This window comes from Paenibacillus glycanilyticus (assembly GCF_051200795.1).
Lineage (GTDB): Bacteria > Bacillota > Bacilli > Paenibacillales > Paenibacillaceae > Pristimantibacillus > Pristimantibacillus glycanilyticus.
The window spans coordinates 3,465,340-3,523,010 of record NZ_CP195155.1; the positions used below are offsets into that span (position 1 = coordinate 3,465,340).

The following is a 57,671-nucleotide window of genomic DNA, read 5'->3' on the forward strand; positions in this document are numbered from 1 at the left end:
TCGGATGAAGCAGGATCAATTGGACGAGCTCGCCAAATACGGATACCTGAAACGCTATAAAGTCGAAACGTGATAAGAATGGATGAAGGAGTGTTTATGTTGAAAAAAGCAAGTATAGGGCTGATTGCCCTCCTATTGGTACTATCCGGTTGCGGGAACAAAATGACGGAGGAGGGATCTGCGTCACCTAGCGCGTTGACGCAGACGGAAGGAGCCGCTGCTTCGCCAGCTTCGACCCCGGCTTCCGGGACGCCTGAACAAGCAAGCAGCAACGGCTACGTGTTTGAGGCGAACGGAATCCCGATTCCGATGCATGCCGAAGCAGCTCCGATCTTGAAGCAACTCGGAAAACCGCAAAGTTATTTCGAATCGCAAGCCTGCGCTTTCCCGGGACTCAATAAAATCTACCAATACAGCAGCTTCGACGTGTATGCCTACGAGAAGGACGGCGTCGATTATATCGCGTCCGTCATTCTGTTCGACGATACGGTGGCCACCAAGGAAGGCGTCACCTTGTTCAACAAGAAAAGCGACGTGATTAAAGCCTACGGCGACAAGTTCACCAACAACTTGAATTTGTACGTCTATGACCAAGGCAAATCCCAATTACGGTTCGTCATCGAAAACGATCAAGTAACCTCGATCGAGTATTTGGCCAAAATTTGATCGTAATCTCATCTCATCGTATCCATGAGATGAGTAAAGACGCCATCGGGGCGGGAGTAGACTCCCTCGATGGCGTCTTTTTGTTCGCGACTACCGGTAAGTCCACATTAGAAATTCATTCCAAGGATGAATACCGCGCAAGGGTCACCAGTGTCTACTCGCCGCTTGTGCTTGCTAAGGCAGATAAATGACGTAATGGAAAACCCTCCGAAAGGAAATAATGATTAGTATCTCATAACTGGCAAATGCACAAGGAGGCTTTCAATTTGAACCATCCGGAAAAAAACAAGCATATCGAGAAACACTTTACAGCGACCGCTCTAATCAGAGACATCGTGATAGGTATGTCGGATGGACTGACGGTTCCTTTTGCTCTTGCAGCTGGTCTTTCGGGTTCCGTATCGGGGACGCAAATTGTTGTTGTTGCTGGCTTGGCAGAGATCGCAGCCGGTTCGATAGCGATGGGTTTAGGGGGGTATCTAGCGGCTCGAACCGAACAAGAGCATTATGAGAATGAACTAGAGAGAGAGCGGCGGGAGATCATCGAACTTCCTGATTATGAAAGAGAAGAAGTAGCCGAGGTGTTCCGGGAATGGGGGCTTCAAGAAGATCTCGTTGAATCGGCCGTCAACCAAATAAGCAGCGATCCGAAGCGTTGGATTTCCTTCATGATGAAGCATGAACTTGGACTTGAAGAGCCTGACCCAAAGAGGGCTCGCAATAGTTCGATAACAATCGGATTATCCTATATCGTGGGCGGGTTCATTCCGTTATTTCCATATATGATTATTCATCACGACGTTACGGCTCTAATGGTTTCTGTTGTAGCGACACTAATAGCGTTATTTGTCTTCGGATACGTGAAGGGTAAATTTACAGGCTCCAAACCGTTAAAGAGTGCTGCTCAAACAACACTAGTCGGTGGATTGGCCGCTGCCACAGCCTTTTTGGTAGCTAGGCTCATTGCCTGAAAACAAAAATGTTATGGGGGCGATTACTTAATGTTCCATTATACGGTTGAAACAACCAAGACACCTGATCAAGCGGTCGAGACACTGACTGAAAATCTAAAGGCTGAGAAATTCGGTGTGCTATGGCAGCTCGATATGCAGGAAAAGCTGCGAGAGAAGGGTGTCGAATTTGATATGTCTTATCAAATTTTAGAGGTTTGTAATCCGGTTGAAGCCAAGCGTGTGCTTTCTGAGAATGCACTGATCGGTTACTTTCTCCCTTGCAAATTGGCCGTATATGTAGAGAATGGAACGACTAGGATCGGCATGCCGAAACCGACGGCCTTGATTGGACTGGTCGAGAATGAAGCCTTGATGAGTATTGCTTCCGATATAGAGAAGCGGTTGACCGCTTGTGTCGATAAGAGTGTTTGATATTGATTTCATTCGGGGAGACCGAAAGTCATTGATCGATAGTGATCTCCAATATGTAGGATGACAATAACATCAATACAATAAAAGTCGCATAAACTGCGGCTTTTTTATGCTGTGTACAGAAGTTTTGGGTATTATTAAAATGGGGGATATACAATGATGTGAGAGGTGACTTGGAAATGAGCAAGAATAACATCCATGAAACCAATCCCGAAAAGGAATATTTGTACACTGACGATAACTATGTCGATGAGAACCTTCGCTCTATTCAAAATATGGAGGGTGGGGGACCACTGAAAAAAGTCGATTTACACTCAATGCCACGTCCTTTAAGGATTCTAGGCTACTTTTTATTTTCTATAATAGTGTTAATGGGTGCTTCAGTAGTCTTGATTAGTTTTATTCGTTAAATTTGTTGACCTATCGGGAGACGATAGCCAATACAACAGCGACGAAAATAGGGGGAATAAATTCAATGGAGGAAAAGTTTTATCGCCACATAGGGGTTTACGGAATATGTATGGTTAACGAGAAAATTTTAGTTATCCGAAAAAGTTTAGGCCCTTATACCGGGCAATTTGACTTGCCTGGGGGGCGACTAGAAGCATCGGAGTCCTTAGAGCAAGGCTTAAAAAGGGAGTTTAACGAAGAAACAGGATTCAAAGTCAAAGAACTCAACAATATTGGTGTTTGTGATTTTTCTGTGTTATGGACGCTACAGGATAACTCTACTGAGTGTGTGCATCATATTGCGATTTTATATGAAGTTATTATTGTCGCTGGAAAAATGGGAGATTCCGTGGTTCAATTCGAAGGACAAGACTCCAATGGTTATGACTGGATTTCGATCGATGATGTTACACCGATAAATTCATCACCGTTGGTCCAGCAAGCGGCTAATTGGTTTCGTACGAAGACGATCCCAGTTAGTAGAAGTTCGTATGATTACAGATCTTTAAACTAACTATGACTACAGTCTTTAAGCTAACTGAGTTATAGCTTTAGATAATCTAAAAAGAGAAAATGAAGATAATTATACTGTATACTCTCAACAGCTTGAATCGACTAAGCGTTTTATGTTCAGAACAACATCACCCGCAACCGGCTTTTTCCATAATGAAAAGCACCACCTATAGTTTCATCGTTCTAACACCAATGTGTTTTATAATGTCTCTATATGGGGTGCACTTCACTAAGGGGGAACTTTTTTTAATTTGCATAATGCTTAGATCATCATCAACTACTCGTTGATTTCTTTGCAACAATAGGACAGTTGATTATTTAATATCCTATGGACATTAGCTGTACTAAGCATAAAGACAAATGATCTAACATCACAATTCAGCAAGATATTTAGCTGTCCGGATCATCTGGCTGGTAAATGAATTTTCGTTATCATACCATGCTGCTATTTTCACCAGAGTTTCAGTTCCCAGTTCCATTACATTAGTTTGCGTGGCGTCAAACAAACTTCCGTAGGTCATTCCAATAATATCTGATGAAACAAGTTCTTCCTCTGTATATCCGTATTGTTCCGACTGGGATTTCTCCATTTTTTCGTTAACCTGTTCCACAGTTACGGATCCTCGTACAACTACTGTCAATTCTGTCAGAGAACCAGCCATAACCGGTACTCTTTGAGATACACCATCCAGTTTGCCATCCAAAGAAGGGATAACCAGTCCAATTGCTTTAGCTGCCCCTGTTGACGTTGGAATGATGTTACCTGCCGCAGAGCGCGCCCGGCGCAAGTCACCTTTACTATGAGGGCCATCAAGGGTATTTTGGTCGTTTGTATATGCATGTATCGTCGTCATAAAACCTTTTTTAATCGGCGAAAGTTCGTTAAGGAAATAGACCATCGGCGCCAGACAGTTCGTAGTGCAGGATGCAGCCGAAACGATAGTGTCCTCTTTCGTTAGCGTGTGTTCATTAACACCATATACAATAGTTGGGATATCTTTTCCAGCAACAGTGGAGATTACCACCTTTTTTGCGCCTGCCTCAATATGAGCTGCAGATGCTTTTTTTGATGCAAAAAAGCCTGTACATTCCAAGACTAAATCCACTTGCAATTCTGCCCATGGGAGTTTGCTCGGATCTTTTTCGGCATAAATCGGAATATCCACATCGTTCACGTTCAAACTGTTATCACTATATTTAATCTTTTCATCATAATCTCTCTGCGTGGTGTCATGTTTTAACAAATGCGCAAGCATCTTTGGACTTGTCAGATCATTAATAGCCACAATCTGATATCCTTCTGTACCAAATAACTGCCGAAAGGCAAGCCTACCAATTCTTCCGAAACCATTAATTGCGATGTTGATTGCCACAATAATAACCACCTTTCCTTATCTCAGGTAACAGTATACCTTTCGTCTCTTTATGTTACACTGTGATAAATGAAGTGATTGACTATACTATCTGTCAGGACAGGAGAGAAACATGCCTCAAATTGACCGACACAAAGACAGAACCGTAAATATTGAATTTGTTGCAACTGAGGATTTGATCGGCCTTCCCTACTCGGAGCGTCTTACTATAATCTTTATTACCTCTGGCAGCATCAAAGCTGAACTTAATGACCGACCAATAGCAATTACTGCACCAGGCGTTCTCTGTTTGTCCGAACAAGATACGCTACAATTAGTTGAAAAACATAATGCTTCTGCGCAATCATTCAGTTATCATCCCGACTTTTTAAATACCGTACAGATTTCTGAAACAGAGGACTATTTTCCCACCCATCTCAAAATACAAACTGGTCTTTCGCTTTTTCTGGACAATCCCACACGCACTGGAGTACCTTTTATTACTCAGAAAGCCTATCCACAATTATTTGAATGGTTTTTTGTGCTTGGGACTGAAGTGTATGCGCAAAGTGATGCAAATTGGGTATGTAGAATAAAAAAATATCTAATTCAGATATTGGGTTTGCTCGAGGTTTTAAACTGCCATAGTGAACAATCTCCTGTTGATTCAGTATTGGAGTATATCCATACCAACTATGCTAATAAAGTCACCTTGGAAGATATAACGAAATGCGCTCACTTGAATCGTGTGTCACTTAATAAAATGTTTCAAGAAAGATGCGGATGCACAGCTATGGAATATTTGTTATCACATCGCTTGAAAGTTGCAGGGGATCTTCTCACTCATACAGGTATGAGCTTAAACGAAATAGCGCATGCCACCGGATTTGAGTATGACACTTACTTTATCAAACAATTTTCTGCTAAGAGAGGATTGTCTCCAACCGTATACCGAAAAATCTCCCGCCAATTCGCAAGTGCTCAATAGGGGAATGTATTGCTAGCCCTATGCTATGGGTTAGCTTGCCTAATGGGAATATCGAATTTATATGTTAATGGGTACTTATGATGTGGGGAAGAGTAATATAGTAGCACAAGATATTCTCTGGGAAGAATGCTAACTAAAGTTAATGCTCAAAACAATCGCGACAGCAGCCGGCGTATTACGTTCGGTTGCTTTTTTTGTTGAACGAAAGGGCAGGATACTTTTATAACATCTCGAATAATTGTTAGAATTGCGAGTTTTAATTGAGGTGAAAATATTACCCGAATTCCATCATTTAAGAATTAAAGGTATAACTACGAGCGGACTCAGTTATATGGATGATCAAGATAAAGAGATCTTTATCGACTTTTTTGAATGTAAAAATAATTAGGTCAATTATGCAAATGAATCAGATTCGTTTGAAGGAAATCATCGAAGTGCCGAATCGACTAATTGTGTAGGTTTCCGAGATGCATTTGCTGATCCAATGTACATTGAATTTTGTACGGTCCCAAGGACCAGGTTCGTATATCCTTATAGAAAGAACTTTATAGAGAAATTAAGAAAAATGAGTAGTGGTAAAGCATACGTACTATTTAAGGAAACAAACGATTTAATAAAGAAATATGGCTGGTGTACTTTTGATATGGGATAAATTTATAGCTTCATTCGTTAACGGGGATAGTTCCAATAAGCGGTATAATATATTTAATAATGTCAGCTCGTAAGGAGCGTCAGAATGAACGCGAGACCTGCATCTTAGAAATATGCTATCCAAAGAGATAAAAAATGGTATTTTATAAACTACATTTAATAGGAAAGGGAGAAGTTTATGAATATCTTTATCACAGGTGGGACGGGGTACATAGGAAGCAGCACGGTAAACGTAGCGCTTCGCCAAGGTCATCAAGTTACAGTCTTGACACGCAGCAAGGAAAAGGCAAAAGAGCTTGAAGATACAGGGGTGCGGGCTATTATTGGCGATCTGCTAACAGATGGCGATTGGCAAGGCGCCCTATCGGAAGCGGATTATGTTATTCATTTAGCTGCCCCTCCAACCTGGGGTAAGAAAGTAACTTTAAAAGTCGCGAACGCCTATCAAAAAGGACACTATCAAATGACCGTCCGTCTGCTCGACAACATCAATCCGCAGAAGCTAAAGAAGCTCGTATATGTGGCAGGCACCAGCTATTTCGGCGATAGCGGTGACAATGAGCCGGTCACGGAATCATACCGCTCGCAGCCGAAAGGATGGGGACCTTACATCGCTCCTTCCGTCGACGTGCTTTCTGCTTATGTGGATAAAGGCATGCCCGTCGTCATAACTTTCCCGGGACAAGTGTACGGCGCGAAGTCGTGGTTTCCGCAGTTGTTCCTGAAGCCACTCTCTCAGAACAAGCCGGTTACCGGCCTCAAGGGGCATAATCCAATATTTTCTCCTATTCACGTAGAAGATTGCGCCCGTGCTTTCTTGTTCTTGCTGGAGCAAGGCCAGACAGGGGAACGATATTTACTGGTCGACGATCAGCCGATCAGAAGTGCAGACATTACGACGCTTAGCGCCCAGGCGCTCAATAGACAGGATAAAAAACGTTACGTGCCAACTTGGTTATGCCGGATGCTGCTTGGTCCCGTGTTAACCGAATACGCCACGGCGCACACAAATTTCTCGAACAGCAAGCTTAAGGCGTCCGGCTTTACTTATTTGTACCCAACGATACAATTAGGTATAGAGGATGTCGTAAAAGAATGGAAGGAACTCTCAACATCTAGCGGGCGGATCGAATAAAATTGGAGGAATAGCTCATGAATTGGAATGATTACTTTCATGCTGGTTTTAATAATATAACTGACGTAGGTTATATAGTTTTTCTTATAGTTCTTGCGTTGATAGTAGTATTTCTCATGTACATATTTAATCTTGGGAAAAGAATGGCTAAGGGCTTAATGTTCGTAGCCCTGGTTATATGGGTAGCTACTACTTATGCAGGTGTAGATTTTCATGGCATACAGGATTGGATAGATGGTGTATTCTGGTCGGGGACATTTTCATTATCTGCTTTATACAAGCTATAATGGCTGCTCGATATTACCGCCGATTCCGGAATTATTCGGTACACGGTTAAGGGGTAACCCGACTGGGAATAATATTGTCTTTCGAGCAAGTTATTTTTAAACTTTGGGTAAAATAGGGAGCGCGAAAATATAAGACGCTTTAACGGAAGGGTGACGTAACATGACGAACAAAAGGTTGGAAGGCATTCGGGCGCTCGTGACGGGAGCGTCCGGCGGTTTGGGCTATGCGATGGCGGAAGCGCTGCTGTCGGAAGGGGCAAAGGTAGCGGTATCCTCTAGAGCTGGAGATAAGTTAGATCAAGCGGTTGCCGGCTTTATAAAAAGAGGATACGATGCGCACGCCTTGCCGCTTGACGTGCGATCCGAACAGTCAGCAGAGGAAGCTGCCCGTTGGGTCCGCAGCGAATGGGGCGGACTCGATGTGCTGGTAAACAACGCCGGGATCGGAATGAAGACAGTAAATCCACGCTTTCTCACCGAGCCTCAGCCTTTTTACCAGGTAACGCCCGAAGGTTTTCGGAATTTGATCGACACCAACGTGACGGGCTACTTCCTCGTCGCCCGCGCTTTTGCGCCTCTTATGATCGAGCAGGGCAAGGGGCGCATAATCAACATTTCAATGAATTATGAAACCATGAAAAGAAAAGGCTTCGTGCCTTACGGTCCGTCACGCGCGGCAACCGAATCGCTCTCTTATATTATGGCAGAAGACCTAAGGGAACACGGCGTGGCGGTTAATATGCTGCTTCCCGGCGGGGCGACGGTGACCGGTATGATACCGGACGGACTGCGAAAGGAACTTGGCCCGCAGACGCGTCTCCTCACGCCAGAAATTATGGCAGCACCCATTATCTACCTCGCTTCACCGGACGCGGAGGGAGTTACGGGAGAACGGATCGTGGCGGTCGAATTTGAGCAATGGTTGTCCAATCGGGACAATAAAGGATAACCAACTATGGGGAAGCACGATAATTCATCATTGTTATCCACCCTCTACTAGGCTTAAATTAGCCAGGTAGAGGGTTTTTCTATTTTGTAGTCACTGATTTCTCACATTGGATCGTTGGAAAAGAGAATGTATATCGAGTTTACGTTAATTCCGCCTACTCATGAAAGTGGACTATCTCTTCAAATAACTCCTACACCTATTTAATACTTTAAATACTTGGACTAGCAGATACAACATAAACATATCAAGGAATAAGTGCAATAGGAGCCATTCCTGTAATGAAGTATCAAGGGACGACGATCACGGTCGAACTCCGTTCACTTCTAGGCCAGGATGATCTGTTCAGTGAACAACTGCTGACGTTCTCCTCTCAAGCTGTTCGTCATAACGTAGAAGTTGAAATCCTGCGTATGAGCGAGAAAACAGGCAAAAAATTACTTTTTAGTGGGAGGAAGTCAAATGGCACAAGAATCTGATGAGCGTGAGTTGCAACAAATAAAACAAATGCAACAGATGTTTCTAGAGAAAATGAAAAGTGAACCTTATCCCATGTACCCTAATTACGGAAAAATCACACGCTATGAAGAAATTCCAATTAATTTACCTGAACAACGTCAACTTCGTCATCCTGGTATAGAAGGGTTAATGGTGCCGCTTCCAATAATTGAAAATCCAAATTACAAAGGGAGTGGCAAGTTAGCGGGTAAAGTTGCTCTTATTACAGGAGGGGATAGTGGCATTGGTGCGGCAGCAGCCATTGCCTTCGCAAAGGAAGGTGCTGACGTTGCCATTGCATACTTAGATGAACATGAAGATGCTAATAGAACAAAAGCAAGAATCGAAGGACTAGGGCAACGTTGCCTATTGATGCCAGGAGACTTGCGAGATAAACAACAATGTATAGCCATTGTAGAGCAAACCGTTAAAACCTTCGGAAGGCTAGATGTTCTTTGTAACCACGTTGGCATCCAATTTCAACAACAAAGCCTTCTTGACATTACAGACGAACAATTCGATGACACCTTCAAAGTCAACATATACTCACATTTTTACACAACGAGAGCAGCGATTCCTTACTTAAAACCAGGCAGTTCTATTATCGGTACTTCTTCAGTCGTAACGTATGTAGGCGAGCAACAAATGATTGATTATACAGCCACAAAAGGTGCAATTGTTGGTTGGACACGTGCTTTAGCTAAAAATGTTGTGAAACAAGGAATTCGAGTTAACGCCGTTGCTCCAGGACGAATCTGGACGCCACTAATTGCAGCAAGCTTCTCGTCAGACCAAGTGGCTGTTTATGGAGCATTTAACCCAATGGAACGAGTTGCTCATCCATTTGAACTCGCACCGACGTATGTTTATTTAGCTTCTGATGATTCACGTTTTGTTACAGGTCAAGTGCTGCATGTTGACGGTGGGGAATCTACAAATTCTTAATATAAGGAGGTCTTTGGATTGAGATATGAATTTAATCCAGTAGTAAAGCTATTACTTGTAAATCATTCGGCGGAAAAAGTCACCATGATTTATATTGAGGATTCATGGTTAATGCCTCTAATAGGACGTAGACCGCCTTATTATTGCTACCCAAAATATATAATAAATTATCCAATAATATAAATCCTCAAGTCATTCTGATACTTATTTTCATCAAATTGGCGACTTCTAACCACTTCGAGCAGCGCTGGATCAGTACATCACTAAATGTCGGATGACAAGAACATAGTTACATTGTAAGCCGCATGAATTGCGGCTTTTTTGTTTTATGGTACCAAGTTTTTGTCCTAATGAAATGACAAGAATTGTGGCCAGCTGCAGACAACAAAATCAACGACAGTTTGTTTTATTAAACTACCGGGCAGGTTCCAATATGTGGTAGGGATATCGTATTTTATCACGAATAAGTAATATCTCGGAAGAGTCGCTTGATTCACTAATTAAATTAGGAGGAGTCTATATGATATTAGAAAAAGTTATAAATAGAATTGTAATACAAAGTGAATATAAGGAGTTTGTTGATAAGTACATACATAATATCCTTACTGAATTTAAAGGTAAGATTCATAGCATCTATATGTGTGGCTCGATTCCAAAAGGAACTGCTATACCTTTTAAGTCAGATGCAGACTTTACTATTGTATGTGAAAATCCAAACGATATTGATTACGAAAGATTGACAAATATTAAAGACAGGCTGTCGGAAGAATATCCATTACTAACTAAGATTGATACGATAATTTGCTCGATTGACGATGTATTAAGCAAACCAAATGAGTGGGGTTTTTGGATTAAGATAATTTGTGTTTGCATATATGGTCATGACGTTGGTGAACAAGTACCGCCGATAATTATTTCTCCAGAGTTCATTTTAAACTTAAATACAGAGACCAAGGAGGAAGTAGACCGTGTACGTGTTTCACTTTCTAATGCTAGTGATAACACAATGAAAACTAGATATATTAAAGGGTACTCTAAGAGATTAATTCGTGCATTATACTCTTTGGTTTTAGAAGATACAGGTGTATGGCAAGATGACATGGTTAAAATGAAGAACGCCATATTAAACTATTGTGAGATTGACTCCGCTTTAGTTGATTATCTGTATGCTTGTTACTTAGATAGTGATGTACTTGTTGAAGAGTTTCTGGGAATTGCGGATGAAGTATTTAGCTATTTCGAGAACGCCTTAAATGCAATGGCTGCTTCCAGAACCTTCACCGGGGATCTGTAGCAGGACTGGGGCCACGGATGTCCTAATTGCTTCCATTAACAATAATGCCGCTTTGCCCAGGAAGTTTTTTTCCTTATATGCGATACCTATTGTGATGACTGGATTCAGATCGGCTATAGGTCTTATAACCAAGGAGCCTTCCTGTTCCAGACCGCTGTATATCGGAACGATTCCGATGCCGAATTCTGCCTTAACCATTTGCTGAATGACATAGAAACTTCCAACCTCCCTGCAAGAGTGCCCAGTGGGATTAAACGCCGTTTCCCAAAGCTCCCGATAGACACAGGTTGGTTCTTTCACCAGAATGGTTTGCCCGGCGAGATCTCTCACCGTAATGCTGTCTTGCTGGGCCAACGGGTGATTCCGGTTTAACATGACCCCTAATCTTTCCTCGAACAGCGGCTCAAACTCCAGCATAAGCTTCACAGGCGGAACCGAGCAGACGCCGAATTCCAGTTCGCCTGACCGTACTCTTTCCCCAATCGACCTGCTGCCGCTCACTTCCATGGATAACTCCACATTGGGTCGAGCTTTGCAAAAGTCTGCTATAACGGCAGCCAGCTGCTGGCTCGCAACGGGCTCGATCGCGGCAAAACGCACCGATCCGCTATCTCCTGAAGCAATATCCGAGACGGTCTGTCTCATTGCTCCGATCGACTTCAATAAAGCGGAAGCCTCGTGATGAAGCCATCGGCCGGCTTCCGTCACGATCATGCGTTTGCCGTCGCGTACGAATAAAGAGACGCCCAGATCATCTTCGAGACGCTGGATCTGCAGGGTTACCGTAGACGGGGCATATTGGAGCTCCTCAGCCGCTTTCAGGAAATGCCCAAGACGTACGCAAGCCTCGAAGGTCTTTAAAGCTCGGAAATCCATTGTCATCACCTTTGTTTGTTATTTTCGAATGATTCATTCATATTATTCAATTTTACAAAACATTACCGGGATTTTACAATAGATTCAACGGTGTTCTTGGAAGGATACCATGAAGGAGGAGCTATGATGACGAACTTGGTAATTACTAGCGGTAATCCACAGGTTTCTCTCTGTGCCTTTACGTTTGATGATGGTCCGATGCGTATTTCTATAGACGCATGGCTGGACGCCTTGGAGCAGGGAGGTGCGAGAGGGACGTTTTTTTTAACGGGTGAGTGGTTGGATCGATATCCAGCGAAAGCAAGAGAAATGATAGCTAGAGGTCATGAACTCACAACGCATACCTACCATCACCGCAGAATGTCAGATGTGTCCAGAGCCGTATTCTTCGAAGAGCTGAAGCTCGCTGAACTTGCTTATCAAGAAGCAACGGGAAGGCCGGTTCCGACCTTCATGCGTTTTCCGTATGCCTCTTATCGGGAGGACAATTTGGCTTGGCTTCGGGAGTGGAACTATCTGCTTGTCGAGGGAGAGGATACGGTCGACTGGTCGGGACCGCCAAGCGCACAGCTTGTGGAACGGGTAATCCCTGAGCTGATCAATGGGTCCATCTTAATGTTTCATGCCAACGAAATCGCCAAAGAAACGCCGCAGGCCGTTAAATCGCTTTTACACCATACTCAAGCCAAAGGCCTTGCTGTGGTTCCAGTATCAGAGCTGCTTCAAGCAGCTGGCATTCATGCTGGCGAACGCAGCTGGCATGTCCGCTTTAAGCCGGTTCTGCAAGGTTCATTCCCTAGTGAGCAGTGGAAGCGCGTAGTTGAGGAAGAGGAATTGCAGAAGCTGGCTGCCGATTCGTTGGAATGGGGGAACCCGAAAGCTCCGTCAGGATTCGGTGCCTATACAAAATGGCTGCAAGAGCTCTCCCTGCATGCTAAGTCGGATAACGATACCCGTTTAGTCGCCCGCAGCTTTGCTGACCAGCATTGGGCATACGTTCGTACATCCGTCTGCGGGAACACGCTGGTGCTGGAGGATTTTGCGACGAAGGAGGCTCATGCCGATGCCCTGGTATATATACTGCAATGGGCAGCCAACGAGGCATTAACCTTAGGCTGCGAATGGATATCCAGTACACAGGACATGCGCCGTATTCACAAGCTGTGTGAACAGCTGGGCTTTGAAGCGGAAATTGTTTTGCAAGAAGGATAACCGCTTGTGAAGGAAGATAGGGTTATGGGGACAAAGTCTGCATTTAATTGGATTACTTTATGGGCATCTTGTTTGTTTGTCGTCATACTCGGTTTTTCCCGACTCTCCTACGGCATGTTCTTGCCCGGGATCCAGAGGGAGCTCGGGGGGAGCTACGGACAATTAGGAGTATTAGGCACGGTCAACTTTGTCGGTTATTTGGCTGGCACCTTATGTCTTTCTCCTTTGCTCTCGCGGTTCCCAGACCGTAAATATCTAATTAACCGGATAACGTGCTTATTGCTGGGATTGACTTTGATCGGCTCGGCATTTAGTTATCATTTCATAGAGCTTGGGCTTTGGCGGTTCGCCATTGGATGGTTGTCGGCCCTCGCTACCGTATTAGTCCTTTCCATTGCAATGGATGCCGTTCGACCGGCACAGCGAGGAGTGGCATCTGGACTTATATGGCTGGGCGGATCTGCCGGCATTCTAGTGACGGGTTTATTCGCCCCCTTTACGATAGATCCTTTACATCTTCAGGGATGGCGGTATGCTTGGGTGATTATGGGCGTATTCGGGTTAATTGCAGCGCTCGGTTTCGAGTTCGTTACCAGAAACAGGGGAGCCGGCAAGCTACTCTCACAGCCCGAATGGAAGTCAGGGGACAAAGATAGCGAAAAAGCGTATCGTCTCCTGCTAAACCCGAAGAGGCTCTTGTTCCTAATTGCTTCTTATTTCTTCTTCGGCGCAGGCTACATCATCTATTTCACTTATCTGATTCCCTATCTGGTGACCAAAGGCATACCGTCCTTCAATGCCGGGTTGATATGGTCCTTAATCGGCTTTGCCGGTTTGTTTAACGGATGGATTGGAGGCAAAGCCATTGACCGGTGGCCAAGCGGGTATACCCTTGCTTCGGGATTAATGCTCGGGACGATTGGTGTGAGTGGGGTAGTCACTAATAATCTGTTATTTACTGTGCTTGGAGCTTCTATAATTGGACTGGTTTCCTTTATTACTCCGCCGTTAATGACAACAGCGCTTCTTCGCCGTCATGTTCCTCACCAGGCCTATGCGGCATGTCTTAGTATAGCGACTGCTTTTTTTGCAGCCGGGCAGATTATCGGTCCCGTCCTTGGAGGCATGGTGGTCGAACGATACGGCTTGCAATTTGGCGTGGCATCCAGTTCCATCTTTATGGCAATTGCCGCTGCGCTGGCTGGTTTATATGGACAACAGCAACGAAAGACGTTAAATGATGCTGTCCCAAAGGCAGAATCGTTAGTTGAATAAATAACTTAGAGGAGCTGCTGGCACTGGTCGGCAGCTTCTTTACGTTAATGGCAGGATAGCGTCAATCGCTTCGCGAATACTTTAGGTATGAAGGATTTACGAAGTTTGCAAAAAAGACGTTAATTTAAGTGCCTCTAAGGAGAGACAATATGAAGAAGATAATCTGGTTACTTTCATTTGTCATTGTTATCCTTGGCATTGGTCTCTTTTATTCAATTCGATTGAATGTAACGAACAAAAATGATTACCTTCAAAGAAGTATTCTTTATAAATTTGATCAAACTGATTTGAATAGAATTAATACATTCTATGAGAGATTCCTGGATCATGAAGGCGATTACCTAGTGGTAATAGGGCATACTATAGACAGTGGACCAGCTATTACTAACATTAATTCAAATGGCAAGGAAATAGTATGGATAAATGATATGTCTAGAGATGCATACAGTAATGGAGCGATAGAAGTATATAAATGTAAGAAATTAAATAAAGAAGAGGAGTATGCAAGTACAGTTTTTTCAGTTTCAAATTGCGAGGGTTATTTAGAAGACGATATAAAGGGATATATAGCATTTCCAAAGAAATAAAAAGTGACATGAAGGTATTCCCAGTGGGCGTTAACATCAGCTAACACCACATTTACGCAGCGGGACCAATCTGGTAGTTCATTACGGGAAACTTTAGTTCAACAAAACGATAGCTGGAAGACCGTTTTTATTATAAAACGTGGAAACCGCAATTATCATTAGTGCTGAGGAAATAAGCTATATATAGAGATGTTAGTTCCAGATAATAAATCCATTATTATTAACCATCAGGATCAATTATTCAGTCTATTCGGGCGCTTAGCACAGAACCCAGCCGATTCGCAGTTAAAACAACAACTGGAAGAATTCATTGAAGGTTTAAAGATAAGTTAATTATTTGAGCGAAGTGTGTGCGTTAAGAAATCAATGCTTGCTTACGTTCAACTAGCGGGCTGACCGTTGTAGCAACAGGAGACGATAGCTTAATAAAAAACAGCAGCGATCGTTCTAGATCAGCTGCTGTTTTCATTCATATAACCGGCTGAGTATTGATCGTGGGAATGTTATAAGTGTCGGAAGTCAAAAACATCATCCCAATCCCGACTACTTCAGTAACGCGGATAACCAATTTACAATCGAGCGTCATGGTATTGCGTCTTTTTTATGCGGGTATGAAAAGTCTCGGTAATGTTTGGGAATAGTAATTCATTATGAACAGTAATGGAGCGTAGAGGAATGAAAGTATTATCCATGATTCAACCATGGGCGACTCTGCTTGTCCAAGGCGAGACTCTCTATGAAACAAGATCCTGGAAGACCCGGTATCGCGGACCGTTGGCCATTCATGCAAGCAAGAAAGTCGATAAGCAGGCTTGCAAATATGAACCCATACGTTCTTTACTCGCCAAGAATGGCTATACGGAACAAAACCTCCCTACGGGGGTTATCCTTGCAACTTGCGAGCTTACAAATTGTTATCAAGTCATCTACGCTAATCATACGTCAGCCATTCTGGATTGCGGGGAGGTTGTGACGGGTGAGGACTTTCTGTTAGGCGATTACACTCCAGGTTATTTTGCGTGGGAAATAGCGGGTTTCCGTCTGCTGAAGCCCTATATTCCAGCGAAGGGAAAACTGGGACTATGGGAATATCCGATAGACGAAGAGTTGCTGATACGACCTATGTAAACAATTAATTAGATTTGTTTAGAGAGCTGTCCCGTGTGGGATGGCTCTTTTTTATTGGAATGGCTGCGTCATAAGCATGGTCCACAAACGATTGGGGGTTTTTTAGGTATAAGACACAATCCTTCCTCTCATCCACAGCTTTACTTGTCAAGTTCGTTTACAATAGGGCTATTCAGACAAGGGGGAATGGAAATGAACCATACAAGTATGAGGCGCACAAGCATTTCTAATATTGTTCAAATAGAGAATCCTATCGTTGAACGGGCGGTGTTCCGATGAGTACTCTTCTGATCCGAAATGCCCGGAGCATTGTAACGATGGATGGCGAGAATCGAGTGATTCGCAATGGAGATATGTATATTGAGGGTCAAGAAATTATAGCCATCGGGGAAAACCTGCCTTACGAAACGGCTGACCGCGTAATCGATGCTACGCACAAAATTGTTTATCCGGGTCTGATCAATACCCATCATCACCTGTACCAAACGCTTACGCGCAACATCCCGCTAGCACAGGATTGCTCATTATTCGACTGGCTGCTCACCTTGTATGAAATTTGGCGGCATTTGGAGCCCGAAGACGTCTACCTAAGTGCCATGACCGGTCTTGGCGAGCTGCTCAAGAGCGGCTGTACAACTTCGTCGGATCATTTCTACGTATTTCCGAACGGTGTCTCCGAATATTTAATCGATGAAGAGATCCGTGCGGCTTCCGAGCTTGGCATCCGTTTCTTCCCGACTAGAGGCTCCATGAGTTTAGGACGGTCCAATGGCGGACTTCCTCCGGATGAAGTGACTCAGACCGAATCGGTTATATTGCGGGATACCCAGCGTGTCATCGAAAAATATCATAACGAGGACCGGTTCTCGATGCTGCGTGTTGGCGTGGCGCCATGCTCGCCATTCTCCGTGTCCCGGGATTTGCTGAAGGAATCTTCTGCTCTTGCCCGCAGTTACGGCGTTCGGATGCATACCCACCTAGCGGAGACGATGGACGAAGAACAGTTCTGTCTGGAAAGACTAGGCGTTCGTCCGCTCGAATACATGGAACAGACAGGCTGGGTCGGTGATGATGTTTGGTATGCCCATGGCATTTGGTTTAACGATAGCGAAATACATAAAATGGGGGCTTGCGGCTGCGGTGTAGCACATTGCCCATCGAGCAACATGAAGTTGTCTTCCGGCGCTATTCCGATCCGCAAGCTGCTGGACGCAGGCGTGAAAGTGGGACTTGGCGTCGACGGTTCTGCATCAAACGATGCCTCCAATATGCTGTGGGATTTGCGGATGGCGTATCTTCTCCACAAGCATGAGCTTCAAGAGCGAGGATTAACGACAAACGAGACTTTGTCGATCGCTACACGAGGTTCAGCTCGCGTATTAGGCTGGGAGAGCAGTATCGGATCGCTTGAGGTCGGTAAAGCTGCGGATCTGTTCATGTTGGACTCGCGCAAATTAGGTTTTGCAGGAGCATTGTTTGATGACGCAGCGCTTCCGCTAACGGTCGGGGCTACTCAGGCGGATATGACGATCGTAGGCGGACGTGTCGTTGTGGAAAACGGTATGCTGGTTGGTGTAGATGAAGAAAAGCTCGCTTTCCGCACTCAACTTGCCGCGGACCGGCTCGTGAACTCGGCATCCTTGCGCTTCGGCATCGATTACAGGAAGTATAGAGGATAAGAAGAAAGTCAGCATTACAAAATTTTTCATTACGTTGAAGATACCAGCCAAAGATTATATTGAAAACAAACAATTTAAAAAATACGTAGACCAGTATGTAGCTCGATTGAAAATGTAAAACAAAAAACAGCGTTCCGGATAAAAGCGGTAACGCTGTTTTTATTTCGCCCGCTAAGCCGATATGAAAAGCGAAAAGCATTCATGTATGTGAACGAACAGGCATGATAGTTCAAGATCATTCGATGTGAACCCTACCATAAGTGACGGCAAAAGTTGCTTCTGATAGCCTCTAATCGTCGCTTTGGATATTTTAAAATAACTGACTGCATTTGTCAGTGATTTAGGGTTATACTCAAATTGAGTTTGGAAAAGCTTGGTTATACTTGGAAAGAAGGATTAGTCGATGACGAAATCGGACAATATGTTATCGATTCTCTGGATGCTGCGCTCTGGAAAGCGGATGACCGCTAAGCAGTTGGCGAAAGAGCTCGAGATTCACGTGCGGACCGTCTATCGCTGTATCGATTCTCTGTGCGCCAGCGGGGTTCCAATCATTGCTGATTCGGGACCAAATGGCGGCTATAGCATCCTAAGCCGGTTTACCGATTCCCCGCTCTTCTTCGATATGGAGGAGCAGAAGGCCTTGATCCATGCCTCGATATTTGCTAAGGAGGCTGGGTACCCCTACTCAGATGATTTAACCCGAGCGATGGACAAGATGATGCGTTACGCGAACGAGAAGCAACTAGATCATCTAAAGAGTCATAGTACTGCCTTATCCGTCATTTATCCACGAACGGACGGAGTGCTCCAACTCTATCTTCAAATGCTGGAGGCGGCGGCAGGACAGGGACGAACGGTGGAAATGCAATATGACCGGGGCAAGGGTGAGGCCCCTCTTCCACGACTGTTCGACCCTTATGGTATCGTCTATTGGAAAGGGAACTGGTATACGGTAGGGAATTGCGGTTATCGGAAGGAGTTACGGAATTTTCGAGTGGACCGTATTCGCTCATTGCAGGAGACGGAGGGACGTTTCGAGCGTCCGGCGGGTTTCTCGGCTAAGGATCATCTGCTCGATAATCTGCTTCCTAATCCAACCGGATCAGCTAAGTTCGAGACCGTTCGGATTAAGGGTCAAGAACAGGTTCTGAACGAGTTGTGTCATCACTGGTTATTCGGCCATGCACTCGTGGAGCGTATGCCCGAAGAAGCAGTGTTCCAGTTAGAACATTCGATGTTGCAGACGTATGTACCTTATTTTTTGATGCCGTACAGTACAGCCTTGCAGATTGAGTCGGAGCTGCTTATCGGAAAGATGGTGGAGGCGAACTCCCGAATGCTTGCGCATTATGAAGCAATGTTAGCAAATTCCACAAAAAGAGAGGAAGATGTACGATGAGCAAGTTCGCCATGTTCGGAAAATTAACGGCCCACGAGGGCAAACGGGAAGAACTCGCGGAGATGATGCTGGCATCCAGCGCGACATTGAACGACATGGAGGGCTGCATCTATTATATCCTGCATGCAGCTGAAGACGATCCTAACGATCTTTGGATCACGGAGTTATGGGAGAGCAAGGAGTTTCATGCCGCGTCTCTGCAAAACGAGAAGGTATTGGAGCTAATCGAGCGTTGCCGGCACTTAATCGCAGGAGGCAGTGCTGTAAAGGTACGGCCGCTCGGAGGAAAAGGATTTTAATTAAATCAGTGAGCAGTGCTATACCTGATTAATCGGCAGTCGTTTTCTTCGGCATAGAGAAACGGAGAGAATTTCTTTGACTAGAGAAGAATCTGCACAAATCATTTATCAAATGTACGAAGCGTTCAATAGCAGAGACATAAATTCGATAGATGATATTTTTGCAAATGGATTTTACAGCCATCCCATACATGCGGGGATTGAAGCAGTTAAAAAAGCATGGGCTTCAATGTTTGAACGGTTCCCGGATATCCAAGTGGTCGTCCAAGATCTGCTTGTTGATGGCGATAAAGCTGCGAGTCGCACAAGTGTTCAGGGAATCAATATAGCGGATTCTGAAAAACAGCCGATGATTATTGAACTTATCCGCGTAGAAAACCAACGAATTGCCGAAGTATGGGGGCTTACGAATATGGGAGAGTTTTTCGGGGCAAAGAGTAAGGGCTGACCTCCCAACGGGCAACGATAGCTCAATATACCGCCTTATTCACAAAGGCGGTTTTCTTATGCTCAAAAATAAAAATTAGAATATAAAGCTCAGTTACTTTGATTTTTGTCTCATGTATAATAAATTCAGTATAAAGAAAAGAGGTATCATGAAATGAAGAACGGGCAATTAGAGAAACTGAATCTATACGACATATCACAGGGGATATCGGAATATAAAAACTGGGTTGTAAGTGAAGTGAACGACCATGCACTCCGTATAGCTGTTATTAATGGTGAATTTCATTGGCATAAACATGAATACTGTGATGAGTTGTTCATGGTTCTTGAAGGAGAGCTTTTCATTGATTTGGAAGATAAAACGATATCTCTGAAACCAGGGGAAATATTCACAATACCACGTAATGTTATGCATCGAACTTGGTCCAAAGAAAGAACGGTTAATCTATGTTTTGAAAAAACCAGCAACGATGTAAATGGATAATTGACAGATAATAAGTTAAATTATCGGGGATCGTTAGTTCAAATAAGAACATTGCAACAACCGGTCAATAATGACCGGCTGCTGACATTACTCAGCTATGAGCAGTTGAATGACTGACATTATACTAAAATGTTGTCGGGTGACAAGAACATGATCTCATTCAAGTCCGCGAAAATCGCGGATTTTTTAGTTATGGGATAATGTTCTTGTTAAATCATAATTCCAAACGTTTGAGGCGAGCTTTGTATTTAGCCGTACATTGAGGTCTTAGACGAAGTGCGAATGGCGGGGTAAAAGAATATTACGCAAAGAAAAGGAAAGATACTTTCTCATTCCAGCCAAGTAGACTTAGAGACATCGCGATGACAGTTCCCTTTTAGTGCCTATCGCACCGAGAAGGAACAATAATACGGAAAAGTGCGTACTTCCTAAAAACCGGCGGCGTTGTTAATCTAGGAAAAACGAAAGAGAGAACGTGATTTCTTAATTCCTTTCGAGAATTGGGAGGAGGTACCGATTGAGATCAAACATGGGGAAACGGGAAAAGGCCTTCGTTTCACCGAACAAGCCCGCACCGCTTTCCTATCGGAATTTCTCATCGGTAAGCCTTCACACCAATCGATGCTCCGTTATGCGCAAAGCGGCTTAGCTCCTACGTTATCGGCAGCAGGCTACGGCACCATTATGGCACAATATTGCCGGCAAGTTTAAACGGGCATCCGGCTGCAGCACGAAGGTATCTGCTTCGTTGGTATCCGGTCAGAACAGTTCCTGGCTTTGAAGGAGAGACAGCGGCGTCAGTTTTCGACTACGCCTACCCGGATTACTATTCTGCTTCAAGGAGTCATGTGGATGACCGTTCTGTGAAAGGCAATAACGCAGCCGGAAATTTTCGCACCAACCAGCCTTCTGGATTTGATCTATTACTCAAAGATTTTGAATGAAAGTAAATTACAGGCTATGACACGTTCTGCCGGTCGTTAAGCAACAAAAAGAGGGGGTGTTTGGTTATGATACTTAGTGTTGAAGAACGGGACCAAATATTGGCCCAACTGAATGAGCGGCAGCGGCAATTCTTATCAGATTATCTTGTTCGCGGTCATCGGACAGTATTTGCTAATATCATGGCCAAGGAGAAGGGTTTTCATATTCCCGAGGATTCGGATCCGGCAGAAATCGAAAGGTTATTGCAAGACTGGATTTATGTGGGCTATATTGATGGCGGCCATATTAGGCAGGACCTACGATGTGAATGCGGCCGGCCGCTGAGATATCAGCACCAGGTAAGGAATAAATCCACTGGCGAAATAAAGTTTTTTGGTATTGAGCATTTAAAAGAGCATTTGGGCATTGGGGCAACTACAGTTGCTGCCGTAAAAAAAGGGTTCGATGCCATTGATTATGAATTGGACGAGCTTCTAACCAAGTGGAAAAATAAATGGATCATGGATCCGGAGTTGCTTCAAGTGGATAGTATTCCAACGTCGGTTGCCGAACAAATTAAGCTTGGTCTCCCGTTGCTTGAAAAACAAATACGCAGCTTGAAACAGAATCGAATCAGATTACTTCCTAGAAAGCTAACCTTTGAAGAAAAAACGCCTCCCAAAGAAGTAGTTGCAGAAATCGAAAGAGATTTATTCAGCTGGAACGAGCCTCCCCAGACTTCACAGAACGATCCTTTTTATCTTTCGGAGAATTTAAAGTCAGCTATACAAAGTTATATTAAGAGCGGTACTCGAAGCGCCCGTATCATTTCTGATTTACTGATTCTCGAGCACGCAGCTCCGAAGAAACGTTTGATTACTGGTAAGCCGGAGATTTATGCTGCTGTGTGTATGTATATTGAACGTCATTATAATGTAGAAATTACTACATTAGGCGCGGAAGATCGTATTTATACGATTAATTCATAAGAAGTAGAAGTACTCCAAAGAAACTGCCTGTTATCATTCGAATAATGACGACAGGCAGTTCTTGTATTTATACGACTAGTCCAGCTTGATCCCAAAGTGCTGGCGTAACGCTTCCTTGTATGCTTCGTCCGATTGGGGCGTGAACACGTTAACCCCATCTTGGGCAAATAGGCGGAATTCCTTCCCGGCCACCGTGTTCCGGCCCTCCCGGGTGCGAATGGCAACCATCTCTGCCTTCGTAAAGATAGAGTCTGGCGCGTGTTCGCACCAATAGCTGGCCATGATGTAATCTTTCGGCAGCTGTGGCTCCTCCGTGAATGAATAGAGCCGGCACCATTCTCCATGCTTCAGTTCGCACAGTATCCAGCCATAGTACGGGTCCTTGTCCAATCGGTAAGTTTCATCGCCCTGCCGGTGCGGAAGCCCCTCGACCATGGCGACTGGCCGACGGGGAACAATGCCGCCGACGCCCACGTCGCATAAATAGGTTTGGTCCCCGGCTTCAACCTTCAGCACTTGATGGCGACGTTTCGGAGGAGGGGACGGCTCGTCGCGCCAAAAGCGGGCGAACAGATCGGTTACAGGGTATCCCAGCTCGCGCAGCAGCCATCCGAACAGCGCGTTCAACTCGAAGCAATAACCCCCGCGTCGCCTGACGACAATTTTATCGAATAGGTGATCAATCTCAAGCGAGACCGGCACCCCGCGCACAATGTCCAAATTCTCATAAGGCACGGCGTGAAGATGACAGTCCTGCAGATCTGCGAGCGCTTGAGCGCTTCTGTCAAGCGGTCCTTCATAGCCGATTCGATCTAAATAGAGCTGAATCTTGCTTTTCACATCCATATTTCCATTCTCCTCCCTTAAGACTAGTTTAGATCTAGTTTAACTCAAACTTGTCGTGAGAGGTGACAGTTGTTGTCGAACGAGCCGACTTAAATAAAAAAGATGACCTTGATGTAGAAGGTGTGCAGCAGCCGGTCACAATGATCGGCTGCTTTTCTTAACTAAAGAGAAATTAGTGGAATGAATATCCTTTGTTGACAAGTGTTGATTTATGCTAACCTAAGATGGATAGAACATTTAATATATGAGGTTGATTATTGTGAAACGTTTCAATCTATTTACATTATCGCTGTTACTATTGATACTTATTGCTATATTCTTCTCTAACAGACAGAACGCTCAAGAATACGTTACTGCTCTGGCAAAGGATTATATGGAGGGTGATAGTAGCTGGGGGAATTTTAAGATTATTAATACTGACAGTAGAGATGACTATGTAGTTGTGACAATAGAATATCAAACTAAACCAGACTTTGTTCCACCAGAAAAATGGTTTGTCAAAGATAATGTAAAGATAAGCCAACTGAATTCTGAATACCCAAAGTGGGAAGGAGACATTTATCTAATCAAAAAGTGGTTTATTTGGTGGCAAGTAATTCGTTAAGCTCTCGATATATATCATTAAACTACTGGGCAGTTTTACAAATGATATTGCTGCAGATTACTCGTAAAAACAGTTATTAGATAAAAAATGAAAGCACAATTATAAGCGTAATAAAAACAATGGTTGCTATCGAGGCTATTTTGGTATAGCGAATAGCACTTTCGGATATCTCAGGTTCTTCTTTATACATCCATCTTTTTCCCCACAACAAGCTTTCTCTAGGCTCGAAGTAACTCCAAATTAATACTGCGTATAGTGGTAAAGAAAAAATAATAATTAGGAAAATCATTCTTAAACACACCCCCTAACCAATAGTACGACCTCACGAACATGAAGTTGTGTAGTGTTTTCAATGCTCAAATTGGACTGCTCACTGATAAAGTACTAAAGGGATATGGTAACTTGATTTATAAGGGTTTTGAGGTGGCGAGGCATCCTGAGGGTAACTGAAGGGGATGTCGGCAGAAAACTAGAGGCTTCTCATGAGTTCAGCGAACTCGTGGAAAGCCTCTTTGAATTGGTTGGGTCACATGTAAGCAGACTTCCGAGTCGTGGCATCAATCTATGGCCAAGGTGCGAAAGTTCATCATGTCGGATACTTCTCTGAGCGCGAAGACCAGATGCGCGAATGGAACAGGGAATGAGGTCGTCTGCCTCCTCAAGAGTAGGTTGTCTTTATTGTGCTATTCAAATGACTCGATAATGAAGGTTATCTTCTATTGTTACCTGTATAATCCAGAATGGAAGCGAGAACTTTTTAAGAGGGGAGGGATATAGGGGAGGCTTGAGATTCATGAAGCTATTTACGAAAACGCTTTCTTTCGCCTCGCTTCATAGCAATTCGAGAGATAGAACAATATGGCACTGACAGGAGGAATTTCTAATGATAGGATCACAGAGAAAAAAATTCATGAAAGAGTGACAGCTTTTGTGCTGACCATATGTTTGATAGCTGCATTTGGGTTTAACAGTTCGAAGCCCGCATCGGCAGCGGCGGTATCTCCGTCGCAGGCCTATGTCGAAGCAATGGGCAAAGGCTGGAACGTATTTAATACCTTTGATATCTTCAACTCAAACGACTTCTCGCTATCCGACGAGACTTCCTGGGGGCAGCCGAAGGTAACGCAAGAGTTGATTGTCGCAGCCAAGGCCAAAGGCTTCAATAGCATTCGCATCCCCATGACCGCCTATACCAGATATACAATGGGAGCCGACGGACACTATGTCATCGATTCCGCTTGGCTGGCCAGATATAAACAAGTAGTGGACTGGGCCGTTTCCGCAGGATTTTATGTCATGATCAACCTGCATCACGATTCCTGGATCTGGCTTAAAGACTGGGATGGAAATACGGCATCCGAGGAATATAAGCGATATGTGGATTTGTGGACACAGCTTGCGGATTATTTCAAGGACGAACCCAATACCGTATCCTTCGAGACCATAAATGAGCCGCAATTCGCAAGCGATACCGGAACCGTCACAAAGCAGGATAAATTGAATAGGATCAACCAAGCTGCCTATCAAGTGATTCGTCTTTCGGGTGGCAATAATGCAACAAGAATGGTTATTATTCCGACTTATGAAACAAACAGTGCTGAGGATAAAACCCTTGCGACCTACAACTTTATCACAGGCCTGAATGATCCGAACATTATTGCCACCGTTCATTATTACAGCGACTGGGTGTATAGCGGCAACCTGGGTATTACAGGTTTTGACGAACAGCTTTACAAAGACTCAACTCAAACGCCGAGATCCAATACGGATCTGTTCTTCAACACCTTGAATAACACTTTTATTTCAAAAGGCATCGGGGTTGTCATTGGCGAATATGGCTGGTTATCTTCCGATGAAGGCGCTGCAGCCAATCAATCGGGCGAGAAGCTGAAATATCTGGAATATTTGAATTACATGGCTTCAAAATATAGAGTCAGTACGATGATCTGGCCGCCTGCATTCGATCGGGTTGCGCCATATGACTGGAATTATTTGATAGGGTCAACGATTAAAGCATCCGTTCAGGGACAACGTTCCTCCTATTCGACAGGGTTAAACGAAATCTATATTAAAGAAAAGGCTGCAAGGGATATTCAGATTCCGCTTACGCTGAACGGGAATACCTTTAAAGGCATCGCAGGATTGAAGAAAAGCGATTATTCCTATAATGCCAAAACCGCAACCCTAACGCTTTCCAAAAATTTTGTAAACGAGAAATTCACAAAGGGGTCATACGGGCTCATTGCGGATTTGGAGTTGCAATTCTCAGCAGGCGCCGCATGGCATCAATATATAATCAAATATGCAGCGCCAGTATTTCAAACCGCTACAGGCACGACAACATCCGGAATTACAATTCCGGTAACCTTCAACGGTTCCAAGGTAAAACGTGCTTCAGCTTATGATGCATCCTGCAACAGAATCGGCCCGAATTCCTGGTTCCCGTATATGCAGTTTGGCTCTGAATTTAATGCGAACTATACCGAAGGTACGTTCAGTATTCAAAGCAACTTCTTTAACAATTCCGTATTGGATGGAACCATCAAGATTACGATCGAATTCTACGATGGGCAAGTTATTAACTATGCCATCCAAAAGAGCGGATCGAATGTGACCGGGATCGGGGTAGTTTCTTGATCTCAGGTTACTGTAGATTCTGCGACGAGTATATACCGTCGGCATTATAACATAGAAGTAGATCCCCGATCCTTACCGGCATCGGGGATTTTTTTGCTGCGCCAGATCTCTCTTACGCTATGCACTTGACTAGATGTTTGGAAGTTCCTGTCATCCAGATCATTTATTTTAACTACAGACAAAAATAGTGAGACTTCGACTACACGTTATCTCTATTCTGTAATTAGAAGATAATATTTCCAAAATGGAGGATGGAACTTATGTATATCATTAGGATATCATTCAAAAGGGTGAATTGTATTGACACCGAATCACTCTTTTCTTCCGACAAATTTGCAATGGCAGGCACTGTATTCAGTGGTAATGATTCTAAAGGAATGATTTTTGACTTGATCCGCATAAATGATGGTGAAAGCAGAGATTTGAGTTCATACGTTTTCGAATTACACTCAGAAGAGCCTAGCATCGGAGTTGTACTAAAAGCACTCGACTTAGATGAAAATAAAGGCTGGATTGAAAACAAAGCTGACATATTAAAAGCAGCTGAGGGAATATCCACCGCAGTTAAGTTTATACCAGGATACGGTTTGGCGATAAGCAGTATTATTGATACCGCCGCAACTGTCATCCCACCTATTATTGATAAATTTGTAGAATGGGATAACGATGATGAACTAATTGACTATAAGCACGTTTTTGATTTTGTGCCGTTGAGTTTAGATAAACAAACCATTCCAGTAACGTTTAATGCACGGTATGGAAACGAGCTTTCTCCTATAGGTTTCTCCAACTCTAACTACTCCGTAGAGTTTGAAGTTGAATGTAACTGGGAAGCATCTTTCGGGCCTTCTATTACCATCGATGAAGACGCGATGAGTACTTTCCGTGCAATTAATGTAAAAGCTACTGAGGCAGGTTTTAAAGGGGGGTATCCTAATTTCTATAAAGCCATATACGGCAATAATACGTACTTTGGCTCGATTAACTTTCTTGAATCAAATTGTTTATTTCGAGACATACCGATCAATGAACTCGGAAATCCTCCGTTGAATGATTTTGCACAGAGGATGAAAGCCGTTCAAGATTATGCAGTTAAAAATGGGTTTGTCGGAGGATTCCCAACGTATTTTATAGCTGACTATCACCACGGAATTGTATGTGGAACTATTTTGTTAAATAGTAATCAAGCAGAATGGCGGGACATTCCCTATGGGGAAATTGATTTAAAAGATATTGGTGCTCGGTTTAGAGCAACACATGATTACGCCATAAATAACGGTTTTAGAGGGGGCTTTCCAAATTTTTATCATGCGGACTACCCAACAGGTAGAGTTGGTGGAAGTATCTTGATAAAATTAGGCGCTGCTGAATGGCGTGATGATTTAATGTTAGAGGGGGTTAGATAATTTAAAGTTTACAATCTCAAGTGACAAGACTATATAAAGAAAAAAAATCATAACTCCACAACATTAAAGAAACCCGTTTCTGTACTTAAACTCAAAGTCGGGGCTGACCTCAACTAGTGAGACAAATTAAAACACCTTCAAGAGGAAGCCTTCATGTCGTAAGATATGGGAACAACTTTGGAGGTGCTTTTGCTTTGGCAAGCGGCCTTGGATACTAGAACGGGAAACAAAATCAGTTGTCGGATGATAAGAAAATTATCTCATTAAAGACCGCGTAAATCGCGGTTTTTATATTTTATGGGATAATGTTGTTGTCACATCATTCCCGGCAGAGCTGATTTCCTATAACATTCTAAGCTTGTAAAAGAGATAAGATCGTTTAGATTTATAACGATGAGGGCATGGGTTATCGTCTAAAAAGAGAAGGACAGTGCTTAGCGAAACTAAGACAGCAACTGACATCTTGATATTACACGATTTATTAAGCTAACGGGCGGATAGTGGGGGAAGTTTCAGTTATAATAGCTGTTAAGAGTACACAAGGCCTAACGACTTTCCCTTTACTGTTAACATAAAGCTTAAAGATACGCGGCTAGCCCCATTAAAAAAACTCTTATACATTACCATATTTCCTTGAAGGAGGATATCTATTTTGGATGCGCAGTTTCTAGATCTATTAGCCCAGAAATACGATACGGAAGAAAAAGTTGTAACAGAAATCATCAACCTTGAAGCGATCTCCAATCTTCCCAAGGGAACTGAGCATTTTGTCAGTGATTTGCATGGGGAGTTCCAAGCTTTTCAGCATGTACTAAGAAACGGTTCAGGCACCGTAAAAGAGAAAATCAAAGCCTTGTTCCGTGAGGATTGGACGGATCATGAAATCAATGATTTTACGGCGTTAGTCTATTATCCGGAAGAAAAAATACAGCTGGTTAAAGGAGAACTGTGCAATAAACAAGCCTTGAACCGATGGTATAGAAAAACGATTGAACAAATGCTTAAGCTCATTTCATTCGCCTCATCCAAATATACGCGGGCCAAATTGCGCAAGGCTCTGCCGGAGCAGTTTGTATATATTGTAGAAGAGCTTCTGTACAAGACGGATTCGACCAACAATAAGGACCCCTATTATGAGGAAATATACCGGCAAATTATTTCCTTGGGCCAGGCGGACAAGCTTATTATTGGCCTTGCTTATACGAACCAGCGCCTGGTGGTTGACCATCTTCATGTGGTAGGGGATATCTATGATCGCGGGCCGGATCCCGATAAAATCATGGACACGCTGATCGACTACCATTCCGTAGACATTCAGTGGGGGAACCATGATGTCCTGTGGATTGGTGCCTATGCGGGTTCCTTGGTCTGCCTTGCGAATATTATCCGGATCTGCGCCAGATACGACAATCTGGACATCATCGAGGACGTATACGGAATCAATCTTCGTCCACTGCTCAATTTGGCGGAGAAATACTATAATGACAATCCGGCCTTTAGACCAAAGCTGCAGACCGACCATAATGGCTCGGAGCAGGAAATCCTGCAGATCACCAAAATTCATCAAGCCATTGCCATGATTCAGTTTAAGCTTGAAATCCCGATTATCAAGAGACGCCCATACTTTAATATGTCTAACAGGCTTTTGCTTGAGCAGATCGATTACGACAAGAATGAAATCAAGATCGGCGGAAAAACTTACCCGCTGGAAAACACCTGTTTTGCAACCGTAAATCCGCAGCAGCCTGAACAATTGCTGGAGGAAGAACAACAGGTAATGGAAAAGCTGCTGTTCTCCGTTCAGCATTCCGAAAAGCTGGCCAGACATATGAGTTTTCTTATGAAAAAGGGTAGCCTTTATTTAACATACAACGGGAATTTGTTATTTCACGGCTGCATTCCTTTGGATGAAGAAGGAAACATGGAAGAAATGCAGATTGAAGACAAGAAGTATTCGGGCCGTCAGTTGCTCGATGTTTTTGAATATTATTTACGTTACGCCTTTGCGCACCCGGAAGATACGGATGATCTGGCTACGGATATGGTATGGTACATCTGGACAGGGGAATGTTCGTCGCTCTTTGGAAAGAAAGAAATGACCACCTTTGAACGGTACTTTATCCAAGATAAAGAAACCTATAAGGAGAGAAAGAACCCTTATTACCATCTGCGTGAAGTTGAGGAGATATGCCGAAAAATTCTGCTGGAATTTGATATGAATCCCGATCATGGACATATCATTAACGGTCACACGCCGGTTAAAGAAATCAAAGGAGAGAGTCCGGTTAAAGCAAACGGGAAAATGATTGTTATTGACGGAGGCTTTTCCAAAGCCTATCAATCCACAACAGGGATCGCCGGCTATACCTTGTTGTATAATTCCTTTGGCATGCAGCTCGTTGCCCATCAGAAATTTATTTCAAAAGAAGATGTGTTATGCAACGGAACGGACGTCTTGTCTATAAAAAGGCTGGTGGACAAAGAACTGGCGCGGAAGCTGGTGAGGGAAACCAATGTCGGGGAGAAGCTGCTGCAGAAAATCTCAAATTTGAAGAACCTCCTAGAATATCGCTACATGAAATGAAACACGTGCCATGATTACCGGCTCAATTCGAGGCGGCACCTAAGCTGTTGAACGATTTGAATATGACATAATGTTGAAGAACAGTGCCAGATCCCGTCTCAATGAGGATCTGGTTTATTGTCGTTGGCGAATAAGTTGAAAGGAGTATTTTATAAAAACCCTTTAAAATGGAAATGATTAGATGGTCCAATATTTCTTCACGAACCGGACGAAAAAATACGTTTGCTGAATTCTAACCTATTTCTTCCGGAGGAACCATTCATGTCTGCCACAAATGAACAACTCAGAGAGCGCGCGCACGAGCTGGCGCTTCAGCAACAGCTCAAGTCCGCGGCCGGTCGGTCAAGTTATATAAAAAGACAAGTCGAAACCGACATCGCTAGTATCCGAGCTTTCGTCGCTTTGCTGCAGGATGCGCCAGTCGGCTGCGGTCAGCAAGCCGAAGAATGGCTGCTAGACAATGCGGAGTTTATCGAGGAACAAGTGCTGAACCTGAAGATGCATTTGTCCGAGTCAGTGCTTATCCATCTGCCCCAACTGCGGGGAGAAGAACGATTGCGTATCCACGCGCTTTGTTTGGCATATCTGGAACAAGTGGAAGGCATCCTGGACGAGAGGACGCTGCTAGCTTTCCTTGGCGCTTATCAGGAAATATCCGTACTGACGCTGGCCGAGACCCGGTTGATTCCAATCATGCTCAAAGTTTCTCTTATCGGGAAGATCGCTGAAACCATGGCATTGGTCCGGGACAGGCGGGAAGTATGCAGTCAGGTTGAGCAGCTGTTAAAGCAGATAGAACCGGCCAGACTAAGCACCGAAACGATCGGTACGGCACTTGAGCAAGCAGGTCAGATCCCGCCGTTGTCCGGTCCATGGGCCGCGCATCTCATAAGCCATCTGAGGGAATGGTCGGGCGATTCGGATGCCGTACGCGAATGGCTCGTTTGCACGTACGAGAACGGCTCGGACGATCTTGACCGAATCGTCACGTACGAAGCCAAGCTCCAAGTCACCTATCAGGTAAAAGCAGGCAACCTCATTACGAGCCTGCGCAGCAACGAACGCAGGAACTGGGATGAACTGTTCGAGGCGATCAGTCTGCTCGATCGCACCATGCGCGAGGATGTGACGGGCCTTTACCCTCGCCTGGATACATCCAGCAGGAATGAAATCTTAAATCGGATCGAGGAAATGGCCAGACGCCTGCGAGTACCGGAAAGTCTCGTCGCTTCGCAATCGCTCGCGCTTGCAAAGCATGCCTATGAACACGGCTCCGCGAATCCGATACGAATAGAGAACAAAACTACGGAACAAGAGCATCCGCAAGAAGCGCTAATGCGCCAAGCTTTTGCTGCATATTACGTCTTTGAGCCGGCAGGCGTAAAAAGCCTGGTTCAAGCGTTGAATAAGTGCAGTAAGCCACGGACAATGCCTCTCAAAGGCTTAGCTAGAAGCGCGCCCATGAACTATTTTTCTTCTCTGCTGGCACTGTTCATACTGCTGCTGGTCGTCGTGGCGGCTTGGGTCGTCGATTGGAATACCATAACGACAGCAGGCATTGCAGCGGTATTCCTAGCTCTTCTGTTCCCGGTAAGCGAGTGGGTTATGACTGGCCTAAACTTTGGGATTGAGCGAATCTGCCGGGCCAAACCGCTGTTGCGGTTCGACTATTCGAGCGGGATTGCGGAGGAAGCTGCGACTATGGTCGTCATACCGGCTATATGGTCGACGGTCCAAGAAGTGGACGAGCTTGCCGATCGGCTCGAGATCCACTATTTAGGCAATCGGGACCCGAATATTCATTACGCGTTGCTCGGCGATTTCACCGACGCGAAAGAAGAAAGCCTTCCCTCGGACGAGATTCTTGTCGCCGCGGTCAAAACCCGTATCGACCGCTTAAACCGCATGTATGGGGAGAGCGGCACAACCTTTCATTACTACCAACGAGCCAGACTGTGGAATCCCGGCGAAGGCAAGTTCATGGGCTGGGAGCGAAAACGGGGAAAGCTGGTCGAGTTCGTGAATTTGTTACGCGGCAGCGAAGATACCAGCTATGCGGTAACGCACGGCGACCGTAAGGTCCTGCCCGGTATTCGCTACATCATTACCTTGGATGCCGACACCCAGCTTCCGATCGGAAGCGCGCAGCGGCTGATCGGAACGCTGCATTTTCCCTACAACCGACCTCGCTTAAACAAGGCGGGCACTAGGGTAGTGGAAGGGTATGGCGTCCTGCAGCCCCGTATCGGCACCAGCCACGATTCGGCCATGCGTTCGCGGCTTGCTCATTTCTGGTCCGATCCGGGCATCGATCCTTATGCGTTTACGGTCTCCGATCCGTTCCAAGACGCGTTCGGTACCGGCATCTTTACGGGTAAAGGAATTTTCGACGTCAACGTATTCGCTCATTTGCTTGGCGAGCGCATTCCGGATAATACCGTGCTTAGCCATGATTTACTCGAAGGCGGATTTCTGCGGGCGGCTCTCGTGTCAGACATTGAGTTAATCGAAGAGCACCCGTCCACCTTTCTATCTTTCCAGAAACGGATGCATCGATGGGTTCGAGGTGACTGGCAGCTCCTGTGCTGGCTCCGCACCAAGCTTTGTAACCGGCGCGGAGAGCTGCAACCGATCGATCTGTCTCTGCTCACGAGGTGGCAGATTATCGACAACCTGCGGCGCAGCTTGCTGCCTATCGCGATGCTCGTGCTGTTCGGGCTGGCCGTGACCGTTTTGCCCGGCTATCCGGCACGCTGGCTTGCGTTCTTGTTCCTCACTCTGCTGCTGCCCTTAATCCGGCAGCTAGCCATCATGAATTCGGCAGGTGCGCATTCAAAGCATGTGCTGTCGACACTGGTAATGGCCGGCATCGGATTCTGGACGCTTCCGTTTCAGACAGCCGTGTTGCTGGACGCCATAGTCAAGACGCTATACCGCATGGCCGTCAGCAAGCGCGGGATGCTGGAATGGACCAGCTTCTCGCAGACGGAACGAAGTCAAGCTGAGGCACGGCGCCGCTTGATTCTTGGCGGCAGGGGGGGCTACTTGTTAATCTTGCTATTCGCGGCCGCGGTTGTCCTGCAGCCGAGCATCCCGCTTCTGTGTTTCGGACTTGCCCTTTGCCTCTTCTGGGCGCTTGCTCCGGTTGCAGTACGCTGGCTTGATCAACCCGTTCTCAAAGCGGAGCGGCCGCTTGAAGCCGCTGACGCGGAGCAGCTGCGCACCTTGGCGAAGGAAATTTGGCAGTTCTACGAGGACTATGCGGGGAAAGAGGATCACTATCTTCCGCCGGACAACGTGCAAATCGAGCCCCCGAACGGCGTTGCGCACCGAACGTCGCCAACCAATATCGGGTTTCTCCTGACGGCGGCCCTAGCCGCGAGAGAGTTGGAATTCATCACAACGCCGATGCTGGTGGAACGGCTCGAGCGAACGGTCGGCGTGATCGAACGGATGGAGAAGTGGAACGGCCATTTGTACAATTGGTACGACACTTCAACACTGGAGCTGCTTCGTCCGGCTTATGTCTCGACGGTGGATTCCGGCAACTTCGTGGCCAGTCTGATGACGGTTAAGCAAGGTCTGATTCGCTGGCTTCAGACGGACGGATGGGGCAAAGGTTCCCGGCGGCGCGAGCAAGCTCCATTAGCGGCCGTTGGCACGGAGTTTGCCATCGAACTGGATCGCATTCATCCGGAGGAACTTTACGAAGCGCGACGAGAATCAAATGTGAAGCAAGATGAGCCGATGCATGCAACGACCGGTTGGATTGGTCAGGGTTATGAGCTTGTCGACCGCTTGGAACGGCTGATCGTCTCAACCGATTTCCGACAGCTCTATGACGACAAGGCCAAGCTGTTTGTGCTCGGCTACCATGCCGATTCGGGTCAACGGGAAACGATTCTCTACGACTTGCTCGCATCGGAAGCAAGGCAAACAAGCTTCGTTGCCATTGCGCTTGGTCAAATTTCGGTCTCCCATTGGATGGCGCTTGGCCGCACGGCCAAGCAGCAAGGCGGGCACGCGACCTTGATCTCTTGGTCCGGCACGATGTTTGAATACATGATGCCTTGGCTGATTATGCGAACCTATCCGGGTACGGTCTGGGACAGTACCTACCGCGGCGTCGTGCGGCGTCAGATCGCATACGCCGCAGGACGCAACGTGCCCTTTGGCATCTCGGAATCAGGTTATTATGCGTACGACTATCAGCTGAATTACCAATATCGCGCCTTTGGCGTGCCGGGGCTGGGGTTCAAGCGCGGGCTTGAGGAAGACACGGTCATCGCCCCTTATGCCACGATTATGGCGCTTCCGTTCGCGCTGCGCGAAGGCCTTCAAAATTTGGAGCGTTTGGATCAGCTCGGAGGGCGAGGACAATACGGCTATTACGAAGCGGTCGATTTCACCGCTCAGCGTATGCCACAGGGGGAAACCTACAAGATTATCCGCAGTTTCATGGCGCATCACCAAGGCATGAGCCTGCTTACGCTGGCCAACATGCTGGTGCCGTCTTGCATGATCAACTATTTTCATGCGGATAAGCGCGTTCAGGCCGCCGAGCTGCTGCTGATCGAGCGGATTCCGCAGAAGGCGGCGCTTCTCTATCGGGAGCTGTCTGGCAGGTCGCGAAGCGGAGGCGAAACCAAGTTGCCGCAGAACGACCCGCTGCGAGAATTCGCGGAGGTGCCCGCGCCTTTGCCTGAGGCGAACGTGCATGGGAACGGTTCGTTAACGACGGTCCTGACGGAAACCGGCAGCGGCTTCATCCGATATAACGGGCTGGATTTGACGCGCTGGCGGGAAGATCCGGTGATGGATCCTTGGGGCAGCTACATCTATATTCGGGACGTGGAGAAGAATGTTTGCTGGTCCCCGACCTATTTGCCATGCCGCAAGCAGGCGGATCGCGCGAGCGTTCAGTTTCGCAAGGAGCGGACGACGTTCCTCCGCGAGGATGACGGGCTGCAGACGAAACTCGAGGTGACCGTATCGACCGAGCATAATGCGGAGCTGCGCCGGTTGACGTTGACCAACGCGACGCAGGAGGCCCGAATTGTCGAAATAACGACGTACATGGAATTAGCCATGGCCGCGCACAACGCGGACAAGGCTCATCCCTCCTTTACCAAGCTTTTCGTTCAAACGGAGTTTGCTTCGGAGGAGCAGTGCCTGCTAGCCCGCAAACGCCCTCGTAATGATGACGAGAAAGCTCTATGGGCTTTTCACACGCTACGAGTTGACGAGGATCAAGGAGCAGCAGAATTCGAGACGGACCGCGCAGCCTTTATCGGCAGAGGACATACGCTTGCCAATCCGCGCGGACTGGCTGCCCGGCTAGGCGGCACCTTCGGAGCCGTTGCCGATCCGGCTTTTATCATGCGTAAGCGAGTGCATGTTGAACCTGGCAAGCAGATCAGCCTGACAGCCGTAACCGGAGCAGCCGAGAGCAAAAAACAGGCGCTTGAAATCGTTTCGCAGCTGTCGTCCGCCTCGCAGGCAGAACGTACCTTCCAAATGACATGGACGCGAAGCCAAATCGATCTGCAGCATTTACGCATCGGTGAACAGGAGGCGTCCGCTTACCAGTTGCTGGCCGGTCGGGTCCTGTTCGCATCTCCGCTTCGTCCAGAGCAGGAGGCAAGCATCTCCGTGAATACGAAAGGGCAGCCTGGCTTGTGGGCGCATGGCGTCTCCGGCGACAGGCCGATCATATTGGTGAGCGTGGCCGAAACGTCGAGCCTGCCGTTCATGAATAAACTCCTGGTCGGTTATGAATATTTGCGCCGGAAGGGGCTTAGCTTCGATCTCGTAATTTGGAACGAGTCCTCCGGCGGTTATCAGCAGGAGCTTCGCGATTCGCTGCAGCGGATGATCGAGCAGCACGTCCATAACCTTAACAATGGCGCCGGCGTTCATATCGTCGCGGCAACCGAGCAATCCCAAGAGGACAAGAATCTGTTGTTTGCCGCAGCGCGGCTGCTGCTGCATGCGGAAGGACCAAGTCTGAGAGCCCAGCTCCTGCCTCGCGAGTCGGGAAGCACCGGGCAATTACCCGAGCTGGTGCCGACTTCGCCGCAGAACCTTTATTCCGACAAGCCATCGCGGGACGAAGGCGCGGGTCTGTTCTTTAACGGATACGGAGCCTTCTCGACGGGTGGTGACGAGTACCGGATCGTATTGCGCAGCGGACAGCATCTGCCCGCTCCTTGGATCAACGTAATTGCAAACCAGAATTTCGGCTTCCTGGCTTCGGAGCTGTACACCGGGCAGACCTGGTGGAACAACAGCCGTGAATGCAAGCTAACGCCATGGTCCAACGATCCCGCCCTGGATCCGCCTGGCGAAGCTGTTTATATACGGGATGAATCGAGCGGTGAATATTGGGGGATGACGCCATCCCGGAAAGCGGAATCCAAGACGGTGTACACCGTGTCGCATGGACAAGGCTACTCGCGCTACGAGCATGAGAGTCATGGTCTAACGCATGAGATGACGGTGTTTGTCCCTCTGGACGATCCCGTCAAGATCATCCGGCTGCGCTTGACGAATGAAACGAGCGACGTACGGAAACTGTCCGTGACGTACTACGCCGAGTGGGTTATTGGCGTGAATCGCGAAGAGAATGCCTCCAATATCGTTACGGAATGGGATCCAGAACATCATATACTGCTTGCACGAAACACCTATCAGGACACGTTCCGAAAAGCGACGCCATTCCTTGCCATGCATCCGCGGGCATTAGAGTCCGGCCCGTCCTGGACGGGAAGCCGGCTGTCATTCATCGGACGGGAAGGCGACTTGGAAGATCCGGCCGCAATGCGCAAAATGCGTCTTTCGAGAGAGACGGGACCGGTCCATGATGCCTGCGGAGCGATTCAGGGCATCGTATCGCTCGAACCCGGCGAGGGTGGCGTCGTCTATATCCTGCTCGGCTGCGGCGATTCCCGAGATGCCGCGACCCAGCTGGCCCGAAAGTACAGCGAAGCGGACGCCTGCGAAAAGGCTTATCGGGATGCGCGCGCCTTCTGGAAAGACATAAACGGCACGATCCAGGTTGCTACGCCTTCGGCCGAAATGGATATTATGCTGAACAACTGGCTGCTCTATCAGTCGTTGTCCTGTCGGATGTGGGCACGCACGGCATTTTATCAATCGGGAGGCGCCTTCGGATTCCGGGATCAGCTTCAGGATTCGTTGTCCATGCTGCATGCCCGGCCGGAAATGACAAGGGCGCAGATCATTCGCCATGCCTCGCACCAGTACCGTGAAGGGGATGTGCAGCATTGGTGGCACGAAGAGACGCACCGCGGTATCCGCACGAGATTTTCGGATGATCTGCTCTGGCTGCCATATGCTGTTGTCCGTTATTTGGAGCATACAGAGGATACGAGCATTTTAACCGAAATTGCTCCTTTCCTGCAGAGTGAGCTCCTGAAGGAAGACGAGCACGAACGCTACGAAGAGACGGTTCTGTCGGAGGAGAACGGGACGATACTCGAACACTGCTTCCGCGCGATTGATCGGGCGCTTCGCTTCGGCGAACACGGATTGCCGCTCATGGGAATCGGTGATTGGAACGACGGTATGAGCAATATCGGTCCGCAAGGGCGCGGCGAGAGCGTGTGGCTGGGCTGGTTCCTTGGCGAAGTTCTGAGCGGCATTGCCGAAATCTGCGAGCGGTATGGCGAGCGGAGTCACGCGGAGCGTTACCTGAGCGCGAGAAGCAAGCTGGAGAATGACATGCAGGAAGCTTGGGACGGAAATTGGTACCGACGCGCGTTCACCGACGCCGGAGAATGGCTTGGATCCGTCCGCAATGCGGAATGCCGCATTGACGCTATTGCCCAATCCTGGTCGGTCATATCCGGGATGGCGCCGAAGGAACGCGCGCAGCAGGCGATGCACTCCTTCGACAGGGAGCTGGTCGATAGACATCTTGCAGTCGCGCATATTTTGACGCCTCCATTTGACAAGACAAAGCCTAGCCCGGGCTATATCCAAGCCTATCCGCCAGGCATACGAGAGAATGGAGGACAATATACGCATGGTGTCATCTGGAGCATTGTAGCATGGAGCATACTCGGGGATGGGGACAAGGCTTTCGAGTTATTCCATATGTTCAACCCGATCACGCACACAAAATCCTCGTTTGACGCCCGCACTTATGTCGGGGAGCCTTACGCCATGGCGGCTGACGTCTATACGGAACATCCGCATCGCGGACATGCGGGTTGGACGTGGTACACCGGTGCTGCTGGCTGGATGTACCAAGCGGGAATCGAGTGGATATTAGGGCTAAAGAAAAGGGGACAAAAGCTTCTGATCCAACCTTGCATCCCCGCGGAATGGCCGGAATTTACCGTTACGTATACGTACAAGCGCACGGCCTATCGAATCATCGTCCGCAATCCGTCGCACAAATCCGGCGGCTGCACGGCATTAAGGATCGATGGTAAAGAGACCGAGCTCAGCATGAATCTTATGGGCGAAAGTCCGTTTATCACGCTGGAGGACGACCAATTGGAGCATGTGGTCGAACTGACTTTATAGCTCGTTTGCAGGGACCGTGTATATACCTGCATTCACAACGTTTGATGTACCAAAAAGGCCGCATACTTGCGGCCTTTTCGACCTTGATCGGCTTCGTGCCGTTCAAGGTTTTTTTACTTGTCGTCCGACAGATCAAGAAGGCTGTCGGGTGACAAGAACATGGTATCATTGAGAGTCGCATAAACTGCGGCTTTTTTGTTTTATGTTATCAAGTTCTTGTCAATATGAACGGTTGGACCGCAAATTCGACTTTCAACTTCTGGCTGCCTACTTAGAAACAACTGGCAGCTCTGAACGAGCTTTTTGAGCATACGGAGCGCGCTGTAGAAGAGTCAAGACAATATTCCTGCCGCGGCCATCGATCGATAGACATGAATTCGAACACCTGCTCGTACACTGTAATAAAGAGCTTGTTCGATGACAACTTACCACGGAGGTGTAAATGATGAAAATTAAGTCCGGCGGATATGAAGCAGTGTATCACGGCCGTGTACTGGCCTATGGAATGAATCCGATCGAAATTGTATTGTCGGAAGAGAGTGATCCGCTGACATTCGTGTTTTGTATTGAACACGAATCGGAACGAGACGACTTCATGACGAATATTCAGCTGGTTCGTTACAATGAAGTCCGCATCGCTTGCGTTAATTTTCCGAGAGGCAAGCCAATCGGTAATCAAGATATGATTCAGCTCGGCGTGTTGAACAACCGCAAACTATCTTTGCGTTATGAAGTGACTATAAATTACGATGCGACGTCCTGGGCGTTGGCCTTTACTTTCTTTGCGGGAGAGGGGGTCGTGCCGGTATGAACAAAATCGAAATTCAGGATCCGAAGGTAGCAAGTAAGATCATCGCTGCGAACGCGGAGAACGATAAGCGCAAAGCGGAGCTCGGCTTTCTTGGTAAATTCTTTGGTTCAGGTGAGAACGTGCGCCTGTATATCGTCGGTACGATCACGCTCGGTGTGCTTATCATCGCGCTGGTCTATACGTTGATCCCCGACCAATATCGTTCGCCCGACTTCGGTTTAAAGGAAATGTGGACGCTCGTGGTACTTCCTGTTGAATCGACAATTATCGGTTACTTGATCGGATCGAGGTCAAAAGAAGAAGGAGGCTAGTCGAGCATATTTGCGAGGGACTCTTAATGATAAAGCTGTTCAATCACGATGGGTTTACTCAAGAATTTAGTAATTCAGATGAACAGAACATAGTAACATTGTAAGCCGCAAAAATTGCGGTTTTTTTGTATGTTTTTTCGGATATCGAAAAGTAGCATTAGAAACATTTACCAGGGTATTTGCGTTTACAGATTAACCAAGATAATAAGGGGATGGTTTCGCATGAAAGTAATAATGTCTTTAATTGCGGCAGTTCTTCTATTAACAAGTTGCATGAATAGCACGAATGGTCGCGTCGATCCTGATAACGAGGCTGCGCCAATCGCTTCTACAGAAGCACCGTCAACATCAATTGAGAAATCACTTCAACAAAATCTTTCTGCAACTGATCTCAGTATCGAAGGAATACGAATCGGAGGATCAATTGATGATGTGGTTAAATCATATGGCCAACCAAGTGAAAAAACGGTTTCGCATGGATTAGGTACACCGTACTGGATTTTTAAGGAACAAGGAATCTATATAGATTTTGATGGACCAATATGGCAAGCAACAGTAACACCTCCTTTCAAAGGCAAGACACCACGTGGTATTTCAATAGGAAGTTCTACTGAAGACGTTTTAAAAGCGTATCCTGATATTACTACAGGAGATTCGTACATCCAAAAGTCAGCTGACGGGCAATATTCCATTCAATTTTCCATCAATAATGGAATGGTAACTCAGATTAACATGTGGCAGGATAAGACACTCCCCGAAAGTAACCTCACCAATAATTATTCATTAACTATTAATAAAAAAAATATCACTCTTAAAGACTGGGATAACACAGTTGATTTGCAAAAAATATTAGGAGAACCAACTTCGCAGAATATTGAAGTACTGGGGAATGAGGCGGATACGCACAAAGGGTCATTTATTAAAACAATGAATTATGATGGACTTCAAATAAAACTTATGTCTCCTAAAGAAAATGGTAAGGATTTTTGGATACTGGAAATGGTGGTCACAAAAAAAGACTACAAAACATCTAAGGGTATTGAAATAGGAGATAAGCTTGAAAAAGTAAAGAATTCTTATCCTGATATAAATATAGCTCTTGACGGAAGAACGGACCCGAATAATTGTGCATATGTCATCAATTATGAGCGAGTTGATTACTTACAATTTGAAGTAAAAGAAGGTCTTGTTAGCGAGATAAAGATTTTTTACCTAATCCCCTAACAGAGAAAGTCATCAATAAACGGTTACCTTGTTACGCTCTAACAGGGAACGTTAGAAATCGTATTGAATTGAAGGACTAAATTTAATGTATCGTGAAGTAGCAGTTACACTAACGAGACACGATCATAAATGAAAAAGCTGCGGCAGCCTGTCGCGATCTGCTGCCGCTATCCATGCTAACAGACAGGATAACGTAGACATATATTGAATTTCACTATGATGTAATATCATTTTAGAAATGTTGTCGGACGACAACAACTTCTATACAAAGCCGTATTAGGATAAGAACTTCTATACAGCCCCGAGATCCCCAAAAATGCACGATTTATTAAGCTCCCTCGAAATGATTCAGTTTCCTTACTCAGACTCATGAATTCGCAGGATTTCATCCTGTAGTCAGGTTAAAGAGAAGGATGTTTGGGGAGCCGGTGGTTGTGAGATGGGGAACTGGGCATGCGGAAATAAAGGTGAATGAGAATCACCCATATTGTTCCATGATACGCACGTCTCCACTTCGCCCTAGAGATTCTCACTCCCATGTCTCAACGGGTCATAGCCCTTTCATTCCTTCGTCACATCTTAACTAGGAGGTGGAGGTCGGTCTTTCTAACGGAACGGGTCTGAGCCCTTTTGTTTAACGTATCCCGATACTCCGTGCTTCTTGTCATCCTGCGAATACTTGAGCTGGTGAGGATCGTTAAGTTTTTACGCTGCTTGTGGGAATACCTTAGTCGGTTCATAAATAATGTTGCTTTTAGTCAATCCGATAAGCATTCGTGCTACTTTACCGATTAATTTCATAATGGATTTCATCTTCTTGATCTTCTTTTCCTCAACATTGTAACGATGTAGCGCGCGAATTTCCGGATTTGTCATGACCATACTCATTGTCATGAGATAAAGAAAATGACGTAAGCGTGGACGACCTCGTTTACTTAGTACCATCTTTCCTCGCCATTTGCCTGAGCTAGCCTCAGCAAGATTTAACCCAGCATGACGTAGTAAGGCATTACTATGCGCATAACCACTTAGATCGCCAGCTTCGCCGAGTATACCAGCTAGATTTGTTACATAAATACCTCGTATTTCAAGGAGTTTTTGTGCATAGGGAATGCGTTCAAGTATGGTCCGAACCTCATGCTCAATTTGTTCTAGTTGACGCTGAGCTAGGTCATATTCTTCAATTAATTGCTCAAGATGGAGCTTGTAAGCATGAAGTGCTTGAGTGGTGCCCACACTGGTTTTTGCGAGAGAGATGAGCAGCTCAGCACGTTTGACACCAGCATGACGCTTTAGATACTGCTTCCAACCAGTAAGAACTTGTTCCGTGCTTAACTGACTAATTTCTGTCGGTAAAGGAAATAGCCTTAGTGTTGCGATTGCACTTGTGCAAGTAAGGATTTTAAAGACCTGGCGAAGTTCAGGAAATACAATATCTACCCAGCGATGAATCTGATTAACCGCAGCGTTGAGGCGTTTAGTAACCGTCTCTCGATTTGCCATTAGAATTCGCAGTTCCTCGTAGTCTTCGTTATGGAAACGAACAGGTGAGTAATACCCGTTTTTGACCATGTCTGCAATGACTAGTGCATCCTTATGATCACTCTTAGACGGTGTGTTATCCCGATTTTCCTTGTTCTTTTTGACGAGATGAGGATTCACTAGGACGGGTTCAATGTCTTGATCGAGGAGCCAGCGCGCAAGACTAAACCAGTAGTGACCAGTGGGCTCCATGCCAACAATGACGCTGCTAAGTTTGTAGGATTTGAGTAGATCTTGGATCCAGCGTTTAAAAAGATCGAATCCTTCACGATGGTTACCGAATTCTAGAGGCATTCCTAAAGCAATTCCTCGAAAGCTAACGGCGCGAGCTACATGGGCTTCCTGGGCGATATCTACGCCAATGACTAAGTGATGAACGGTAATGTTTTCAATGAGTTGATTTTGCTTGTCTTGTGCCTTAAACTTCATAGTAGAGCGACCTCCTGATGGGCTTTTTGAGGCTTTTGACCTCGTGCGTAACCCCATCGTACAGAGGCGCTCGTTTTTGTTCAAACTCCAAATTATTCGTTTTACAGGAATTCTAACGGGGGGATAACTTAATGAGCCTAGCGAATATTTCCAATTACCAAATTGCTGATAAATTTTACTGGAGTGTGTCATATATGGGAGCGTGGGGAACTGGTATATTTGAGAATGATGATGTACTGGATTGGAAGGAAGAACTCCTTGAATCTGAAGGACTTGATTTTATCAAAGAAACCTTAGAATCAATAATTGAAGAAGATGATTATATAGAAGTAGATATAGCTTCAAGTGCAATAGGAGCAATTGAAGTTCTTGCTGCAATACAAGGTAAACCAGGTGAGGAATTAAAGAATGATTCGATTTATGTTGAGGGACTTAATGAATGGATTGAGCTGCACAAAGGCCATGGAAAGAGTTTGTTACCTATAGCAAAGAAAGCTATCAAAAAGATAAAAAAGACTCTGAGCTAAAAGAACTTTGGGAAGAGTCGGAAAATTATAAGGACTGGTTGAAAATTATTAAAGATTTAAAAAAGCGTCCATAAGTTATGAATTAAGAAAAGTGAAATCAAATTACAAGCACAAAGAGAGTTCAGACCGTTCTTCAACTATCGGGGAACGATATTTCAACCAAGACAGGGAGCAGACCGCCGCGGCGCTGCTCCCTGTTTCATTGAAGTAACGGGAGGATACTTTAATAACATCACGAATAATTGTTAGAATTGCGAGTTTTAATTGAGGTGAAAATATTGCCCGAATTCCATCATTCGAGAATTAAAGGTATAACTACGAGCGGACTCAGTTATATGGATGATCAAGATAGAGAGGTCTTTATCGACTTTTCTGAATGTATAAATAACTTGGTCAATTATGCAAATGAATCAGATTCGTTTGAAGGAAATCATCGAAGTGTCGAATCGACTAATTGTGTAGGTTTTCGAGATGCATTTGCTGATCCAATGTACATTGAATTTTGTACGGTCCCAAGGACTAGGTTCGTATATCCTTATAAAAAGAACTTTATAGAGAAATTAAGAAAATTGAGTAGTGGTAAAGCATACGTACTCTTTAAAGAAACAAACGATTTAATAAAGAAATATGGCTGGAGTACCTTTGATATGGGATAAATATATTCCATTTAGTAATAAGTTAACGGGAAGCGTTAGTTGGGTAAACAACTTGGAAGAAGCTGCTGGCGCTGGTCGGCAGCTTCATTACGTTAACGGGTAAAGTAGTTGATAAATCGAATCCAAGAATTGTAAGATAATTATGATGGAAATAAAGGAGGGAGTTAAAATGAATAATTTTACAATAAAGTCCTTTGCTCCGTACTCACTAAACTACTTAATCTATATACAAAATGCGTTTATTTCTAACAAGGATGGAGCGCTTAAATTTCCATCACTTGAAACTGCTCATTGGGGGTTTCTTGAAGAAAAGCTTTTTGTTGAATCTTATAAAAATGTTTGGGCTGAGATGGTAAGGCGTATTTCGCTGAATCCTTTAACAGATAACAATGGGATTTTACTAACAGAACAAACTTTATTCCGAAAATTATTTAAAACAGATAATCAAGGTGAAAAAGGATTTGAGGAGAGTCGAAAATCGTTCTACGCTTGGTTCTCAAGTCTTACCGGTCAATTAACAATTGAAAGAGCATCGGATCATATTTTGTATTACGAGATTAATATCTATAGTAAAGTTTCAAGTACGATTTTTCACCACGATAAAACTAACCAGGAATTACTTATAAGCTTAATTTACGATGAATGCTTATTTGGTGTCAGTAAAGGTGATTCATGGCACTCCATCATCTCACTTAAAGACATATTCTTAGAAAAAAAAGCCTTAGTCTCAATTATTACAGAACGGTGGAATAAAGGAGAAGTTTAGTATTGAGATATTGTTGAACTAACAGGAGACGATAGTTCAGAACAATAGTAGGGCAGGCGGAGGTACAGAGTTTGTATTGGGGGTGACGAAATGACAACAATCGCGATATTCGGAAGTCGACACTATCCAAAATTGAACTTAGTTGTGGAATATGTAAAGAGCTTACCCGATGATACGATTGTTATTAGTCGAGGCACGAGAGGTGTCGATCATGTAGCTCATGTCACCGCACATTTTCGTGGGCTTCTTTGTAGGCAATTTCCTGCTAAATGTAACGAAATCGGAAATAGTGCAATTTATCTTTCAAATGTGCAGGTAGTGTCTGAAGCTGAAATGCTTATTGCATTTTGGGATGGTGAAAGTACAGGTACTTTGCAGACAATCGAAGTTGCATATCAGCATGAAAAACCAGTGACCATATACGGACCAGACGGAGAAATTCTCGAAAATCCTCTATTAACCTAAACATTCCTGTTAAGCCTAAGAAATGGGCTTTGTAAAAAAAGGAGCGCCTCGGTATGATGGGTTTGTCCACAACACATCAAGGAGGCGCTCTTACTATGAAGTTTAAGCAATCCGATGCACAAAATCAACGTATTGAACGAATTACCACATCACATCTTGTTGTTGGGATCGACATGGCAAAAGAAACTCATGTTGCCCAGGCTACAAACTTCCGCGGAATTGTAGTTTCTAAACGGCATCTCTCATTCCCTAATAGTGCTGAAGGGTTTACTAAATTGAGCAGCTGGATGGCGGAACTACAACAAAAACATGGGCTAAAAGAGCTGATCATTGGTATGGAACCGACCGGTCATTACTGGTTCAACCTGGCTAATTGGCTATCAGACAAAGGGGTACACGTGGTCATGGTTAACCCTGCTACGACGAAGAGAAACAAAGAAAACCGAGACAATAGCCCATCTAAAAATGACCCCAAGGATGCATTGGTCATTGCAGATTCAGTCAGTCGTGGTTTTTACTATGAGTACACGCGTCAATCGCTTATGTTTCAAAGATTACGAACCATGATGAGTGATCGAGAGTTCTGGGTATCGAATAGTATACGACTACAAAATCGGATCGTACGTTGGCTGGACATCCGTTTTCCTGAGTATCCATCTGTATTTAAAAACTGGGCTTGCAAGCGATCGTTGGCAACGCTAAAAACATTCCCATGTCCACAGGATTTACAGACATATACTGTGGCAGATGTCGTTCAAGCATGGCGGGTTCATATGCAGCGCGCTGGAGGAACTACGGGCATTGAGAAGGCTGCACAGCTCATTGCCCAGGCGAAGAACAGCGTTGGGGAACGTACTGCTAAAGATGAAGCAAAGGCGGATTTAAAACGACTTATTGAGGAATATGAGCGAGTTACGATCATGCTTGAAGAAATTGAAGCAGATATAGAAACTCTGCTTGCTGAGATTCCAATGGCACAGCAACTTCGTTCTATAAGAGGACTTGGAAAGATATTTACTGCTGCAATATTAGCTGGTACAGGAGATCTGAGACAATATTCACATGGACGTCAGGTACTGCGAAAGGCGGGGCTCAACTTAGCAGAAAGCACATCAGGAAAACGAAAAGGGCGAATTGTTCTTTCAAAACGAGGTGACTCTGCATTACGGAAATATCTCTACCTTGCAACGGTTCAGCTCGTTTGGAATAATCCCGTTTTCCGTTACCTGCATGAGCGTAATGTGCAAGAAAAGAAGATGAAAAAGCAGCAATCCATCTTTAAATTAATCGGGAAGTTAGCACGTATTTTAGTTGGCATTGTTCAGCGAGGAGAACAGTTTACACCTGAGAAAACAATCCTAGTCTGGGGAGAAGCAGCCTAAGTTAGTTTTATAAGTAGTCACGTATATTGACTCGTTCGCGGGATTTCACAAAGAAAGCACGGAGGACCGAGTTCGTTTCCCATAAGGGCTCAGACCCATCCGCTAAACGCTATCGGTCTCCACACCTTGGACAGGTATAACGAAGGAATGTAAGGGCAGTGACCCGTTGAGATCTGGGAGGGTGAACCTCCGAGGGAGAAGTGGAGTATGCGTGCAGTAGAAAGTCATTGGGGAATATTTCCTACTTGTTCCTCTATTTCAACATGCCCGACTGACAGCCCCAACCGTTTCTGTACCTTGGCGTACCTAAGATAAACTCGATTCAAGGTGTAGAAATCCTGCGAATGAGTGAGTATATGTGAGATAAACCCTTAAAAACGAGGGACGGGAAACGATAGCTTAATTACAGATAGTTAATTACAGGCAGCCGAAATTATCGGGCTGCTTTTTCCATGTTAGTCGTACCAAAGCCATTACTCGGGTTTAACTTCGAATTTAGATCTTGGATGTTTATTTTTATTGACTGTAACATTTTTCTTCTTTAGATCGTGGTAAGAGTGTATGCACCAAGGATGAGCGGGGTGATGGCAGTTGTGAGCGTCAAATTAGAAGACGTTTACCGAATGCATATGAACGATATCTACCGGTATTTATACAGATTAACCGGGGATGCTGGGGTTGCGGAAGATTTGACGCAAGACACGTTCATTCGTGCATTTCGATTTTTAGATATGAAAAAGAGCGGTTTGGTGCGACCTTGGTTATTCAAAGTTGCTTATAACGCATTTATTGATTGGTACCGTAAACGAAAACGAGAAGGATTAACTTCGCTTAGTGATGAGCATTTAGATATTTCAGTAGCAACGCAAGAGCCTGAAAATCATCTGCTAGATAAGGAATTCTGGGAAACATTTGAACAGGTTATTTCTACTTTTCCTTGGAAACAAAAGAATGCATTGCTTATGTTTTACGTCCATCAATTGAGTTATGAGGAAATAGCAGAAGTGTTGGATATTTCACTTTCGGATGTGAAAAGCGCTATCTATCGAGGAAGGCAAAAATTACGCGTAAACTGGAGGAGTGAAGAGCATGAATAATGAACATGATGATGAATGGGACCGTAATCTTATCAATAGGTTGAAAGAGACCGATAAACTTAATCAAGGTTCTCCTGCCCTTTTGCCAGAAGATGTACAAACACGTATCTTAAAAAGAGGAAAACGTAAGAACCGATTATTTGTTGTTCTTGTTTCTTTATCAACATTGTTTTTAGTGGTGCTTCTACTAATTGGTTACATGTATTCTAACTCACTCTTTGTGACACGGTGGTTTCAACCTAATACTCAGGCAGCGCTTCGTATAACTTCAGATGTTATTCAATTCACTAAGCCAGGAATTACGGCATCGAGCTTTTCAGGGAAAAATAGTTTCTTTTCGTGGACTTATACATTCGAACTGAATGAACTTGTAGGGCGTGAAGAGCAAAGAGTAGGCACATTCCAGGATAATTTCATTTTTTCAAGACTTACAGGAAAAATCAATTGGAAGGATGGTCAACATCGTACGTCGTTCAATTTTCATTATCCGGGGGGCACATATCCTGAAGGTTTAGAACTAGATTCGAATGGATGGAAAATACTTCAGAAAGTGCCTGAAGGAACAGTCGCTCAACTTGCAATTTCGCTAGCTCGGCCTATGACCCATGATGATTTCTATAACTTAATTAAGAAATATGATGTGACAACGGTATGGTTAGCAATTGATACCGGTATTGAAAAAGAATTAGCAACACGTAATCCTGTCTTAGGAAATGGTCTTGTTTTTGGATATGCACCGGATGCCTTGAACTATGGAGAAAATGGCAGCGGAAGTTTCACGATCGAGGTTAATGGAGAAGGAGAGCGCAGAGCGCAAACCTTTATGAGCGAGTTACAATACTTAATAGAACACCCTAAGTGGACTAATACTTTACTCTCCAGCATTCAAGTTGAACCTCAAGTGCGAGAAGTGACGCTGGAACAGAGGTATTCCTATCTACAGAAGAATGGGATTAAGATATATGGAGCTGTACTGACTGGTCCAACAAAGGAGTTACTTAAGTTACAAGAAGAAAAAGAAATGAATTCGCCATTTGTCGGGACTATTGACTGGTGGAATTGGGATCAACAAAATGCAAGCGGAATAGAATACAGTTATTAGTGTTCTTAACATTAAGGGACGAGGAACGATAGTTCAAATTAACACGACAGCAGCCGGCACGTCATCGGTTGCTTTTTTTTTGTTGCAGTAAAGAGGCAGTTTAGTTCAATGGAGAATGATAATGGATGTTATAATAAATACAATTAAAAGGGGGAATCTGCTTTGAGTGTCAACTGGAACGCACAGGTTCGAATCAATGATCCATTGGAACTCGAACTGGAGAAGATTGAGAAAGAATTGAATCTACGAAAACATGTAATAATACAGTTTTCTCATCCCTCTTTCTACGGATCAATACTTCCCGAAATAGACAGATTGTGTGCCCGTTGGGATGAAAACTTGGGAGTCCGTTTTTTTGGGCATTATTCTTTATCATTTGATTGCAATACTGTTTTGCAGATTCCAAACGTTAAAACTTTGTATGTTGATTGTCTAATTCACGCACACAATACCGATGCCTTAACTCGCCTTGAGAATTTGCATTATCTGAATTTGAACATATTCGAATTGGAAGATGCAGATATCTTGAGAGCTGAAACGTTCCAAAAACTTTGCATGCTTACGATTTTCTCTGAGAAAAAGACCGTGAATTTGGAGCATCTAAAAGGCTATACCCGTTTGCATACTTTGATTGCAGGCGGTAAGGTCAATCACCTGGACGCTATTGGACATTTAGACAGACTAGAATTTCTCTCCTTAAATTCAATCAGTAAAACTCCTGTGCATTTTATTAACAAGCTTGAGAAGTTGAAAACCCTTAAGTTTATTCTAGGGGGAAGAGAAAGCGTTGAAGAGATTGAGGAAAATGAAATCGAGAATCTTGAGATCGTAAGGGTAAGAGGATTTAGTAACTTTCAAAACATAACAAAATTTCGAAAGCTTCGGAAACTCCTCATTGAAGATCAAATCCAACTTAATCAGATCAACTTTAATAAGCCGCTAAAGGAGTTAGAGGAAATCTCGTTATTAAATTGCAAAGGTTTAACTTCTGTAACTGGTCTGGCGCAACTGCCCTCTTTACATCTGTTACGTATCTATAAAACCTCGATTGATTTTGAATCCTTTATTGGTCAGAAACTACCAGACACTTTATCAACTTTATTCTTTGCAACGTCGAAAAGTAAATTGGATCATGAAATTCAAAAGTCGTTGATTGAGATGGGGCTTCAAAAGGATTCGGAATGAGAGTAGTTTTTGTTATACAAGACAGAAAATAATGGTTCATTGAACTCCCTCGGTACGATTTAGTTTTCTCACGAATGCTCGCTTATTCGCAGGATTTCACCCTTGCCAGAATTGCAGAAAGATAGTAAGAGAACCCTTTTGGTAGACTAGGACTTTATGAATGCGTAAGGAAATAGAGGGGGAGGTCGAAACCCCATATCCTTCCATATACTGCACGCATTCTCCACACCGCCCCTGGAGGTTTTCACTCCCATGTCTCAACGGGTCTTTGCCCTCTCATTCCTTCGTTACGCCTGTCCAAGGGGTGGAGGCCGGTCTTGCTAACGGTACGGGTCAGTGCCCTTTGGTTCAATGTATCCGGTACTCCGTGCTTTCTTTTGAAATCCCGCGAATAAGCCAAAATTCGTACAACGAAACGGTTAGATAATGATTAAGCAGCTAGCTGAGTGGGCATTGTTTTGTGGGGATTGTAATCTTCCCGGCTTCGGGCCATACCAACGAGAACTCGAGCTAATTTACCGCATAGTTTCATAAGAGATCTCATTTTTTTCATCTTTTTCACCTGTACATTGTGCGCATGTATAGCCTTGAATTCAGGGTTGTTTGCAACTAAACTCATGGTCATCATGAAGATGAAACGTCGTTAGCTGAATGGAGATTAAATGATTTGGGAATGCCGTCTCTTTAAAAGGGTTACGCTTTGCTGCAGCCATTAGAATTTGAGCACGTTCCAGACACCATAAAGTGGATCGACCGCGTCCAGTAAGGCTTTGGATTGCTGCTGTAACTTCGCTCTCAGTCCTTTCTAGCACATCTTTGGATGTAAAGTACTTGGCCAGCAGTTTAAGTGAAACCTTAGAATACAGGTCACCAAACACGCCGCGATTTTCGGGAAAAACCTGATCGAGTATAGCCTGGAATTGCAGTTTCACTTGGACATACATACCAGTTAAAGAATCGTATTGGCGCGTGAGATAGCGCAAATTCATGAGATGCTGGCCACGCTTTTTAATGGGCTCAAACTCTTCTTTATAAAATAGCATTCCGAGCTGAAAGGCATCCGCAGCATCCGTCTTTACCCGTCTAAGATTGGTTTTTTTGGCTTCAAATGAGATTAACGGATTAATGACAATGGTTATATACTGGTGCTCATCCAGAAACTGAACCACAGGGCTATGATAATGACCTGTAGCCTCCATAACAACGGAGGGACATATTCCAGCAGCAGACTCTACATCTCTAATATAGTCAAGAAAGGATGCTAATCCCTCAAGATTATGCTGGAACTTAAAGACCTTACCGTAAGGTAATCCACGTTTTAAAAAGGCTTGTGCATGACTCTCTCCCTTAGAAATATCCACACCAATGACAGGATTCATTTCATCACTCCCAAAGTAAATTCGCCGGCAGCCCCTAACCTTCTTGTTGTCCACACTATCGCATGTGATACGGGATCAATGTCCCAACCAGCCTAAACATGGTTTAACAAGTAGGGGGGACGAACAGAATAGCTTACGGGATCCGAGTCCCACGGGCAGTTACGCTCGATCCCCGGCTACTGCAATCTTACGACCCTACAAAAAAGAGGTCGACCAGAAAGATCTGGTGACCTCATAATACGAATGGGCAGTTTAACGTGATTGAAGGTATTGGGAATAAAGGTGAAATAAGGGTGGTTATTGAATAATATGAACTAACCAAATTGAATGAAGGTGCTACTAATGAATCCCCTAATTGAAGAATCAGTAATAAAACTCGCAGAGAGATTTCAGTTGCCAGAGCGTATTGTGAACATTGAGGATTTACCTTGGGTCCCGTTCACTGAGAATCACTCTTGCTACTTCAAACCATTACGTTTTGATCTAAATACCGGAACATGGATTTACTTATTTAAAATTAAGTGTAATCAGGTTTTGGGAAGACATAGACACACTGGTGGATCGGTAATTGGCTATAATATTCAGGGGAAGTGGAGATATGAAGGGCGAGAATGGGTTGCTGGACCTGGAACCTTTATCTTCGAGCCGCCTGGTGACATTCATACCCTTGTAACAGAAAATGAAGAAGTAGTAACTCTGTTTATATTAGGAGGAGCTCTTCAGTACTTTGATGAGAATGATCAAATTGTTGGTCAAGACGATATTTATACCATTCTTAATAAGTATAGAGTTTATTGCGAATTGAAGGGGATTGAAGCCAGAGAAGACCTGATTTATTAAGGACCTGCAGATAATCCGTTCAACTATCGAGGAACTATACCTCAACAACAGGACAGCAGCCGGCATATAAAGCTTGGCTGCTTTTTTGCTGAACTAAAGGGAGGTTAGTTCCAATAGTATAGTGGAATTAATTAGGAAATAAATACCTTAATCGTATAGATTTCTTTTTATTAAATATGGTATAATATACCTATTTAAAATAAGAAAGTAGGTAGATTGCACCCTATATGAAACTGTACACAAAGGCTGAACCATCTGATATGTTTAGCGGCTATGGATCGACTGATATTCATGAATATCAAATTTCAATTGAAATTTTCGCATGGGAATATTATGACGATGAGTGTGATATAGATCATCCTAACTGGAAGCAGTTCAATGAAGAGTGGGAAATAGTTGCTGAGGTGTTTGGCGGCATTCGAGGAGTAATTGGTGAGGTATGGATTGAGTACGATGATCAGGAAGTCAAAGAGAATCTCTTGATCCAAGCTGCAATATCAAAAGCGACTAAATTCATTCAAGAGAATTTGGATCATTATATAAAACTAGAGAGTCTATCTTCTCCCCAAGTCCAAGAAGAAGCCTAAAAAGAAAACCATTTTGGAATCAATATTATCAAGTGGTGTATTTTTTCATATTTGTTTTGAACTACCGGGAAACGATAGTTCAAGACGGCACGACAGCAGCTTATCACATGATGAGCTGCCGTTTCTCAACTAACGGGCAGCTATTCCTATTATGAAGAAATACGAGAATTGAGGAATAAAAAGACTCCTTGATATGATGTATGGGTCCCAGATGCTGGCCAGCGACCGGATCCAAACACAACTCAAGGAGACTACAAGATGAATTCTACTCAAAACGAACGTTTTAATCAAATTAATTCTTCTACCTTAATTGTTGGTGTAAATTACGATTGTCTAAAATATATTTATCAGTCTTGATCAGCCGGCATTTAAAATTACGGCTGCTTTTCTAGAACAATTGGATAATTAACCAAGGTTCAGCAATTTTGAGACTCTACTTCTGTATCGAATCTTGTTTTGGAGTATATAGAGGGGGCTTCAGATTTCTTATTTGTAACTCTTCAAGAATGATGGTGATGAAATCTGGATGAGCATCTATTCGCGAGGCAGATTCGAGCAAATGTAATAGAAAGGAATCATCAACAGAATCAAGTAGACGTATCGTGTATCTACGTTGATGCATTTACTTACGCCTCCTACATGAATTGCTAATTAGTTTTAACCAAATAAATTCATTTTCAAACGGGAAATAAACTTTTTCCTTTCAATGATACCTGAAACAAGTGGCCAATGGCAAACTCAAATAGCTATTGGGCAGAAAGAAGACATTCTTACATGGAAGACTTGCGGATACTCGTATTTAATCTGTAAGAGCGGCTGAGAAGTCATGCTGAATAGGAACAATTCAGTAAATGTCACACTGCCAGGATATGCCGGAGCACTGAGCTCTTCTACGGCACAAGTTGTCCTTTCCTCACGCGAAAGAAATAAGCGACTAGTCGTAGTTAAAACTCAGATGAGGGAAACTCAGACTCATCTTTAACCAGCATTTTCGGTACATGAATTCAATTAAGTTGATGGTGGCCGTAGAATTACCAGCAGACGTAAAAACTATAAATATGCTTTCATTCTAAACATACCTAATGGTTGTTGTCATTCCGCCTAAATTTTCCGTAAAATTATTGGCCATATGATGAGGAATGTGACAGTGAAAGAGCCAGTTTCCCGGATTATGAGCCTTAAATTCAATATCATAAGTTTCACCAGAACCGACCAAGATCGTATTTTTTAAATATCTATTGTGCAAGGTAAGCGAGTTTCCATCCGTGGCAGTAACCACAAATTGCTGTCCATGAAGGTGGATAGGATGGGCATTCATCATCAAATTGCCTAACCGAATGCGGACCGATTCACCATACCGAACCGGCAAAGGACTCGTAAAGGGGAAACATCGACCATTCATAGTGAAAAAATTAAAGTCGTCAGTGAGTGGATCTAAATCATAGACACCTTGCATGACTTCTCCTTTCTTTAATCCTTTTAGTTTAAACTCTTGGAGCATGATAAAGTAGTCCCGTTGAATATACGTACCTTTTGGATCTGTGATAATTAAGGCACCGCCTAACCCCATCATTATCTGTTTAACGGAATGCATATGGGAATGGTACATGTGGGTACCTGGAGGATTAATTATTCTAAAATGATAATCGAAATACGAACCAGGTTGAATGGCTGGAGACGGTTCTGCCTCAGGAACGCCATCCATCACATTAGGTACATCTAGTCCATGCCAATGTACTGAGGTTGCTTCAGTTAGTTTGTTGTATACTCGGATCTGGACATAGTCACCAGGATTTACGACGATTGTGGGACCCGGTGAACTACCGTTATAACCAAAAGCATTAATAAATAATCCGGGCAAAATTTCTTGCTTGACTGGCTCGACATTAAGCTCAAAATATTTAATTCCATTTTTTTTGATAAACGGTAAGTTCGGTATATCAGGAGTAATGACCATATAATTACCTCCATTCTCAATAAAAATATATTCAAATAATCCACGTGTTAAACCGTAACGTAACGATTAAGCATTCATAAATTATTTTTCATTTTTCTCACAGACCTCTTCAAAATCGGAACAAAATTAGCATGAGAAAATTAATAAAATGAAGCTTGTTAATTTTTTTGAAATGACTGTCAAAGCTAGCTCTGGACTGGTCTTAAAGGCTTAATAAAAATGGCATTATGGGCAGCCAAAATAAGCTAAATTTCTTTAATGAAAAAACGGCCCCTTATCCTCTCATATTCCGTTATGGTATTTATTGGGCGTTGCTGTGGGAGTTCACTCCTATTTAAATTGGTGTGGGAGGGATGTTCACACATGAAAAAGCAAATACTTAGCCTTGCTATAATAGGATCAATGCTTGGGACCGCAGGGATTGCAAACGCAAGTACAAGTTGGACGACTTCAAGTGCGGTTAAGAAATACAATAAGTACATAAACGCGGACAGTTATGTGAAGGACGAGCTCTATAATGTCGCTGACTTCCATTCAAAGTACGGCTCTCGAAAAAATACTCTTGCTTACCAAATCGTAGAGCGTGCAATATGGTACATGAAGAACGGCTATATGGTATACGGAAGCGGTTATGACGCTTACGGCAAATATGGCTATGAGGATTGCTCGGGCTTTGTGCGTTTCGTATATGGTGATTTCGGCTTCAATATTACAGGTACGTCCGCGAAGTATAATACCGTCGGCAAGAAAGTTGCAGGTGTAGGAAAGAAAAAAGTCAACGGCAAGTGGAAATTGACAGGTGTAGAAAATTTGAAGCTTGGCGATATCCTCACATGGCAAACCACCGATCATATCATGCATGTTGCGATCTATATGGGAACAAACCGGGAAGGGCAGCCGGTTGTTATTGGAACGCGTTCCGATGGAAACCCTACTGCTCTTGGCACGGTAGACAGCTGGCAATATTGGTGGGGAGAAAACTTCAAAGAAGCAAGGCGCGTCGTTCCATCTGCAGGCTTCACGGGGATGGCTGGAAAGAAGATTAAAGCACCAACCATTCCGAAAAAATATATTCTGCCTCCGCAGAAAAAAGTGCCGGCTTGGACGGGTTCAACCGCAGGAACTTCAACCGAAAACTCTTCCGGATCGGGCAGCTCAACGGCTAACCCATCTACACCTTCTGCGTTAAAGACTACATATGTTATAACTGTAAAAGGTTGGGTCAGCCTCAAATCGTCAGCAAAGTCTAGTTCTTCGACGGTGGGTAGACTTGAGCTGGGCGAGAAGGCAGAATTAATCAAGAAAGCCAACAAATATTGGTATCAAGTGAAAGTAAACGGAAAGACTGCATACATTACAACAAGCAGCACATACACCAAAACAGTTACAAAATAAAAGGTGATGAGTGCTCGGCCACATCTTTACAGTTCGGTTAAAATCGACTATAGTTATTATTTCAATAAAATAAATGAGAACTTTTGGAGGAGCCTGTCACAGCAGGCTCCTTTTGTCGTTTTTGTTTCAAAATATTACCAAATTTTTGGCGGGAGGAAGCTCTAACCATGAATAAATCTTCTCCATCCTACACCCTGTATTTAAGCTGCTCATGGTATTACGACAATACTTATAAGGAATTACTGGCGTTGCTTGATTTGATTAAAGAGTTTCGTTATGAGATACGCACTCTACCTGTTGATATCACAAGGTCTTCTCGAAATAAAGGAAGAAGGAGATACCAGCGCATCAAGAATGTAATGGATAATAGTGATGCTTTACTTGTGCTTGGAGGCGTATATCCGCTATATCAAGATTTGCTGGGCAAAGAGATCATGGCTTGCAAGAACAATCAAAGTAAGCCTTTGATTGTCATTAAACGTGAAGCAGAGCGTCAAATATCACCTGTGGTTAGTCAATATGCGGATCGAATTGTTGAATGGAGAGCGGAGGATATTATTAAGACTATTCGTGAATTAATTCCGGGAAACGCCTAATTAGCAGGAAAAGCTCTTGTCAAGACACTTTGACAAGAGCTTTTTTTATTTACTGAGATGCTCGAGGATATTTGACTATATATACAATTCGTCCTTAATCGAATTTTAATCGCATAAGGATGGAAGACAGCCAAAGTTACACATTGTTTAATGCTAAAGGAGGTTGAACCGTGCTTGCGTCGCTTCATCGTAAAATGTCTGGCTTATTATCTGAACAAGTGATGATGATGATTTATGCTGCGATTATAGGTCTTGGTGGGGGTTATGGGGCAATCGGATTTCGCAAACTTATTGAATTGTTGACGCATTTATTTTATGGCCGGGCCCAGAATGCCCTCCAGTTCTATGAACATGGGGCCAGGACGCTAATTATGCCAG

Annotated in this window: 50 protein-coding genes and 1 pseudogene (2 of these 51 only partly in view); 43 read left to right on the forward strand and 8 right to left on the reverse strand. The window is 44.5% G+C overall.

Annotated features, from left to right (window positions below; translation table 11 throughout):
- The 6 genes from ACR9FF_RS15970 to ACR9FF_RS15995 all read left to right on the forward strand — a co-directional run.
- Nucleotides 1–73 carry the end of an SGNH/GDSL hydrolase family protein gene (locus tag ACR9FF_RS15970; protein ID WP_435162918.1) on the forward strand. 998 nt of this gene lie to the left of the window's left edge, so only the last 73 of its 1,071 coding nucleotides appear in the window; the start codon falls outside the window, past its left edge; its stop codon occupies nucleotides 71–73.
- A 23-nt stretch (nucleotides 74–96) separates the two neighbouring features.
- Nucleotides 97–666, forward strand: a complete 570-nt coding sequence (locus tag ACR9FF_RS15975) for a hypothetical protein (RefSeq protein ID WP_435162920.1) — start codon at nucleotides 97–99, stop codon at nucleotides 664–666.
- A gap of 266 nt (nucleotides 667–932) precedes the next feature.
- A complete protein-coding gene (locus ACR9FF_RS15980; RefSeq protein WP_244935580.1) occupies nucleotides 933–1,637 on the forward strand; it encodes a VIT1/CCC1 transporter family protein in 705 nt (234 codons plus the stop codon).
- Between the two features lie 30 nt (nucleotides 1,638–1,667).
- Nucleotides 1,668–2,051 carry a DUF302 domain-containing protein gene (locus ACR9FF_RS15985; protein WP_248759812.1) on the forward strand — a complete coding sequence of 128 codons (384 nt, stop codon included), beginning with the start codon at nucleotides 1,668–1,670 and terminating at the stop codon, nucleotides 2,049–2,051.
- Nucleotides 2,052–2,230: 179 nt separating this feature from the next.
- Nucleotides 2,231–2,461 (forward strand): hypothetical protein, encoded by a 231-nt coding sequence (locus tag ACR9FF_RS15990; RefSeq protein ID WP_435162923.1) that lies wholly within the window; start codon nucleotides 2,231–2,233, stop codon nucleotides 2,459–2,461.
- Between the two features lie 65 nt (nucleotides 2,462–2,526).
- On the forward strand, nucleotides 2,527–3,015 hold the full coding sequence (locus ACR9FF_RS15995) for an NUDIX hydrolase (RefSeq protein ID WP_435162925.1): 489 nt from the start codon (nucleotides 2,527–2,529) through the stop codon (nucleotides 3,013–3,015).
- Between the two features lie 370 nt (nucleotides 3,016–3,385).
- On the opposite strand, the gene gap is transcribed toward ACR9FF_RS15995, so the two are convergent.
- Nucleotides 3,386–4,387 carry a type I glyceraldehyde-3-phosphate dehydrogenase gene (gap, locus tag ACR9FF_RS16000; RefSeq protein ID WP_435162927.1) on the reverse strand — a complete coding sequence of 334 codons (1,002 nt, stop codon included), beginning with the start codon at nucleotides 4,385–4,387 and terminating at the stop codon, nucleotides 3,386–3,388.
- Nucleotides 4,388–4,499: 112 nt separating this feature from the next.
- Here gap and ACR9FF_RS16005 point away from each other — a divergent pair, with 112 nt between their 5' ends.
- The 7 genes from ACR9FF_RS16005 to ACR9FF_RS16035 all read left to right on the forward strand — a co-directional run bounded on the left by ACR9FF_RS16005 (nucleotide 4,500) and on the right by ACR9FF_RS16035 (nucleotide 11,110).
- Nucleotides 4,500–5,354: a helix-turn-helix domain-containing protein gene (locus tag ACR9FF_RS16005; RefSeq protein WP_435162929.1), complete on the forward strand. Its 855-nt coding sequence runs from the start codon at nucleotides 4,500–4,502 to the stop codon at nucleotides 5,352–5,354.
- Between the two features lie 829 nt (nucleotides 5,355–6,183).
- On the forward strand, nucleotides 6,184–7,140 hold the full coding sequence (locus tag ACR9FF_RS16010; protein ID WP_435162931.1) for an NAD-dependent epimerase/dehydratase family protein: 957 nt from the start codon (nucleotides 6,184–6,186) through the stop codon (nucleotides 7,138–7,140).
- A gap of 17 nt (nucleotides 7,141–7,157) precedes the next feature.
- Nucleotides 7,158–7,427 carry a hypothetical protein gene (locus tag ACR9FF_RS16015; RefSeq protein ID WP_435162933.1) on the forward strand — a complete coding sequence of 90 codons (270 nt, stop codon included), beginning with the start codon at nucleotides 7,158–7,160 and terminating at the stop codon, nucleotides 7,425–7,427.
- 160 nt (nucleotides 7,428–7,587) lie between these two features.
- On the forward strand, nucleotides 7,588–8,376 hold the full coding sequence (locus ACR9FF_RS16020) for an SDR family NAD(P)-dependent oxidoreductase (protein ID WP_435162935.1): 789 nt from the start codon (nucleotides 7,588–7,590) through the stop codon (nucleotides 8,374–8,376).
- A gap of 278 nt (nucleotides 8,377–8,654) precedes the next feature.
- Complete coding sequence (locus tag ACR9FF_RS16025; protein ID WP_435162937.1) at nucleotides 8,655–8,852, forward strand: hypothetical protein; 198 nt, start codon at nucleotides 8,655–8,657, stop codon at nucleotides 8,850–8,852.
- Nucleotides 8,836–9,816 (forward strand): SDR family oxidoreductase, encoded by a 981-nt coding sequence (locus tag ACR9FF_RS16030; protein WP_435162939.1) that lies wholly within the window; start codon nucleotides 8,836–8,838, stop codon nucleotides 9,814–9,816. The genes ACR9FF_RS16025 and ACR9FF_RS16030 overlap by 17 nt, the downstream gene beginning before the upstream one ends.
- A 520-nt stretch (nucleotides 9,817–10,336) precedes the next feature.
- Entirely contained in the window at nucleotides 10,337–11,110 is a 774-nt protein-coding gene (locus ACR9FF_RS16035; protein ID WP_435162941.1) for a nucleotidyltransferase domain-containing protein, read from the forward strand.
- Here ACR9FF_RS16035 and ACR9FF_RS16040 read toward each other — a convergent pair.
- Nucleotides 11,066–11,986 carry a LysR family transcriptional regulator gene (locus ACR9FF_RS16040; RefSeq protein WP_435162943.1) on the reverse strand — a complete coding sequence of 307 codons (921 nt, stop codon included), beginning with the start codon at nucleotides 11,984–11,986 and terminating at the stop codon, nucleotides 11,066–11,068. The two genes, ACR9FF_RS16035 and ACR9FF_RS16040, sit on opposite strands and share 45 nt — an antisense overlap.
- A gap of 126 nt (nucleotides 11,987–12,112) precedes the next feature.
- Here ACR9FF_RS16040 and ACR9FF_RS16045 point away from each other — a divergent pair, with 126 nt between their 5' ends.
- The 10 genes from ACR9FF_RS16045 to ACR9FF_RS16090 all read left to right on the forward strand — a co-directional run bounded on the left by ACR9FF_RS16045 (nucleotide 12,113) and on the right by ACR9FF_RS16090 (nucleotide 22,412).
- The gene (locus ACR9FF_RS16045) at nucleotides 12,113–13,198 is read left to right on the forward strand and encodes a polysaccharide deacetylase family protein (RefSeq protein ID WP_435162945.1); all 1,086 of its coding nucleotides are present in this window, start codon (nucleotides 12,113–12,115) and stop codon (nucleotides 13,196–13,198) included.
- Between the two features lie 6 nt (nucleotides 13,199–13,204).
- Nucleotides 13,205–14,473: a YbfB/YjiJ family MFS transporter gene (locus ACR9FF_RS16050; protein WP_435162947.1), complete on the forward strand. Its 1,269-nt coding sequence runs from the start codon at nucleotides 13,205–13,207 to the stop codon at nucleotides 14,471–14,473.
- A 149-nt stretch (nucleotides 14,474–14,622) separates the two neighbouring features.
- A complete protein-coding gene (locus ACR9FF_RS16055; RefSeq protein ID WP_435162949.1) occupies nucleotides 14,623–15,060 on the forward strand; it encodes a hypothetical protein in 438 nt (145 codons plus the stop codon).
- 675 nt (nucleotides 15,061–15,735) lie between these two features.
- Complete coding sequence (locus ACR9FF_RS16060; RefSeq protein WP_435162951.1) at nucleotides 15,736–16,188, forward strand: 2-oxoglutarate dehydrogenase E1; 453 nt, start codon at nucleotides 15,736–15,738, stop codon at nucleotides 16,186–16,188.
- Between the two features lie 275 nt (nucleotides 16,189–16,463).
- On the forward strand, nucleotides 16,464–17,867 hold the full coding sequence (locus ACR9FF_RS16065) for an 8-oxoguanine deaminase (RefSeq protein WP_435162953.1): 1,404 nt from the start codon (nucleotides 16,464–16,466) through the stop codon (nucleotides 17,865–17,867).
- 403 nt (nucleotides 17,868–18,270) lie between these two features.
- Nucleotides 18,271–19,269, forward strand: a complete 999-nt coding sequence (locus ACR9FF_RS16070; protein WP_435162955.1) for a helix-turn-helix transcriptional regulator — start codon at nucleotides 18,271–18,273, stop codon at nucleotides 19,267–19,269.
- On the forward strand, nucleotides 19,266–19,568 hold the full coding sequence (locus tag ACR9FF_RS16075; RefSeq protein WP_127495094.1) for a putative quinol monooxygenase: 303 nt from the start codon (nucleotides 19,266–19,268) through the stop codon (nucleotides 19,566–19,568). Before ACR9FF_RS16070 ends, ACR9FF_RS16075 begins: the two co-directional genes overlap by 4 nt.
- Before the next feature lie 76 nt (nucleotides 19,569–19,644).
- Nucleotides 19,645–20,016, forward strand: coding sequence for an ester cyclase (locus ACR9FF_RS16080; RefSeq protein ID WP_435162958.1), 372 nt, complete (start codon nucleotides 19,645–19,647; stop codon nucleotides 20,014–20,016).
- Between the two features lie 153 nt (nucleotides 20,017–20,169).
- The gene (locus tag ACR9FF_RS16085; protein ID WP_317964233.1) at nucleotides 20,170–20,499 is read left to right on the forward strand and encodes a cupin domain-containing protein; all 330 of its coding nucleotides are present in this window, start codon (nucleotides 20,170–20,172) and stop codon (nucleotides 20,497–20,499) included.
- Nucleotides 20,500–21,509: 1,010 nt separating this feature from the next.
- Nucleotides 21,510–22,412, forward strand: coding sequence for a hypothetical protein (locus tag ACR9FF_RS16090; protein WP_435162960.1), 903 nt, complete (start codon nucleotides 21,510–21,512; stop codon nucleotides 22,410–22,412).
- Between the two features lie 75 nt (nucleotides 22,413–22,487).
- Here ACR9FF_RS16090 and ACR9FF_RS16095 read toward each other — a convergent pair whose 3' ends face one another.
- On the reverse strand, nucleotides 22,488–23,258 hold the full coding sequence (locus ACR9FF_RS16095) for an arylamine N-acetyltransferase family protein (RefSeq protein ID WP_435162962.1): 771 nt from the start codon (nucleotides 23,256–23,258) through the stop codon (nucleotides 22,488–22,490).
- Nucleotides 23,259–23,517: 259 nt separating this feature from the next.
- On the opposite strand from ACR9FF_RS16095, the gene ACR9FF_RS16100 reads away from it, so the two are divergent.
- The 8 genes from ACR9FF_RS16100 (at nucleotide 23,518) to ACR9FF_RS16135 (ending at nucleotide 41,388) form a co-directional block, all read left to right on the forward strand.
- On the forward strand, nucleotides 23,518–23,862 hold the full coding sequence (locus ACR9FF_RS16100) for a hypothetical protein (protein ID WP_435162964.1): 345 nt from the start codon (nucleotides 23,518–23,520) through the stop codon (nucleotides 23,860–23,862).
- 930 nt (nucleotides 23,863–24,792) lie between these two features.
- The gene (locus tag ACR9FF_RS16105; protein WP_435162966.1) at nucleotides 24,793–26,499 is read left to right on the forward strand and encodes a cellulase family glycosylhydrolase; all 1,707 of its coding nucleotides are present in this window, start codon (nucleotides 24,793–24,795) and stop codon (nucleotides 26,497–26,499) included.
- A gap of 260 nt (nucleotides 26,500–26,759) precedes the next feature.
- The gene (locus tag ACR9FF_RS16110; RefSeq protein WP_435162968.1) at nucleotides 26,760–27,905 is read left to right on the forward strand and encodes a hypothetical protein; all 1,146 of its coding nucleotides are present in this window, start codon (nucleotides 26,760–26,762) and stop codon (nucleotides 27,903–27,905) included.
- A gap of 652 nt (nucleotides 27,906–28,557) precedes the next feature.
- Complete coding sequence (locus tag ACR9FF_RS16115; protein WP_435162970.1) at nucleotides 28,558–30,489, forward strand: fructose-1,6-bisphosphatase; 1,932 nt, start codon at nucleotides 28,558–28,560, stop codon at nucleotides 30,487–30,489.
- A gap of 261 nt (nucleotides 30,490–30,750) precedes the next feature.
- Nucleotides 30,751–39,042, forward strand: coding sequence for a GH36-type glycosyl hydrolase domain-containing protein (locus tag ACR9FF_RS16120; protein ID WP_435162972.1), 8,292 nt, complete (start codon nucleotides 30,751–30,753; stop codon nucleotides 39,040–39,042).
- Between the two features lie 442 nt (nucleotides 39,043–39,484).
- On the forward strand, nucleotides 39,485–39,853 hold the full coding sequence (locus tag ACR9FF_RS16125; protein ID WP_127495108.1) for a DUF6864 domain-containing function: 369 nt from the start codon (nucleotides 39,485–39,487) through the stop codon (nucleotides 39,851–39,853).
- A complete protein-coding gene (locus tag ACR9FF_RS16130; RefSeq protein WP_201005905.1) occupies nucleotides 39,850–40,164 on the forward strand; it encodes a hypothetical protein in 315 nt (104 codons plus the stop codon). The genes ACR9FF_RS16125 and ACR9FF_RS16130 overlap by 4 nt, the downstream gene beginning before the upstream one ends.
- A 222-nt stretch (nucleotides 40,165–40,386) precedes the next feature.
- The gene (locus ACR9FF_RS16135; RefSeq protein ID WP_435162974.1) at nucleotides 40,387–41,388 is read left to right on the forward strand and encodes a hypothetical protein; all 1,002 of its coding nucleotides are present in this window, start codon (nucleotides 40,387–40,389) and stop codon (nucleotides 41,386–41,388) included.
- A 705-nt stretch (nucleotides 41,389–42,093) separates the two neighbouring features.
- Here the strand turns inward: ACR9FF_RS16135 and ACR9FF_RS16140 are convergent.
- Nucleotides 42,094–43,359: an IS110 family transposase gene (locus ACR9FF_RS16140; RefSeq protein ID WP_435162976.1), complete on the reverse strand. Its 1,266-nt coding sequence runs from the start codon at nucleotides 43,357–43,359 to the stop codon at nucleotides 42,094–42,096.
- Nucleotides 43,360–43,490: 131 nt separating this feature from the next.
- Between ACR9FF_RS16140 and ACR9FF_RS16145 the strand changes: the two genes are divergently transcribed.
- From ACR9FF_RS16145 to ACR9FF_RS16175, 7 genes are all read left to right on the forward strand, one after another.
- Complete coding sequence (locus ACR9FF_RS16145) at nucleotides 43,491–43,886, forward strand: DUF4259 domain-containing protein (RefSeq protein WP_435162978.1); 396 nt, start codon at nucleotides 43,491–43,493, stop codon at nucleotides 43,884–43,886.
- 825 nt (nucleotides 43,887–44,711) lie between these two features.
- Nucleotides 44,712–45,308 (forward strand): hypothetical protein, encoded by a 597-nt coding sequence (locus tag ACR9FF_RS16150; protein ID WP_435162980.1) that lies wholly within the window; start codon nucleotides 44,712–44,714, stop codon nucleotides 45,306–45,308.
- A 90-nt stretch (nucleotides 45,309–45,398) separates the two neighbouring features.
- On the forward strand, nucleotides 45,399–45,773 hold the full coding sequence (locus tag ACR9FF_RS16155) for a hypothetical protein (protein ID WP_435162982.1): 375 nt from the start codon (nucleotides 45,399–45,401) through the stop codon (nucleotides 45,771–45,773).
- A gap of 95 nt (nucleotides 45,774–45,868) precedes the next feature.
- Nucleotides 45,869–47,155, forward strand: a complete 1,287-nt coding sequence (locus ACR9FF_RS16160) for an IS110 family transposase (protein WP_435162984.1) — start codon at nucleotides 45,869–45,871, stop codon at nucleotides 47,153–47,155.
- Between the two features lie 584 nt (nucleotides 47,156–47,739).
- The gene (locus tag ACR9FF_RS16165; protein WP_435162986.1) at nucleotides 47,740–48,252 is read left to right on the forward strand and encodes a sigma-70 family RNA polymerase sigma factor; all 513 of its coding nucleotides are present in this window, start codon (nucleotides 47,740–47,742) and stop codon (nucleotides 48,250–48,252) included.
- Complete coding sequence (locus tag ACR9FF_RS16170) at nucleotides 48,245–49,354, forward strand: anti sigma factor C-terminal domain-containing protein (RefSeq protein ID WP_435162988.1); 1,110 nt, start codon at nucleotides 48,245–48,247, stop codon at nucleotides 49,352–49,354. The genes ACR9FF_RS16165 and ACR9FF_RS16170 overlap by 8 nt, the downstream gene beginning before the upstream one ends.
- A 162-nt stretch (nucleotides 49,355–49,516) precedes the next feature.
- Entirely contained in the window at nucleotides 49,517–50,539 is a 1,023-nt protein-coding gene (locus ACR9FF_RS16175) for a hypothetical protein (RefSeq protein ID WP_435162990.1), read from the forward strand.
- Nucleotides 50,540–50,969: 430 nt separating this feature from the next.
- Here the strand turns inward: ACR9FF_RS16175 and ACR9FF_RS16180 are convergent.
- Both ACR9FF_RS16180 and ACR9FF_RS16185 read right to left on the reverse strand, forming a co-directional pair.
- Nucleotides 50,970–51,182, reverse strand: a pseudogene (locus tag ACR9FF_RS16180) (IS110 family transposase); the annotation flags it as partial.
- The gene (locus tag ACR9FF_RS16185) at nucleotides 51,133–51,918 is read right to left on the reverse strand and encodes an IS110 family transposase (protein ID WP_435162992.1); all 786 of its coding nucleotides are present in this window, start codon (nucleotides 51,916–51,918) and stop codon (nucleotides 51,133–51,135) included. The pseudogene ACR9FF_RS16180 and the gene ACR9FF_RS16185, both read right to left, overlap by 50 nt.
- 342 nt (nucleotides 51,919–52,260) lie before the next feature.
- Between ACR9FF_RS16185 and ACR9FF_RS16190 the strand changes: the two genes are divergently transcribed.
- Both ACR9FF_RS16190 and ACR9FF_RS16195 read left to right on the forward strand, forming a co-directional pair.
- Entirely contained in the window at nucleotides 52,261–52,758 is a 498-nt protein-coding gene (locus tag ACR9FF_RS16190; protein WP_435162994.1) for a 2,4'-dihydroxyacetophenone dioxygenase family protein, read from the forward strand.
- Between the two features lie 227 nt (nucleotides 52,759–52,985).
- Nucleotides 52,986–53,345, forward strand: a complete 360-nt coding sequence (locus ACR9FF_RS16195; RefSeq protein WP_435162995.1) for a hypothetical protein — start codon at nucleotides 52,986–52,988, stop codon at nucleotides 53,343–53,345.
- A gap of 433 nt (nucleotides 53,346–53,778) precedes the next feature.
- On the opposite strand, the gene sda is transcribed toward ACR9FF_RS16195, so the two are convergent.
- Entirely contained in the window at nucleotides 53,779–53,967 is a 189-nt protein-coding gene (sda, locus tag ACR9FF_RS16200; protein WP_435162997.1) for a sporulation histidine kinase inhibitor Sda, read from the reverse strand.
- 447 nt (nucleotides 53,968–54,414) lie between these two features.
- Complete coding sequence (locus tag ACR9FF_RS16205) at nucleotides 54,415–55,302, reverse strand: multicopper oxidase family protein (RefSeq protein ID WP_435162999.1); 888 nt, start codon at nucleotides 55,300–55,302, stop codon at nucleotides 54,415–54,417.
- A gap of 363 nt (nucleotides 55,303–55,665) precedes the next feature.
- On the opposite strand from ACR9FF_RS16205, the gene ACR9FF_RS16210 reads away from it, so the two are divergent.
- The 3 genes from ACR9FF_RS16210 to ACR9FF_RS16220 all read left to right on the forward strand — a co-directional run.
- On the forward strand, nucleotides 55,666–56,697 hold the full coding sequence (locus tag ACR9FF_RS16210; RefSeq protein ID WP_435163001.1) for an NlpC/P60 family protein: 1,032 nt from the start codon (nucleotides 55,666–55,668) through the stop codon (nucleotides 56,695–56,697).
- 167 nt (nucleotides 56,698–56,864) lie between these two features.
- On the forward strand, nucleotides 56,865–57,293 hold the full coding sequence (locus ACR9FF_RS16215) for a TIR domain-containing protein (RefSeq protein WP_435163003.1): 429 nt from the start codon (nucleotides 56,865–56,867) through the stop codon (nucleotides 57,291–57,293).
- Between the two features lie 170 nt (nucleotides 57,294–57,463).
- Nucleotides 57,464–57,671 carry the start of a chloride channel protein gene (locus ACR9FF_RS16220; RefSeq protein WP_435163005.1) on the forward strand. The gene runs 1,502 nt beyond the window's last position, so only the first 208 of its 1,710 coding nucleotides appear in the window; the start codon lies at nucleotides 57,464–57,466; its stop codon lies off the right edge, out of view.

Coding starts and splice junctions, on each gene's coding strand:
- ACR9FF_RS16130 (WP_201005905.1), top strand. CDS start 39,850: ATGAACAAAATCGAAATTCAGGATCCGAAGGTAGCAAGTAAGATCATC.
- ACR9FF_RS16170 (WP_435162988.1), top strand. CDS start 48,245: ATGAATAATGAACATGATGATGAATGGGACCGTAATCTTATCAATAGG.
- ACR9FF_RS16205 (WP_435162999.1), bottom strand. CDS start 55,302: ATGGTCATTACTCCTGATATACCGAACTTACCGTTTATCAAAAAAAAT.
- sda (WP_435162997.1), bottom strand. CDS start 53,967: ATGCATCAACGTAGATACACGATACGTCTACTTGATTCTGTTGATGAT.
- ACR9FF_RS16075 (WP_127495094.1), top strand. CDS start 19,266: ATGAGCAAGTTCGCCATGTTCGGAAAATTAACGGCCCACGAGGGCAAA.
- ACR9FF_RS16210 (WP_435163001.1), top strand. CDS start 55,666: ATGAAAAAGCAAATACTTAGCCTTGCTATAATAGGATCAATGCTTGGG.
- ACR9FF_RS16185 (WP_435162992.1), bottom strand. CDS start 51,918: ATGAATCCTGTCATTGGTGTGGATATTTCTAAGGGAGAGAGTCATGCA.
- ACR9FF_RS16030 (WP_435162939.1), top strand. CDS start 8,836: ATGGCACAAGAATCTGATGAGCGTGAGTTGCAACAAATAAAACAAATG.
- ACR9FF_RS16110 (WP_435162968.1), top strand. CDS start 26,760: ATGTATATCATTAGGATATCATTCAAAAGGGTGAATTGTATTGACACC.
- ACR9FF_RS16190 (WP_435162994.1), top strand. CDS start 52,261: ATGAATCCCCTAATTGAAGAATCAGTAATAAAACTCGCAGAGAGATTT.
- ACR9FF_RS16195 (WP_435162995.1), top strand. CDS start 52,986: ATGAAACTGTACACAAAGGCTGAACCATCTGATATGTTTAGCGGCTAT.
- ACR9FF_RS16135 (WP_435162974.1), top strand. CDS start 40,387: ATGAAAGTAATAATGTCTTTAATTGCGGCAGTTCTTCTATTAACAAGT.
- ACR9FF_RS16020 (WP_435162935.1), top strand. CDS start 7,588: ATGACGAACAAAAGGTTGGAAGGCATTCGGGCGCTCGTGACGGGAGCG.
- ACR9FF_RS16035 (WP_435162941.1), top strand. CDS start 10,337: ATGATATTAGAAAAAGTTATAAATAGAATTGTAATACAAAGTGAATAT.
- ACR9FF_RS16090 (WP_435162960.1), top strand. CDS start 21,510: ATGATACTTAGTGTTGAAGAACGGGACCAAATATTGGCCCAACTGAAT.
- ACR9FF_RS15995 (WP_435162925.1), top strand. CDS start 2,527: ATGGAGGAAAAGTTTTATCGCCACATAGGGGTTTACGGAATATGTATG.
- ACR9FF_RS16045 (WP_435162945.1), top strand. CDS start 12,113: ATGACGAACTTGGTAATTACTAGCGGTAATCCACAGGTTTCTCTCTGT.
- ACR9FF_RS16120 (WP_435162972.1), top strand. CDS start 30,751: ATGTCTGCCACAAATGAACAACTCAGAGAGCGCGCGCACGAGCTGGCG.
- ACR9FF_RS15975 (WP_435162920.1), top strand. CDS start 97: ATGTTGAAAAAAGCAAGTATAGGGCTGATTGCCCTCCTATTGGTACTA.
- ACR9FF_RS16155 (WP_435162982.1), top strand. CDS start 45,399: ATGACAACAATCGCGATATTCGGAAGTCGACACTATCCAAAATTGAAC.
- ACR9FF_RS15985 (WP_248759812.1), top strand. CDS start 1,668: ATGTTCCATTATACGGTTGAAACAACCAAGACACCTGATCAAGCGGTC.
- ACR9FF_RS16145 (WP_435162978.1), top strand. CDS start 43,491: ATGAGCCTAGCGAATATTTCCAATTACCAAATTGCTGATAAATTTTAC.
- ACR9FF_RS16010 (WP_435162931.1), top strand. CDS start 6,184: ATGAATATCTTTATCACAGGTGGGACGGGGTACATAGGAAGCAGCACG.
- ACR9FF_RS16085 (WP_317964233.1), top strand. CDS start 20,170: ATGAAGAACGGGCAATTAGAGAAACTGAATCTATACGACATATCACAG.
- ACR9FF_RS16140 (WP_435162976.1), bottom strand. CDS start 43,359: ATGAAGTTTAAGGCACAAGACAAGCAAAATCAACTCATTGAAAACATT.
- ACR9FF_RS16150 (WP_435162980.1), top strand. CDS start 44,712: ATGAATAATTTTACAATAAAGTCCTTTGCTCCGTACTCACTAAACTAC.
- ACR9FF_RS16215 (WP_435163003.1), top strand. CDS start 56,865: ATGAATAAATCTTCTCCATCCTACACCCTGTATTTAAGCTGCTCATGG.
- ACR9FF_RS16055 (WP_435162949.1), top strand. CDS start 14,623: ATGAAGAAGATAATCTGGTTACTTTCATTTGTCATTGTTATCCTTGGC.
- ACR9FF_RS16040 (WP_435162943.1), bottom strand. CDS start 11,986: ATGGATTTCCGAGCTTTAAAGACCTTCGAGGCTTGCGTACGTCTTGGG.
- ACR9FF_RS15990 (WP_435162923.1), top strand. CDS start 2,231: ATGAGCAAGAATAACATCCATGAAACCAATCCCGAAAAGGAATATTTG.
- ACR9FF_RS16160 (WP_435162984.1), top strand. CDS start 45,869: ATGAAGTTTAAGCAATCCGATGCACAAAATCAACGTATTGAACGAATT.
- ACR9FF_RS16165 (WP_435162986.1), top strand. CDS start 47,740: ATGGCAGTTGTGAGCGTCAAATTAGAAGACGTTTACCGAATGCATATG.
- ACR9FF_RS16060 (WP_435162951.1), top strand. CDS start 15,736: ATGAAAGTATTATCCATGATTCAACCATGGGCGACTCTGCTTGTCCAA.
- ACR9FF_RS16005 (WP_435162929.1), top strand. CDS start 4,500: ATGCCTCAAATTGACCGACACAAAGACAGAACCGTAAATATTGAATTT.
- ACR9FF_RS16070 (WP_435162955.1), top strand. CDS start 18,271: ATGACGAAATCGGACAATATGTTATCGATTCTCTGGATGCTGCGCTCT.
- ACR9FF_RS16095 (WP_435162962.1), bottom strand. CDS start 23,258: ATGGATGTGAAAAGCAAGATTCAGCTCTATTTAGATCGAATCGGCTAT.
- ACR9FF_RS16125 (WP_127495108.1), top strand. CDS start 39,485: ATGATGAAAATTAAGTCCGGCGGATATGAAGCAGTGTATCACGGCCGT.
- ACR9FF_RS16065 (WP_435162953.1), top strand. CDS start 16,464: ATGAGTACTCTTCTGATCCGAAATGCCCGGAGCATTGTAACGATGGAT.
- ACR9FF_RS16015 (WP_435162933.1), top strand. CDS start 7,158: ATGAATTGGAATGATTACTTTCATGCTGGTTTTAATAATATAACTGAC.
- ACR9FF_RS16025 (WP_435162937.1), top strand. CDS start 8,655: ATGAAGTATCAAGGGACGACGATCACGGTCGAACTCCGTTCACTTCTA.